This window comes from Aeromonas enteropelogenes (genome assembly GCF_000819845.1).
Lineage (GTDB): Bacteria > Pseudomonadota > Gammaproteobacteria > Enterobacterales > Aeromonadaceae > Aeromonas > Aeromonas enteropelogenes.
The window spans coordinates 111,701-167,827 of the sequence record NZ_CDCG01000004.1; the positions used below are offsets into that span (position 1 = coordinate 111,701).

At 61.4% G+C, this 56,127-nt stretch carries 60 protein-coding genes, 1 other RNA gene and 1 riboswitch (2 of these 62 only partly in view); of the genes, 57 read left to right on the top strand and 4 right to left on the bottom strand.

The annotated features are described in order from the left end of the window. From rnpB to lfiJ, 15 genes are all read left to right on the top strand, one after another. Window positions 1-317: RNase P RNA component class A (rnpB, locus tag BN1123_RS20430), an RNA gene on the top strand; it begins 69 nt to the left of the window's first position. A 226-nt stretch (window positions 318-543) separates the two neighbouring features. Beyond that, window positions 544-1,422: a lateral flagellar motor switch protein LfiM gene (gene lfiM, locus BN1123_RS01785; RefSeq protein ID WP_026456148.1), complete on the top strand. Its 879-nt coding sequence runs from the start codon at window positions 544-546 to the stop codon at window positions 1,420-1,422. Window positions 1,423-1,430: 8 nt separating this feature from the next. Then, window positions 1,431-1,808: a lateral flagellar motor switch protein LfiN gene (lfiN, locus tag BN1123_RS01790; RefSeq protein ID WP_026456147.1), complete on the top strand. Its 378-nt coding sequence runs from the start codon at window positions 1,431-1,433 to the stop codon at window positions 1,806-1,808. Further along, window positions 1,808-2,542: a flagellar type III secretion system pore protein FliP gene (gene fliP, locus BN1123_RS01795; RefSeq protein WP_042025052.1), complete on the top strand. Its 735-nt coding sequence runs from the start codon at window positions 1,808-1,810 to the stop codon at window positions 2,540-2,542. The genes lfiN and fliP overlap by 1 nt, the downstream gene beginning before the upstream one ends. Before the next feature lies 1 nt (window position 2,543). Further along, window positions 2,544-2,813 carry a flagellar biosynthesis protein FliQ gene (gene fliQ, locus BN1123_RS01800; protein ID WP_042025053.1) on the top strand — a complete coding sequence of 90 codons (270 nt, stop codon included), beginning with the start codon at window positions 2,544-2,546 and terminating at the stop codon, window positions 2,811-2,813. Further along, on the top strand, window positions 2,810-3,592 hold the full coding sequence (gene lfiR / locus BN1123_RS01805; protein ID WP_026456146.1) for a lateral flagellar biosynthetic protein LfiR: 783 nt from the start codon (window positions 2,810-2,812) through the stop codon (window positions 3,590-3,592). Before fliQ ends, lfiR begins: the two co-directional genes overlap by 4 nt. Continuing rightward, window positions 3,589-4,725: a flagellar biosynthesis protein FlhB gene (gene flhB, locus BN1123_RS01810; protein WP_042025054.1), complete on the top strand. Its 1,137-nt coding sequence runs from the start codon at window positions 3,589-3,591 to the stop codon at window positions 4,723-4,725. The genes lfiR and flhB overlap by 4 nt, the downstream gene beginning before the upstream one ends. A 3-nt stretch (window positions 4,726-4,728) precedes the next feature. Beyond that, window positions 4,729-6,804, top strand: coding sequence for a lateral flagellar biosynthesis protein LfhA (lfhA, locus tag BN1123_RS01815; RefSeq protein WP_042025055.1), 2,076 nt, complete (start codon window positions 4,729-4,731; stop codon window positions 6,802-6,804). Window positions 6,805-6,990: 186 nt separating this feature from the next. After that, window positions 6,991-7,078, top strand: a riboswitch (cyclic di-GMP riboswitch). A gap of 142 nt (window positions 7,079-7,220) precedes the next feature. Further along, window positions 7,221-8,588 (top strand): sigma-54-dependent transcriptional regulator, encoded by a 1,368-nt coding sequence (locus BN1123_RS01820; RefSeq protein WP_042025056.1) that lies wholly within the window; start codon window positions 7,221-7,223, stop codon window positions 8,586-8,588. Between the two features lie 3 nt (window positions 8,589-8,591). Continuing rightward, window positions 8,592-8,918, top strand: coding sequence for a lateral flagellar hook-basal body complex protein LfiE (lfiE, locus tag BN1123_RS01825; RefSeq protein ID WP_026457266.1), 327 nt, complete (start codon window positions 8,592-8,594; stop codon window positions 8,916-8,918). Between the two features lie 77 nt (window positions 8,919-8,995). Beyond that, entirely contained in the window at window positions 8,996-10,666 is a 1,671-nt protein-coding gene (gene fliFL, locus BN1123_RS01830) for a lateral flagellar M-ring protein FliFL (RefSeq protein WP_042025058.1), read from the top strand. Further along, window positions 10,653-11,681, top strand: a complete 1,029-nt coding sequence (gene fliGL, locus BN1123_RS01835) for a lateral flagellar motor switch protein FliGL (protein ID WP_042025059.1) — start codon at window positions 10,653-10,655, stop codon at window positions 11,679-11,681. Before fliFL ends, fliGL begins: the two co-directional genes overlap by 14 nt. Window positions 11,682-11,693: 12 nt before the next feature. Beyond that, on the top strand, window positions 11,694-12,386 hold the full coding sequence (gene lfiH, locus BN1123_RS01840) for a lateral flagellar assembly protein FliH (protein ID WP_042025060.1): 693 nt from the start codon (window positions 11,694-11,696) through the stop codon (window positions 12,384-12,386). Continuing rightward, entirely contained in the window at window positions 12,379-13,710 is a 1,332-nt protein-coding gene (lfiI, locus tag BN1123_RS01845; RefSeq protein ID WP_042025061.1) for a lateral flagellar FliI-like assembly ATPase LfiI, read from the top strand. The genes lfiH and lfiI overlap by 8 nt, the downstream gene beginning before the upstream one ends. A gap of 6 nt (window positions 13,711-13,716) precedes the next feature. Further along, complete coding sequence (gene lfiJ / locus BN1123_RS01850) at window positions 13,717-14,130, top strand: lateral flagellar protein LfiJ (RefSeq protein ID WP_026458465.1); 414 nt, start codon at window positions 13,717-13,719, stop codon at window positions 14,128-14,130. 23 nt (window positions 14,131-14,153) lie between these two features. Here lfiJ and lfgN read toward each other — a convergent pair whose 3' ends face one another. The 3 genes from lfgN to flgA all read right to left on the bottom strand — a co-directional run bounded on the left by lfgN (window position 14,154) and on the right by flgA (window position 15,745). Next, on the bottom strand, window positions 14,154-14,597 hold the full coding sequence (lfgN, locus tag BN1123_RS01855) for a lateral flagellar protein LfgN (protein WP_026458466.1): 444 nt from the start codon (window positions 14,595-14,597) through the stop codon (window positions 14,154-14,156). Continuing rightward, window positions 14,594-14,869 (bottom strand): flagellar biosynthesis anti-sigma factor FlgM, encoded by a 276-nt coding sequence (gene flgM / locus BN1123_RS01860; protein WP_026458467.1) that lies wholly within the window; start codon window positions 14,867-14,869, stop codon window positions 14,594-14,596. The genes lfgN and flgM overlap by 4 nt, the downstream gene beginning before the upstream one ends. A gap of 78 nt (window positions 14,870-14,947) precedes the next feature. Further along, window positions 14,948-15,745 carry a flagellar basal body P-ring formation chaperone FlgA gene (flgA, locus tag BN1123_RS01865; RefSeq protein WP_052449232.1) on the bottom strand — a complete coding sequence of 266 codons (798 nt, stop codon included), beginning with the start codon at window positions 15,743-15,745 and terminating at the stop codon, window positions 14,948-14,950. 49 nt (window positions 15,746-15,794) lie between these two features. Here flgA and lfgB point away from each other — a divergent pair, with 49 nt between their 5' ends. The 24 genes from lfgB (at window position 15,795) to BN1123_RS01985 (ending at window position 35,129) form a co-directional block, all read left to right on the top strand. Further along, entirely contained in the window at window positions 15,795-16,184 is a 390-nt protein-coding gene (gene lfgB, locus BN1123_RS01870) for a lateral flagellar basal body rod protein LfgB (protein ID WP_026457765.1), read from the top strand. A 2-nt stretch (window positions 16,185-16,186) separates the two neighbouring features. Continuing rightward, window positions 16,187-16,612, top strand: a complete 426-nt coding sequence (gene flgCL, locus BN1123_RS01875; protein ID WP_042025062.1) for a lateral flagellar basal body rod protein FlgCL — start codon at window positions 16,187-16,189, stop codon at window positions 16,610-16,612. Between the two features lie 3 nt (window positions 16,613-16,615). After that, window positions 16,616-17,326, top strand: a complete 711-nt coding sequence (locus BN1123_RS01880; RefSeq protein WP_026457767.1) for a flagellar hook assembly protein FlgD — start codon at window positions 16,616-16,618, stop codon at window positions 17,324-17,326. A gap of 19 nt (window positions 17,327-17,345) precedes the next feature. Then, window positions 17,346-18,539, top strand: a complete 1,194-nt coding sequence (flgEL, locus tag BN1123_RS01885) for a lateral flagellar hook protein FlgEL (protein WP_042025063.1) — start codon at window positions 17,346-17,348, stop codon at window positions 18,537-18,539. A 9-nt stretch (window positions 18,540-18,548) separates the two neighbouring features. Then, window positions 18,549-19,283, top strand: a complete 735-nt coding sequence (lfgF, locus tag BN1123_RS01890; RefSeq protein ID WP_042025064.1) for a lateral flagellar basal-body rod protein LfgF — start codon at window positions 18,549-18,551, stop codon at window positions 19,281-19,283. 63 nt (window positions 19,284-19,346) lie between these two features. Beyond that, window positions 19,347-20,132 (top strand): lateral flagellar basal-body rod protein LfgG, encoded by a 786-nt coding sequence (lfgG, locus tag BN1123_RS01895; RefSeq protein WP_026456968.1) that lies wholly within the window; start codon window positions 19,347-19,349, stop codon window positions 20,130-20,132. Next, the gene (gene flgH, locus BN1123_RS01900; protein WP_042025065.1) at window positions 20,132-20,800 is read left to right on the top strand and encodes a flagellar basal body L-ring protein FlgH; all 669 of its coding nucleotides are present in this window, start codon (window positions 20,132-20,134) and stop codon (window positions 20,798-20,800) included. Before lfgG ends, flgH begins: the two co-directional genes overlap by 1 nt. 8 nt (window positions 20,801-20,808) lie before the next feature. Further along, entirely contained in the window at window positions 20,809-21,921 is a 1,113-nt protein-coding gene (gene fgIL / locus BN1123_RS01905) for a lateral flagellar basal body P-ring FlgIL (protein ID WP_026456966.1), read from the top strand. An 8-nt stretch (window positions 21,922-21,929) separates the two neighbouring features. Next, window positions 21,930-22,328 carry a rod-binding protein gene (locus BN1123_RS01910; protein WP_026456965.1) on the top strand — a complete coding sequence of 133 codons (399 nt, stop codon included), beginning with the start codon at window positions 21,930-21,932 and terminating at the stop codon, window positions 22,326-22,328. Next, window positions 22,328-23,644: a flagellar hook-associated protein FlgK gene (flgK, locus tag BN1123_RS01915; RefSeq protein WP_042025066.1), complete on the top strand. Its 1,317-nt coding sequence runs from the start codon at window positions 22,328-22,330 to the stop codon at window positions 23,642-23,644. Before BN1123_RS01910 ends, flgK begins: the two co-directional genes overlap by 1 nt. Window positions 23,645-23,655: 11 nt before the next feature. Continuing rightward, window positions 23,656-24,555 carry a lateral flagellar hook-associated protein LfgL gene (gene lfgL, locus BN1123_RS01920; RefSeq protein ID WP_026456963.1) on the top strand — a complete coding sequence of 300 codons (900 nt, stop codon included), beginning with the start codon at window positions 23,656-23,658 and terminating at the stop codon, window positions 24,553-24,555. 13 nt (window positions 24,556-24,568) lie between these two features. Further along, window positions 24,569-25,576: a hypothetical protein gene (locus BN1123_RS21780; RefSeq protein ID WP_224212338.1), complete on the top strand. Its 1,008-nt coding sequence runs from the start codon at window positions 24,569-24,571 to the stop codon at window positions 25,574-25,576. A gap of 43 nt (window positions 25,577-25,619) precedes the next feature. Continuing rightward, window positions 25,620-26,903 carry a motility associated factor glycosyltransferase family protein gene (locus BN1123_RS21785; RefSeq protein WP_042025067.1) on the top strand — a complete coding sequence of 428 codons (1,284 nt, stop codon included), beginning with the start codon at window positions 25,620-25,622 and terminating at the stop codon, window positions 26,901-26,903. Next, on the top strand, window positions 26,903-27,178 hold the full coding sequence (locus tag BN1123_RS01935) for a hypothetical protein (RefSeq protein WP_042025068.1): 276 nt from the start codon (window positions 26,903-26,905) through the stop codon (window positions 27,176-27,178). Before BN1123_RS21785 ends, BN1123_RS01935 begins: the two co-directional genes overlap by 1 nt. A 182-nt stretch (window positions 27,179-27,360) precedes the next feature. Continuing rightward, entirely contained in the window at window positions 27,361-28,200 is an 840-nt protein-coding gene (gene lafA / locus BN1123_RS01940; protein ID WP_042025069.1) for a lateral flagellin LafA, read from the top strand. Window positions 28,201-28,312: 112 nt separating this feature from the next. Next, entirely contained in the window at window positions 28,313-29,596 is a 1,284-nt protein-coding gene (lafB, locus tag BN1123_RS01945) for a lateral flagellar capping protein LafB (RefSeq protein WP_042025070.1), read from the top strand. A 42-nt stretch (window positions 29,597-29,638) separates the two neighbouring features. After that, window positions 29,639-30,031 (top strand): lateral flagellar export chaperone LafC, encoded by a 393-nt coding sequence (lafC, locus tag BN1123_RS01950; protein ID WP_042025072.1) that lies wholly within the window; start codon window positions 29,639-29,641, stop codon window positions 30,029-30,031. A gap of 180 nt (window positions 30,032-30,211) precedes the next feature. Next, entirely contained in the window at window positions 30,212-30,508 is a 297-nt protein-coding gene (locus tag BN1123_RS01955; RefSeq protein ID WP_124238846.1) for a LafX, read from the top strand. Then, a complete protein-coding gene (locus BN1123_RS01960; RefSeq protein ID WP_082037445.1) occupies window positions 30,499-31,611 on the top strand; it encodes a flagellar hook-length control protein FliK in 1,113 nt (370 codons plus the stop codon). Before BN1123_RS01955 ends, BN1123_RS01960 begins: the two co-directional genes overlap by 10 nt. 49 nt (window positions 31,612-31,660) lie before the next feature. After that, window positions 31,661-32,107, top strand: coding sequence for a lateral flagellar basal body-associated protein LafF (gene lafF, locus BN1123_RS01965; RefSeq protein ID WP_269469380.1), 447 nt, complete (start codon window positions 31,661-31,663; stop codon window positions 32,105-32,107). 27 nt (window positions 32,108-32,134) lie between these two features. Next, window positions 32,135-32,824, top strand: coding sequence for a lateral flagellar system RNA polymerase sigma factor LafS (gene lafS / locus BN1123_RS01970; protein ID WP_371144517.1), 690 nt, complete (start codon window positions 32,135-32,137; stop codon window positions 32,822-32,824). 52 nt (window positions 32,825-32,876) lie between these two features. Then, window positions 32,877-33,734 (top strand): lateral flagellar motor stator protein LafT, encoded by an 858-nt coding sequence (gene lafT / locus BN1123_RS01975; RefSeq protein WP_026456514.1) that lies wholly within the window; start codon window positions 32,877-32,879, stop codon window positions 33,732-33,734. Then, entirely contained in the window at window positions 33,734-34,687 is a 954-nt protein-coding gene (gene lafU, locus BN1123_RS01980; RefSeq protein ID WP_026456515.1) for a lateral flagellar motor protein LafU, read from the top strand. The genes lafT and lafU overlap by 1 nt, the downstream gene beginning before the upstream one ends. Then, window positions 34,668-35,129: a PilZ domain-containing protein gene (locus BN1123_RS01985; protein ID WP_026456516.1), complete on the top strand. Its 462-nt coding sequence runs from the start codon at window positions 34,668-34,670 to the stop codon at window positions 35,127-35,129. The genes lafU and BN1123_RS01985 overlap by 20 nt, the downstream gene beginning before the upstream one ends. Here the strand turns inward: BN1123_RS01985 and BN1123_RS01990 are convergent. Next, a complete protein-coding gene (locus tag BN1123_RS01990; protein ID WP_197064429.1) occupies window positions 35,071-36,069 on the bottom strand; it encodes a lytic transglycosylase domain-containing protein in 999 nt (332 codons plus the stop codon). The genes BN1123_RS01985 and BN1123_RS01990 overlap by 59 nt on opposite strands. 105 nt (window positions 36,070-36,174) lie before the next feature. On the opposite strand from BN1123_RS01990, the gene BN1123_RS01995 reads away from it, so the two are divergent. The 18 genes from BN1123_RS01995 to secA all read left to right on the top strand — a co-directional run. Continuing rightward, window positions 36,175-36,471 (top strand): hypothetical protein, encoded by a 297-nt coding sequence (locus BN1123_RS01995; protein ID WP_026458065.1) that lies wholly within the window; start codon window positions 36,175-36,177, stop codon window positions 36,469-36,471. A gap of 237 nt (window positions 36,472-36,708) precedes the next feature. After that, window positions 36,709-37,167 (top strand): division/cell wall cluster transcriptional repressor MraZ, encoded by a 459-nt coding sequence (gene mraZ, locus BN1123_RS02000; protein WP_042025074.1) that lies wholly within the window; start codon window positions 36,709-36,711, stop codon window positions 37,165-37,167. Continuing rightward, window positions 37,168-38,106, top strand: coding sequence for a 16S rRNA (cytosine(1402)-N(4))-methyltransferase RsmH (gene rsmH, locus BN1123_RS02005; RefSeq protein ID WP_026458063.1), 939 nt, complete (start codon window positions 37,168-37,170; stop codon window positions 38,104-38,106). A gap of 3 nt (window positions 38,107-38,109) precedes the next feature. Next, window positions 38,110-38,424: a cell division protein FtsL gene (ftsL, locus tag BN1123_RS02010; protein WP_026458062.1), complete on the top strand. Its 315-nt coding sequence runs from the start codon at window positions 38,110-38,112 to the stop codon at window positions 38,422-38,424. Then, window positions 38,421-40,178, top strand: coding sequence for a penicillin-binding transpeptidase domain-containing protein (locus BN1123_RS02015; RefSeq protein ID WP_042025075.1), 1,758 nt, complete (start codon window positions 38,421-38,423; stop codon window positions 40,176-40,178). The genes ftsL and BN1123_RS02015 overlap by 4 nt, the downstream gene beginning before the upstream one ends. Further along, the gene (gene murE / locus BN1123_RS02020; RefSeq protein ID WP_042025076.1) at window positions 40,159-41,643 is read left to right on the top strand and encodes a UDP-N-acetylmuramoyl-L-alanyl-D-glutamate--2,6-diaminopimelate ligase; all 1,485 of its coding nucleotides are present in this window, start codon (window positions 40,159-40,161) and stop codon (window positions 41,641-41,643) included. Before BN1123_RS02015 ends, murE begins: the two co-directional genes overlap by 20 nt. Further along, on the top strand, window positions 41,640-42,995 hold the full coding sequence (locus BN1123_RS02025; protein WP_042025078.1) for a UDP-N-acetylmuramoyl-tripeptide--D-alanyl-D-alanine ligase: 1,356 nt from the start codon (window positions 41,640-41,642) through the stop codon (window positions 42,993-42,995). Before murE ends, BN1123_RS02025 begins: the two co-directional genes overlap by 4 nt. Continuing rightward, window positions 42,989-44,071 carry a phospho-N-acetylmuramoyl-pentapeptide-transferase gene (gene mraY / locus BN1123_RS02030; protein WP_026456764.1) on the top strand — a complete coding sequence of 361 codons (1,083 nt, stop codon included), beginning with the start codon at window positions 42,989-42,991 and terminating at the stop codon, window positions 44,069-44,071. Before BN1123_RS02025 ends, mraY begins: the two co-directional genes overlap by 7 nt. 4 nt (window positions 44,072-44,075) lie before the next feature. Continuing rightward, a complete protein-coding gene (murD, locus tag BN1123_RS02035; RefSeq protein WP_042025079.1) occupies window positions 44,076-45,359 on the top strand; it encodes a UDP-N-acetylmuramoyl-L-alanine--D-glutamate ligase in 1,284 nt (427 codons plus the stop codon). Then, window positions 45,356-46,537 (top strand): cell division protein FtsW, encoded by a 1,182-nt coding sequence (gene ftsW / locus BN1123_RS02040; protein WP_042025080.1) that lies wholly within the window; start codon window positions 45,356-45,358, stop codon window positions 46,535-46,537. Before murD ends, ftsW begins: the two co-directional genes overlap by 4 nt. Beyond that, complete coding sequence (gene murG / locus BN1123_RS02045; RefSeq protein WP_042025081.1) at window positions 46,537-47,619, top strand: undecaprenyldiphospho-muramoylpentapeptide beta-N-acetylglucosaminyltransferase; 1,083 nt, start codon at window positions 46,537-46,539, stop codon at window positions 47,617-47,619. Before ftsW ends, murG begins: the two co-directional genes overlap by 1 nt. A gap of 111 nt (window positions 47,620-47,730) precedes the next feature. Then, entirely contained in the window at window positions 47,731-49,185 is a 1,455-nt protein-coding gene (gene murC / locus BN1123_RS02050) for a UDP-N-acetylmuramate--L-alanine ligase (protein ID WP_042025084.1), read from the top strand. 98 nt (window positions 49,186-49,283) lie between these two features. Then, window positions 49,284-50,036, top strand: a complete 753-nt coding sequence (locus BN1123_RS02055) for a cell division protein FtsQ/DivIB (RefSeq protein WP_042025085.1) — start codon at window positions 49,284-49,286, stop codon at window positions 50,034-50,036. Beyond that, window positions 50,017-51,276 (top strand): cell division protein FtsA, encoded by a 1,260-nt coding sequence (ftsA, locus tag BN1123_RS02060; protein WP_026456699.1) that lies wholly within the window; start codon window positions 50,017-50,019, stop codon window positions 51,274-51,276. Before BN1123_RS02055 ends, ftsA begins: the two co-directional genes overlap by 20 nt. 39 nt (window positions 51,277-51,315) lie before the next feature. Continuing rightward, complete coding sequence (gene ftsZ / locus BN1123_RS02065; RefSeq protein ID WP_026456700.1) at window positions 51,316-52,467, top strand: cell division protein FtsZ; 1,152 nt, start codon at window positions 51,316-51,318, stop codon at window positions 52,465-52,467. A 99-nt stretch (window positions 52,468-52,566) separates the two neighbouring features. After that, window positions 52,567-53,490, top strand: a complete 924-nt coding sequence (lpxC, locus tag BN1123_RS02070; RefSeq protein WP_026456701.1) for a UDP-3-O-acyl-N-acetylglucosamine deacetylase — start codon at window positions 52,567-52,569, stop codon at window positions 53,488-53,490. Window positions 53,491-53,630: 140 nt separating this feature from the next. Next, window positions 53,631-54,536: a M23 family metallopeptidase gene (locus BN1123_RS02075; protein WP_042025086.1), complete on the top strand. Its 906-nt coding sequence runs from the start codon at window positions 53,631-53,633 to the stop codon at window positions 54,534-54,536. A 59-nt stretch (window positions 54,537-54,595) separates the two neighbouring features. Continuing rightward, window positions 54,596-56,127, top strand: the 5' portion of a protein-coding gene (gene secA, locus BN1123_RS02080; RefSeq protein ID WP_042025088.1) for a preprotein translocase subunit SecA. It continues 1,189 nt past the right edge of the window; only the first 1,532 of its 2,721 coding nucleotides appear in the window; its start codon is at window positions 54,596-54,598; its stop codon lies off the right edge, out of view.

A 56,127-nucleotide genomic window follows, 5' to 3' on the forward strand; every position in this document is an offset into this window, starting at 1 on the left:
CCGGGCTTCACAGGGCAGGGTGCCAGGTAACGCCTGGGGGGCGCGAGCCTACGACCAGTGCAACAGAGAGCAGACCGCCGATGGCCCGCAAGGGATCAGGTAAGGGTGAAAGGGTGCGGTAAGAGCGCACCGCGCGACTGGCAACAGTTCGTGGCACGGTAAACTCCACCCGAAGCAAGACCAAATAGGCCCCCATTGGCGCGGCCCGCGTTGGGGGCGGGTAGGTTGCTTGAGCCAGCGAGCGATTGCTGGCCTAGAGGAATGATTGCCACCGGGGCAACCCGGTACAGAACCCGGCTTACAGGCCGACTCCGACCCAATTCCCGTGATGCGTCACGACAATCCCGATGCCTGCGGCATCGGGATTTTTTATTGCTTAAAAATTTGTCTCCTGTCATAGCGGAATTTTTGAACTTTCGATTAAAGTTCCAACTTTTTTTAGTCGTAATGATCCGCGTGAACGAACAAGTATCTATCGTGGGCTGGTTTGATGAACGAGCCGGGATCTGTGAAGCGAGATGAAATGGTTAAGGTGGATTTTCAATGACATCAAGCGGCGTAGCGCACACACCTTCCCGCCTGCTCAGTGCGGAGCAGGGGAGAGCCCTTCCTCGTTATGATTTGCTGGGCATAGAGCGGGTCAATCAGGCTCGGCTGAAACAGGTCAATGCCCCCTTGAGCACTTTCTCGCTCCAGGCGGCGAGCTGCATGGCCCAGCTGTTCAACAGTGCCGACTGCGAGCTGGCGTACAGCGAGTTTGCGGCCGAGGCGCCGGCCCGCGGCGCAGCGCCATTGATCTGGGTCGAGGCGAAGACGCCGCTGGATTCGAAACGCATCGTCTATTTCTCCATTTCCCATCAGGTGCTCTACCGCCTGGCGGTGCTGTTTTTTGGCGGTACCCTGCAACCGCAAAAAGAAGAGACTCCCCTGTCAGCCACGCGAGGGGTGACAGATACCGAACAACGCCTGCTGCTGCGCCTGTGCCAATACCAGACCGATATCTGGTCCGCGTGCCTGGGGTTGGGAGATCTGAAGTGGCAGTTGAACGTAGTACAGCCGGACGCGCTGCCTTCCCATCCGTTGCTGGTGACCAGAGCCTCCATGCAGGCCGGCAACATGGCGCACGAATGGCAGATGTGGCTGTTGCCCGCCGAAGAATCGGTGCAGCCGGCGACTTCCAGCTTGCCGGAGGGGCAGCTGTCCCGCGTCCTGCCTCATGTTCCCGTGCAACTGCGGGTGGTGATGGGGCAGCTCTCTATGACTTTGGCCGATCTGGAGTGTCTCCAGGTGGGAGATGTCTTGTCACTGGAATTGCCCGAGGTCGTTCCGGCCCTGATTGGTGCTCGTCCCTGTTTCAGCGGGCGGATTGCAGAACATAAAGGCAGCCTGGTCTACCAGGTTGCATCGGTGGTAGAGGAGTAAACCGAATCATGAGCGAGCAAACAATGAATGACCCGTTGGACCTGGATGGACTGGATCAGCTGTTTGGCGATGATATCAGCATGCCGAGCGCGGCGGATTACATGGCGCCGACCAGCAACAGCAAGCAGCGGGATCTCTCCTTCTTCCGGCAGATCCCGGTCAAGGTCACCCTGGAAGTGGCCAGCACCGAAGTGCCGCTGGGGGATCTGATGAAAGTCGAGGAAGGGGCCGTGATTGAGCTGGACAAGCTGGCGGGCGAACCGCTGGATGTGCGGGTCAATGGCCGCCTGCTGGCCAAGGGCGAAGTCGTGGTGGTCAACGGCAAGTATGGCCTGCGCCTGGTCGACGTAATCGACACCAACCTGCTGGGTGGCGTCGACGACTGATGCGCTATCTGCCGCTGACCCTGCTGCTGTTTGCACTGCCCGGATGGGGTGCCGACATGACGCTGTTCTCGGTCTCGCCGAGCGCCAGCGGGGGGGAGGATTACAACATCAAGTTGCAGATCCTCTTCTTCATGACCCTGCTCGGGTTGTTGCCGACGCTGTTGCTGATGATGACCAGCTTTACCCGGATCATCATAGTGCTGGCCATTTTGCGTCAGGCGCTGGGTCTGCAGCAGAGTCCACCGAACCGGGTGCTGATCGGCATCAGCCTGATCCTGACCCTGCTCATCATGCGGCCGGTCTGGACCGAGATTTACCAGGATGCCTTCGTTCCCTTCGATCAGAACGAGATCACCCTGTCTGAGGGGGTCGCCCGCGCCGAGAAGCCACTGCGTCGCTTCATGCTGGCCCAGACCCGCGAGCCGGACCTGGAGCAGATGATGCGGATCGCCGGTGAGCCGACCAAGATGGCCAAATCCGAGGTGCCCTTCAGCATACTGCTACCCGCCTTCGTGCTCAGCGAACTCAATACGGCGTTCCAGATCGGGTTCATGCTGTTTATTCCGTTTCTGGTGATCGATTTGGTGGTGGCCAGCGTGCTGATGGCGATGGGGATGATGATGCTCTCTCCTCTCATCATCTCGTTGCCATTCAAGCTGATGGTATTCGTTCTGGTGGATGGTTGGTCCATGACGGTGGGCACCCTGGCCGCCAGTTTCGGGGGAGGGGGTTGAGATGACGGCGGAGCAGAGCGTTGCCCTGGTAGGCGGGGCCGTCAATCTGGTGGTGACCATGGTGTCTGTGCTGATCGTGCCCGGCCTTATCGTCGGCCTGGTGGTCAGCATCTTTCAGGCCGCTACCCAGATCCAGGAGCAGACCCTCAGCTTCCTGCCCCGCTTCATCGTGACCCTGATGACCCTGATGTTTACCGGCAACTGGCTGTTGTCGCAGATCACCACTCTGTTTCATGAACTCTTCCTCAAGATCCCCGGGCTGATAGGATGAACTCGCTGCTGTCCCTCAGTGCGGCCGAGCTGACGGCTTGGTTGGGGCAGTGGTGGTGGCCCTTCATCCGCATCGCGACCGCCTTCTGGGTGATGCCCTTCTTCGGAGATGGCCGCGTCCCGCCCCAGGTGCGTCTGTTGCTCGCCTTTATTCTCAGCCTGCTGGTGGCCCCCATGATGCACGACCTGCCGGTGATAGATCCCTTCAGTGCTGGGGCAATCGTGCTGACCATCGAGCAGCTGATGTTTGGCCTGCTGTTCGGACTCTGTGTCCAGATGCTGTTCATGATCCTGACCATGGCGGGGCAGATCCTCTCCATGCAGATGGGGTTGGCGATGGCGGTGATGAATGACCCCAGCAACGGGGATACGGCGCCCATCGTCAGCCAGCTGATGCTGATCTTCTGTACCCTGCTGTTCCTCGGGCTCAATGGTCATCTGGTGACACTGGATATTCTGGTGCAGGGGTTGCGCAGCTGGCCGCCCGGCTCTTCCCTGGATTTGCTCGACATCAAGGGGGTCGTCGGCCTGCTTGGCTGGTCGATCGGGGCGGCGCTCATTCTCACGCTACCCGCCGTGGTCGCCATGTTGATGGTCAACCTCACCTTCGGGGTGATGAACCGTACCGCCCCTTCTCTCAATATATTTTCGCTCGGCTTTCCCATGACCCTGTTGCTGGGGCTGCTGACCATGGCGCTCTCCATTGGCGGCGTCCCCGCCCGTTACCTTGATCTGGTGACCTATGTACTGGAACAACTGAAGGCGTTGACTCCCTCATGAGCCAGAGCAGTGCCCAGGACAAAACCGAAGAGGCCTCCGGCCAGAAACGGCAGAAAGCACGGGAAGAGGGGCAGATCGCCCGCTCCAAGGAGCTGAGCTCGGCAGGCTTGCTGCTGCTTGGCGGTCTGGTCATGCAGTGGATGGTGCCTGCCTTTGGCCAGTTTTTCGCACAGCTGATGCGTCAGCCCATTCGCTTCGACTGGCAGGGGGAGCGTAGCCCGGCGATGATGACCGAGTGGCTGGCACAGGCTTTGCTGAACATGCTCTGGGTGCTGCTGCCGCTGTTCGGGTTTCTTGCCCTGATGCTGATCCTGCTCAGCATAGTGCCTGGCGGCCTGGTGCTGACCTGGAAAAAACTGCTGCCAAGTGGCGAAAAGCTAAACCCGATCAAAGGATTGGGCAGGATGTTCTCTCATCACAGCCTGATGGAGCTGGTCAAATCCCTGCTCAAGATGCTGCTCATCGGCGGCACCCTGGCCATGATGCTGGAACACCAGTGGCCCCATTTGTTGATGATGAACCGGATGCCGCCCCAGCTGGCGATGGAGCAGGCACTGCGGATCCTCTCCCAGGCCTTTATCCTGCTCGGCAGTGTGCAACTGCTGATCGCGGTGCTGGATGTCCCCTACCAGAGCTGGTCCCTCAACAAGCAGTTGCGGATGACCAAGCAGGAGGTGAAGGACGAACACCGCAACAGCGAGGGGCGGCCCGAGATCAAGGCCAAGATCCGTCAGGTGCAGGGGATGCTGGCGCGCGCGCGCATCGAGCAGCGGGTGCCCCAGGCCGACGTGGTGATCGTCAACCCGACCCACTATGCGGTCGCCATCAAATATGATCCCGCCAGGGCCAATGCCCCCTTCGTGATTGCCAAGGGGGTCGACAGCATGGCGGCGCGGATCCGGGAAGTGGCCAAACAACACGACAAGACGGTGATGAGCCTGCCGGACCTGACTCGGGCCATCTATTACTCCACCCGGGTGGATCAGGAGGTTCCGGCCGGCCTGTTCACCGCCGTGGCCTATGTATTGAACCATGTATTGCAGCTGCGGGCCTATCAGGCAGGCAAGGGCAAGAAGCCAAGGCCTCTTGCTCCCCTGCATGTGCCGCCCGAATTACGTCAACCTGAGAGGTAAGTTTTGAACTGGCGTATCTTGACCCAATCCTACACAGCCATCCCGCTGATGCTGTTGGCCATCCTGGCCATGATGATCCTGCCTCTGCCGGGCTGGCTGCTGGACGCCCTGTTCACGTTCAACATAGTGTTGGCTGTGCTGGTGCTGCTGGTCTCGGTATCGGCCCGCCGTCCGCTGGACTTCTCGGTCTTCCCGACCGTGCTGCTGGTGGCGACCCTGATGCGCCTGTCCCTCAACGTGGCCTCTACCCGTGTCGTGCTGCTCCATGGCCACGAGGGGGGAGATGCCGCCGGTAAGGTCATCCAGGCCTTCGGTGAAGTGGTGATCGGCGGCAACTATGTGGTCGGTCTGGTGGTGTTCGTTATCCTGATGATCATCAACTTCGTGGTGATCACCAAGGGGGGCGAGCGGATCTCGGAGGTGTCGGCCCGTTTCACCCTGGATGCCATGCCCGGCAAGCAGATGGCCATCGATGCGGATCTCAATGCCGGCATTCTGGATCAGCATCAGGCCAGGATCCGCCGCGAGGAGATCGCCCGCGAGGCGGACTTCTACGGTGCGATGGACGGTGCTTCCAAGTTTGTGCGCGGCGATGCCATCGCCGGCCTGCTGGTACTCATCATCAACCTGGTGGGCGGTCTGGCCATCGGTATCTTCCAGCATGCGCTGCCGGTGGGAGAGGCGTTCCAGCGCTTCGCCCTGCTGACCATTGGTGATGGTCTGGTGGCGCAGATCCCGTCCCTGCTGATGTCGACGGCTGCCGCCATCATAGTGACCCGGGTGAGCGATGAGGGTGAGATGTCGGAGCAGGTGGGACAGCAGGTGCTGGCGTCCCCCCGGGTCATCTATACCGCCGCCGCCATCATGCTGATCCTGGGTCTGGTGCCGGGCATGCCGATGCTGGCCTTCCTCAGCTTTGCCGCCGTGCTGGCCTGGACAGGCTGGAGTGTCAGCAAGCGCCGTGTGCAGCAACCGGATCTGGACGCCGTCCAGGAACTGAGCCGCCAGCTGACCCAGCCTGAACAGCAGGTACTGGACTGGAGCGATCTGCCGACCGTGGATGCAGTGGCCATCGAGTTGGGCTATCGCCTGGTGCCGCTGGCCGAGCAGGACAAGGGGGCCGAGCTGCTGGCCCGGGTGAGGGGCGTTCGCAAGACCCTCTCCGAGCAGTATGGCTTCCTGCTGCCGGAGATCCGGGTGCGGGACAACCTGCAGCTCCAGCCGGATCAATACCGCATCAAGCTCTCCGGCGTGTCGCTGGCCGGGGGCAATGTGGATTGCCACCGACTGATGGCCATCAGCAGCGGTGAGACCTATGGCTCTCTGGATGGTGAGCTGACCCAGGATCCTGCCTATGGCATGAGTGCGGTCTGGATCTCGCCGGAACAGAAGGCCAAGGCCCTCAACCTGGGTTATTCGGTGGTGGACTCGGCCACCGTGATCGCGACCCACGCCAGCAAGCTGCTGCGCGAGCAACTCGATACCCTGTTTGGTCATGACGAGGTGGGCAAGCTGGGCCAGTTCCTGGCCAACCAGTCTCCCCGTCTCGCCGAGGAGCTGAATCAGGCGCTGACCCAGATGCAGCAGCTGCGGGTTTTCCGCCAGTTGCTCAAGGATCAGGTCAGCCTGTGCGATATCCGGACCATAGCGACCACCCTGCTCGACGCCAGCGAGCTGACCAAGGATCCGGTTCTGCTTGCCTCCGATGTGCGCTGCGCCCTGAAACGCCAGATCGTCCGCCAGTCGATCGGCGCGCGGGACGTGCTGGCAACCTTCACCCTTGACGATCGGCTGGAGCAGACCCTGCTGGCCGCCATGAACCAGGCCCAGCAGCAGGGCAAGATCCAGCTGGACAGCTTCCCGGTCGATCCCCAGCTGCTTGGCCAGTTGCAACAAAACATGCCGTTGGTGAAGGAGCAGTTGCAGCAGCTGGGTCATGCCCCCGTATTGGTAGTCATGCCGCAATTGAGGCCATTAATGGCCAGATATGCTCGTTCTTTCGCCAAAGGCCTCAAAGTACTCTCATATAATGAGGTTCCCGAAGATTTAAGAGTCGAAGTAATAGGCACTCTTGGATAATTTATGTTCAGGAAGGGATTCCTGTGGGAAGTTTTTTTTCCGCATGCTTACTTGCTATGCAATTTAAAGAAGTTATTATGTGACAGCTTTTGACAATTTTCGTCGTGTTGAACACTAATATATCATTAGTGTCCGACACTGAATGGATTCGCCTCTTCCAGGCGCCTCATCCCTGAAAGGGTTGTCACAGGACAAGGGCAAACTGAACTGAAAAGTCAGGACGCAAAGCTACCGGTCTAACAGCAGTAATGCTTATGACAGCGGGGTTGCCAGACAGCCAATCATCTTGGTTATCATGGTTTTACTTTAATAACACGGTCCTTTTTTGGACTGTGGGTGCGCGTTTTGACGACTCATGCTTGGTTTATTGCTAAATCCATCAGCAAGGGTGTCTGACATTAATGAATGATAATAATATGCCCGTATTTGATGAAATACGGGAACATCATGTCTCGAACCTGCCTATTTTGTTAGTGCAGCCGGAATTTGCTGCAACTTGTCACACTGCAGACATATTGTCAGGGCATGGATATCCGGTAGTCAGGGTTAATTCAGTAAATAAGGTTGGCGATTTTGTTAATAAAAATCGCACGGGTCTCATCTTATTTGACATGGATGCCATGACGGAAGCTGGCCCCGGAATATTGAAATCGTTTGCCGGTGTTGATTCTATTATTCTGGTCAACGAAAACCAGGCCAATCTGGCCGCCGAAGCCATGTGTGCCGGCGCGATCGACTACATTGTCAAACCCTTCAGTGCCCAACAATTGCTGGAAACCATCCAGTGTGGCCTGCGCCTGCGCCAGAAGATCCCGAACCTGGTCGCCTTCTCGAACAAGAGCCTGCAGGTACTCCAGCTGGCACGGCGAGCGGCCAAGACCTGTGCCACCATCCTGATCGGCGGCGAGTCGGGCACAGGCAAGGAGTGCCTCGCCCGCTATATCCACGACATGTCCTGCCGGGCGGGCAAGCCCTTCGTCGCCATCAACTGTGCGGCGATCCCCGAAGCCATGCTGGAATCCATCCTGTTTGGTCACAACAAGGGGGCCTTCACCGGCGCCACCAGTGCCCAGCCCGGCAAGTTCGAGCTGGCCCAGGGGGGGACCCTGCTGCTGGACGAGATCTCCGAACTCTCCCTGCCCCTGCAAACCAAGCTGCTGCGCGTCCTGCAGGAGAAAGAGGTGGAGCGTCTCGGCAGCCACCAGACCATTTCCCTCGACGTGCGGATCATCGCCGCCAGCAACAAGGAACTGCGCACCCTGGTGGCGGAAGGACAGTTCCGCGAAGACCTCTTCTATCGGCTGGATGTGCTGCCCATCAGCTGGCCCGCCCTGCGTGAGCGGCCGGAAGATATCCTGCCGCTGGCCTGCTTTTTCATCGAGCAACATGCCCCCGGTCAGGGCTACCGTCTGAGCGAGGCCGCCGCCCGGCAACTGGTTACTTATCAATGGCCTGGCAATGTGCGCGAGCTCGACAATGTCATTCAGCGTTCGTTGATCATGGCTCGGGGTTTGCATATACAGGCGATCGATTTGATGTTGCCCATCGATCAGCAGGATGACGAGAGTGCGCCTGTTGACCTGGTGGGGTCATGCGACGGGTTGAGCGAGACCCGCCGCAATGCGGAATTTCAATTCGTACTGGAAACCTTGCGTCGCTTTCGTGGCCATCGTACCCGTACCGCGGATGCGCTCGGGATGACGACCAGGGCATTGCGATACAAGCTGGCGGCAATGCGTGAGCAAGGCATTGATATCGAACGGCAGATTCAAGCAGAGGGATAAAGAGTGAAGATTGAAATGATGTCATCACAAGTAACACTACTGCAGCAGATGCAGGAGATGCAGCGTGTCGCCAGCCAGGCGCCTTCCATCGAGTCAAACGGCACGCCGGAAGTCTCCTTCAGCAATGCCATGCAGGATGTCATCGGTCGTGTCAACGAGCAGCAGAATGTCTCGTCCCGCTTGATGGCTGCCGTCGATACCGGCCAGAGCGATGATCTGGTGGGTGCCATGGTGGCGAGTCAAAAGGCCGGCCTCAGCTTTTCCGCCCTGATGCAGGTGCGCAACAAGTTGATGACCGGGTTTGACGACATCATGCGCATGCCGCTCTGAGGTAACAGATGACTGAACTCGTGACATCCAGGCCGGGGGAACAGGACGGCTCGCTGAAAGACAGGTTGCAAGAAGGATTGCGGCATTGGCGCAATCTATCCCGCGACAACAAATCCATTTTGACCATCGCGCTGCTGGCTGCCATCGTCGCCGGCACCATAGTGGTGATCCTCTGGACCTCCAGCAAGAATTACGTCCCGCTCTACGGCAAGCAGGAACTGTACGACACCGCCAACATCATGGAGATGCTGGAAAAGGAGCAGATACCGTTCCGGCTGGAGAAGAGCTCAGGGCAGATCCTGGTGCCTGAACACCAGCTGGCTCCTGTGCGCATGGCGCTGGCCGCGCGCGGGGTGCGTGCCGCCATGCCCGCCGGGCTGGAAGGGCTCAATGCGGTGACGGGTCTCGGCACCAGTGAATTCATGGAAGGGGCACGCTATCGCCATGCCCTGGAAGGGGAGCTGGCCAGAACCATCATCTCTCTCGATGCGATCCGCAGTGCCCGGGTACATCTGGCGATCCCCAAGCGGACCCTGTTCGTCGGTCGGGATGAAGAGAAGCCCAGCGCCTCCGTGATGCTGGATCTGCAGCCGGGCCAGTCCCTCGAGCCCGGTCAGGTCGAGGCCATCGCCAACCTGGTGGCGGGCAGCATCTCCGGCATGAAGCCCGGCGCCGTGACCGTGGTCGACCAGGCCGGCCAGCTGCTCAGTGCCGAGGTGGGCGACAAGGCCACGTTCGGCAAGCAGAGCGTGCAGCAGATGGAGTACACCCGCAAGCTGGAGCAATACATCCGTCAGCGGGCCAACGACATGCTGATCCCCATGCTGGGCAACGGCAACTTCCGGGTGCAGATCGCCGCGGATGTGAATTTCAATGCGGTGGAAGAGACCCAGCAGCAGCTCGATCCGTCCGGCGTGCTGACCCGTGAGTCCAGCAAGTCCGACAAGACCATCGATTCTCTGGCACTTGGCATTCCGGGGGCCCTTTCCAATCGTCCGCCGGAGACGACTGCCAATGCGGCCGAGGATGGCAAGGAGAAGGAGGCGCCCTCCAAGGGGGATGCGCGTACCGAACGTCAGGAAGTCACCAAGCAGTACGAGAACAGCCGCACCATAGTACATACCCGCTATCAGCAGGGCCGGCTGGAGAAGATCAACGTCTCCGTGCTGCTCAACCAGCAGATTGCCCCCAAGGAGGGCTGGAATGCGGATCAGCTCGAGCAGATCCGCCAGATGGTGGAACGCGCCGTCGGTTTCGATCAGACGCGCGGTGACCAGATCAGCCTGCAGGTGTTCAGCTTCACCGGCGCCCCGGCGGTCACCATCCCCGAATCCAGCTGGTGGGAAACCCCCTATTGGCAGGATTCCCTGCGCTATCTGGTTGGCGGTCTGCTGGGCCTGACACTGGTCTTCTTCGGCATCCGTCCTCTGGTCAAGCATCTGGTGCGTACCCAGCAGCCGGTCGATGAGACGGTGGAACAGGAAGAGGAGCAGGAACCGACCGTCGGTCTCGCCATGCGCCGCAGCGGCGATGAAGAGGATGAGGCGGCGACGGCCATGTCCAACAGCCTGATCCGCTCGGAAGGTGCCGGCCAGCCGCACTTCGCCGCCGTCGACATGGATTCGCTGCCCGAGCCTGGCTCGGAGCTGGAGGTCCAGCTCAAGCACCTCCAGCTGCTGGTTGAGAAGGACACCGCCAGAGTGGCGGAAGTGATCAGAACATGGGTGAGTGGCAATGAACAACGTTAACCTGAACCAGAATGCGGTCGATGTTGACATCGACGACCTCGAGAAGGCCGCCATCCTGCTGCTGAGCATGGGCACGGAGGCGGCCGCCAAGGTGATGCAGAAGCTCTCCCGGGACGAGGTGCAGCGCCTCATCTCCAAGATGGCGGGGCTGCCCGGCGTCAGTTCGATGGAAGCGCGCTGGACCCTGCAGCAGTTTTTCAACCAGTACCGCGAGCAGAGCGGCATCGGCAGTGCATCGCGGGAGTATCTGGAACAGACCCTGGATCTGGCCCTTGGCCAGTCTCTCTCCCGCAGCCTGCTCGACAGCCTGTATGGCGACGTGATGAGCCAGGATATCCAGCGTCTGCAGTGGGTGCCGGCCGACGTGCTGGCCCGCTTCTTTCGCAACGAGCACCCCCAGATGCAGGCGGTACTGCTGGCCTTCCTGCCACCCCAGACTGCCTCGGCCGTACTCGATGCCCTGCCGGGCTCGGTTCACGACGACCTGCTGGTCAGGGTCGCCGGCCTCAGCACGGTGAGCGAGCATGTGCTGGGCGAGCTGCGTCTGACTCTGGAGCGCTGTCTGGCCTATGTGGCCGATCAGGCCGGTGCCAAGGTCAACGGGGTTCGCCAGGTCGCCGATATTCTCAACCGTTATCAGGGGAACAAGGAGCAAATGCTCTCCCTGCTGCGCGAACACGATGGCGAGATGGCCATCGAGATCGAGAAGAACATGTTCGACTTCATGGCGTTGCGTCGCCAGAGCGACGAAACCCTGCAGCGTCTGGTACAGGAGCTGCCAAGCGAGCTGCTGGCCCTGGCGCTCAAGAATACCGAGGCCAGCTTCCGCAAGGTGGTGCTGGGTGCCATGCCCAAGCGGATGGCACAGTCGCTCGACGACCAGATCCAGAATCAGGGCAGCGTCTCCCTGCGCAAGGTCGAACAGGCCCGCACCGAAGTCATGCAACTGGTGCGCGAACTGGTCGAGCAGGGCGAGATCGAGTTCATGTTGTTCGAAGAGCCCACGGTCAGCTAACAGGAGGCAACCATGAGTCACCATGTGCGCAAGTTGCAGCCTGGGGCGACCCGTCTGTACCGCTTTCCTGCCCTGGGCCAGAGTGGCGAAGAGGCCCAGAACCAGCAGGAACAGTTCGAATACGGCTATCAGCAGGGGCTGGAGCAGGGTCATGATGAAGGTTATCAGACCGGCTATCAGCAGGGCCTGACCAGCGGCCTGCAGGAGGGGGAGAGTCGGGGACTGCAACAGGGACAGACCCGGGGCTTTGCCCAGGGGCTGGCAGAGGGGCGTGCCGAGTTCGAGAAGGCGATGGCCCCCTTTGCCAAACTGCAGGAGCAGTGGAGCGCCCTGACCCAGGAGAAGATGCAGCAGCAGAAGGCGTTGATCGCCCAGCTGGTGGAGCAGGTGGCGAGGCGGGTCATCATGGCCGAGTTCACCCTCAACCCGCAGCAGGTGTTGCATCAGGTGGAACAGGCGCTGGCGACCCTGCCAGCCGATCCCGAAGAGCTGGTGATCTACCTCAACGAAGGGGATCGCGAACGTCTGCTGGAGCAGGGCGTGACCCGCTGCGAAGGGTGGCCCCTGCAGGTGGATCCGGCCCTGGCGGTAGGCGACGCCCGCATCGAGACCCGGGCTGCCGTGGTGGAAGTCAGCACCAGCACCCGTCTGACAGCCTGCATCGAGCAGGTCAACAGCTCGCTGAGCGTCACCCAGGATGCATGACGCTCTGCAGCGGGCGCTGACCTCGGCGCTCGACAACCTCGATGAGCTGCCCTCCTTTCGTCGTTATGGTCGCCTGGTGCGAGTCACCGGGCTGACCCTTGAAGTGGTGGGCTGCCAGCTGGTGATGGGGCAGCGTTGCCGGGTCAGCACGGCCGGCGGGGCTCCCTTGCTGGCCGAAGTAGTCGGCTTCAACCGCGACGTCTCTTTCCTGATGCCTCTTCAGCCGATTAGCGGTCTTTACTCCGGCGCCCGGGTCGAACCGGTCGAGGGGGAGGAGACGGTGCGCATCGGTTCCCATCTGCTGGGGCGGGTGCTCGATGGCCTGCTCCAGCCACTCGACGGCCGTCCCCTGCCCGAGGCGGGGGAGCCGGTGCCCCTGTTTGCCATGCCTCCGAACCCGCTGTTGCGGGTGCCGGTGCGCGAGCCCCTCGATGTGGGGATCCGTGCCATCAATGGCCTGCTGACGGTGGGCAAGGGCCAGCGCCTCGGCCTGTTTGCCGGCTCCGGGGTGGGCAAGAGCATGCTGCTCGGCATGATGACCCGCAACACGGCGGCGCAGATCGTGGTGGTGGGGTTGATTGGGGAGCGGGGCCGGGAGGTGCGCGAGTTCATCGAGCACAGCCTGGGGGCCGAAGGGCTGGCCAGGGCCGTGGTGATCGCCGCGCCGGCCGATCAGTCTCCCCTGATGCGACTGCGGGCTGCCCAGCTCTGTCACCGGATCGCCGAATACTTCCGGGAGCAGGGGCAGGACGTGCTGCTGCTGATGGACTCCCTGACCCGTTACGCCCAGGCCCAGCGCGAGATCGCACTGGCGGTCGGGGAACCCCCCGCGACCCGCGGCTATCCCCCCTCAGTTTTCGGCATGCTGACCCAGCTGGTGGAGCGGGCCGGCAACGGCACCCATCCGGATGGCAGCCTCAGCGCCTTCTATACGGTGCTGGCGGAAGGGGACGATCAGCAGGATCCCGTGGTGGATGCCGCCCGGGCCATCCTGGATGGCCACATAGTGCTGACCCGCCGTCTGGCGGAGGAGGGGCACTATCCGGCCATCGATATCGGCGCCTCGGTCAGCCGGGTGATGCCCCAGGTGGTGCCGGGCGAGTGGCAGCAACTGGCGGTAACGCTGCGCCAGCTGTGGGGGCGCTATCAGCAGGTGCGCGAACTGCTGCCTCTGGGCGGCTACCAGCCCGGCGCCGATCCGCAGATGGATGAGGCTGTGCAGCGCTATCCGGCCATCGCCGCCTTCCTGCAGCAGGGGCTTCATGAGGAAGTGCCCTTCCAGCAGGTGATGGCGGGCCTCAAGCAGGTGTTGGGACAGGGGTAAGTCGTCATGCTCAAGTCGTATCTTGGATTGCAACAGGATGAGCTGGAGAAGCTGGGTCAGGAGCGGCGGCGGCTGCGCGAGATCGCCCTGCAGGAAGAGCAACGGGCACACAAGCTGCAGGAGGTGATCGCCGCCCTGCGTCCCGGTGCCGAGCCGTTTCATCCCCTGCTGTGGCAGAACCGTCAGCAGATGGATGGCCAGCTGCGCAAGATGCTCTCCCATCAGGTGCAGCAGTCGACTCTGGCCAGGATGGACCTGGATCATCATGAAGGGGTGATGCGACAGCAGGTGGGCCGGGTCAAGGGCCTTGAGCTGCTGCTGGCGCGCCGGGCGGCGCAGGGGCAGCAACAACAGGAGAAGCGGGATCAGCATCAGCTCGACGAGCTGGCCAGCCTGCGTTATCTCGCCAGGGGAGGCTGAGCACTCACATCAGGAAGGGTTGCTCAGTCGCGAAAATCGTCCGGTTGACCGTAGCCGGGCTCCTGGCCGAGCAGGGTCTGGATCGTCTCTATCTGTCCGGCCAGCAGGCGGCCGTTGAGTTCATTCTGGTGCAGGCAGCGTTTCAGGGAGTGCTCCAGCTGCTGCCACTGCGCGCCGACCTGGCGCTGCAGGTTGTCGGGCAGCTTGGCTATAAGTTTGGCCATCCCCTTTTCATCCGGTTTGAGCCCCAGCGCCAGCAGATGCTGGCAGCGCTGCTGGGCCTGCAACTGCACCTGGGCCATCAGCCGGTTCTGCTGCTGGTTGTGGGTGGCAAGGCTGTCCACGTCATGGGCGGCCAACAGGGCGTGCTGGCGCTGCAACACCTGCTCCAGCTCCTGATAGCGTCCGGTATCCTGCTGGATGCCGACGATCAGCTCCCGCACCCGCTCCTTGGCTGTCAGGCTCATCGGCGGTGCATGTCCACAATGGCCTGGCTCAGGGCGTCCATGTCCAGTTCCAGGCGGCCTTCGCTGATGGCCTGGCGGATCTGGTTCACCTTGTCCATGTCCACATCCGAGGTGGTACTCAGGAGCGCGCTGGCCTGGGTCACGGATTGCGCGGTGGCGCTGATTTTGGCATCGCTCCGGGGCTGGCTGGCCGGTGCCTGGGTCGCCGGTGCTTCCTGCTTGCGGGCCGCTTGGGGCTGGCTATAGAGCGGATCGGTGCGAGTAATCTTCATAATCTGGCTTCCTGATGGTCTTACCCTGAAATAGGCGACCCAAGTCACGCTGAACTTGAATCGAATCGTGGCGGAAGGTCAAAAACGGGTTTCCACTTCCCCCCGGCCGACGACCCAGGCCTGGATCACCTTGCCCGAGCGGCTGTTTCTGACCTTGATGGCATCCCCGATGGCGCCGTTTTCCAGCGCCTCGCCCCGGGTTGTGGCGGAGAAGGAGCCATCGCTGGCCCGGATCAGTACCCCTTGATCCTTCTCGATGGCCCAGGGTTTCTGCAAATCCAGCTCCCCCAGCAGATGGCCAGCCCTGAGATGGCGGCTGCTCTTGTAACCCTGCAGCGACTGGTTGGCGGGGATGAATCCCCGCTGCAGGCGGCTGACGTCCAGCTCCTGCACCAGCACGTCCGCTGCGGTGATCGGGACGTCGCGCTGGATGTCCTGCGCGGCCACCCAGACCGGCAGGGTCAGATTGACCTCCACCCGGCCCCGCAACTGCCAGCTCGGGCTCAGGCAGGTGATGAGATAGGGGCGGCGTCCCCAGGGCTGGCGATACTGGCCGCCCGCCTGCAACTGCACCTGCTGCTCGCAGGGGGGGAGGTGGGCCACCGCCGACGAGAGCCAGACCTGATAGTCAGCGGTCGGGGTGGGCCAGCCTTGCTGCGTGACGTACTCCTCCAGCGTGGTACGGGCGTCCCGGATCAGGGCATCCTCCAGCTCATCAGCCAGAGTCTGGGCCGCGTGTGCATGAACGCTGCCGAGCAGCAGGAAGAGAGCGAGCCCGGATTTCCATGCAGGAAGTCTGGCTTCCACCTCTTGGTTGCCGGTTTGCCCCCGGACCGGCGCGAGGCCGCCCTTGGCGTGGATTGTCAGGATTGGCATGACTCTTGATAACACCCGCATCGGTCCGATTGATGGAAAAGGATAAAACATGAGCCTCTCGTTTGACCGCGCCCTTGGCGTGCACCCCTATGCGCTTGAAGTCAGAGCGGATCGCGCCCGCATTCTGGCTGGCAACCTGGCCAACGTGGATACCCCTGGGTATCTGGCGCGGGATGTGGATTATAAGACGATTTTGAACGGGGTCGCACGGCAAGTTGCGCGCGGTGACGAAAGTGCCGCCATCACTCAGGGCAGCATGGCCGACGAGATGCGTCACCCGCTATACCGCATTCCCTATCAGCCATCCATGGATGGCAACACGGCCGAACTGAGCGTTGAGCAGAGCAAGTTTGCCAACAACGCCACCGATTTCCAGACCAGCCTGACCTTTCTCAATATGAAAATCACCGGGATCGCCAAGGCGATCGAGGGACGTTAATCATGTCATTCAACAAGATCTATGACATCGCGGGCAGCGCCATGCGGGCTCAGACGGTACGACTCGACACCGTCGCCTCCAACCTGGCCAACGTCGACAGCGCCGCGAGCAGCGAAGAGAGCGCCTTTCGTGCGATCAAACCTGTCTTTTCCACCCTCTACCAGCGCGTTCAGGACGCTGAAGGACTGGGTGCGGCCCAGGTACAGGTCGCCGGCATAGTGCAGTCCGACCGCATGGTCGAGAAGCGTATGGAGCCCACCAACCCGCTCGCCGATGAAGATGGCTATGTCTACTACTCCAACGTCAACGTGGTGGAAGAGATGGCCGACATGATGAGCGCCTCCCGTGGCTTCGAGACCTCGGTCGAGGTGATCAACCGGGTCAACAGCATGCAGCAGGGGCTGCTGCGTCTTGGTCAGGGGGTCTAACCGATGAGCCTGCCACAAGTCAGCAATCTGGACAGTGCACGGGGCAGCCAGCGCGCTGGCGCCACCCCGGAGATAGCCTCAAACAATGCGGGACAAACCGAGGGAAATCAGGGTTCCCAAGGCAGCCAGGGCGTTCAGCTGCGCAATGAATTTCTCCAGATGATGGTGGCCCAGATCAAGAACCAGGATCCGACCAATCCTCTCGACGGCGCCCAGTACGTCACCCAGCTGGCCCAGTTCAGCATGGTGGAGGGGGTCGAAGGGTTGAAGATCCTGCAGCAGCAGTCCATCGCCATGATGGACACCCAGCAGGTACTGCAGAGCACCGACCTTATCGACAAGGAAGTGATGGTACCCAGCGGTACGCTGGAGCTCTCCGAAGAGCAGGCGATCCGCGGCCAGATCGAGCTGCCCAGCACTGCCAACCAGATCGAACTCAAGGTGTTCGACGAGCATGGCCAGCAGGTGGCCAGCCAGAGCTGGGGCGAGAGCAAACCGGGGGCGATCGACTATGAGTTGCCCGCGCTGCCGCCCGGAAAGTACAGCTTCGAGGTCAAGGCATCCATGGATGGGGCCGCGGTCACTACCAAGAATTATGTTGCCAGCACAGTGGAACGCGTGTCGCTACCGGGAACGGGCGAGATCATGTTGCAGGTCGCCGGGGTGGGTGAAGTGCCCCTCTTCAGCGCAGTTCAGTTTGGCAAGTCGGCGTAACTAACAGAGGATTGAACCCGTGTCTTTCAATATCGGATTGAGCGGCCTGCGCGCCGTAAACCAGGAGCTGAGCGTCATCAGCAACAACGTGGCCAACGCCAGCACCGCCGGCTTCAAATCCAGCCGTGCCGAATTCGCCGCCATTTATGGCGGTGGCCAGGCAGGCGGGGTGGAGATGAACAACGTCTCCCAGAACTTCGAGCGCAACGGCGACCTGATGCGCACCGGACGCGGACTGGATCTGGCCATCTCCGGCAGCGGTTTTTTCGTATTGAAAGAGGCCAACGGCCAGAGCTCCTACACCCGCGCCGGCATGTTCCAGCGTGATGCCAGCAACCATCTGGTGGCTGCCAACGGCGCCCGTCTGCAGGGTTACTCCACCAACGCGGCGGGCGAGCTGCAGGCCGGGGTGATCGGGGATATCCAGGTTCAGGCCGGCAGCCTGCCCGCCAAGGCCTCCGATACCCTGGAGTTCGTCGCCAACCTGAAGGCCGATGCCAGCGTCATCGACCCGACTGCCAACCCGTTCGATCCGGCCAAGAGCGAGAGCTACAGCTACTCCCAGACCAGCAAGGTCTACGACTCCCTCGGCAGCGAACACAGCGTGACCCAGTATTTCGTCAAGACCGGCGACAACAGCTGGACCGTGCATTACACCTTCGACGGCACCGATCTGAAGGCGCCGGTCGCGCTGACCTTCAACAAGGATGGTACCCTGGCCACGCCTACCGCCATGCCCAAGCTGGCCCTGACCCCGCCGGGTGCCAACCCCCTTGAGCTCACCGTCGACATCAGCAAGGTGAGCCAGTACGCATCCGACTTCAACTCGACCCGCAACCAGTCCAACGGCTACACCGCCGGGGATCTGACCGGTGTGCGGGTGGATGCCGATGGTGGCGTGTATGCCACCTTCACCAACGGGCAGAGCCTGCTGCAGGGACAGGTGGTGATGGCCAACTTCGCCAACCCCAACGGCCTGCTGCAGACCAACAACACTACCTGGCAGCAGTCTTTCAGCTCCGGCCAGCCGGTGCTGGGCGTTCCCGGCTCGGGCACCCTGGGCAACCTGACCGCCGGTGCCTATGAGGGTTCCAACGTGGATCTCACCGGTGAACTGGTAAGCCTGATGACGTCCCAGCGCAACTATCAGGCCAACGCCAAGACCATCAGCTCCGCTGACAAGATGACCCAGGTCCTGTTCAACTCCTTCTAAGGCTGAACCGTGGAAAAGCTTATCTATACCGCCATGTCGGGGGCGCAACACACCCTGATGGCACAGCAGATCAGGGCCAACAACCTGGCCAACGTCAACACGGCCGGTTTTCGGGCCGACTTCGAGCGCGTCTCGGCCCTTGCCCTGACCGGCGACGGCTACCAGAGTCGCGTGATGGCGCGGGAAGAGCTGGCCGGCACCGACTTCAAGGCCGGTGTCCTGATGCAGACCGGTCGCCCGCTGGACGTGGCGATCCGTGGCGATGGCTTCTTCACCGTACAGTCCGCCGATGGCAAGGAGTCCTACACCCGGGCCGGCAATCTGACCCAGGATGCCGACGGCCTGCTCACCCTCAACGGTCGCCCCGTGCTGGGTGATGGCGGTGAGCTGGTGTTGCCCGCCTACCGCGACATCCACTTCGGCAAGGACGGTACCCTCAGCGTCACCCCGCCGGGGGGCGGTGCCCGCCTCGAAGTCGGCCGGCTCAAGCTGGTCAATCCGGACACCCGTGAACTGGTGAAGGGGCCGGACGGCCTGTTCCGCCAGCGTCAGGGCGAGGATGCCGAGATGAGTGACGAGGTGGTGATGGCCTCCGGATTTCTGGAAGGGGCCAACGTCAATGCCGTGGACGAACTGGTCAGCAGCATGGCGCTGACCCGCAACTTCGAGTTGCAGGTCAAGTTGATGAAGAGCGCCGATGATCAGGCCCGCCAGGGGGCACGCCTCATCTCGGGTCAAGGCTGATAGCCGGATTATTCCGGTCGCCGGGCAAGGGTCTGGCGGCCAGCAAACGAATGGAGAGACAAGATGCACGCAGCACTGTGGGTCGGCAAGACGGGTCTGGCCGCGCAAGATACCAAGATGGCCAGCATTTCCAACAACCTGGCCAACGTCAACACGGTCGGCTTCAAGCGCGATCGCGTGGCGTTTGAAGATCTGTTCTATCAGGTTCAGCGCCAACCGGGTGCCCAGCAGGATCAGCAGAACGAGGCCCCGATCGGCATCCAGATGGGCAATGGTGTGCGGGTGGTCGGCACCCAGAAGGTCTTCACCTCCGGCCAGTTCCAGAACACCAACCAGGAGCTGGACATGGCAGTCGTGGGGGCCGGCTTCTTCGGCGTTGAGCGCCCGGACGGCGAGACGGCCTATACCCGTAACGGCCAGTGGCACCGCAATGCCGACGGCCTGCTGGTCAACGCCGACGGCCTGCCGATGGTGCCGCAGATCGAGATCCCGGACAACGCCACCAAGGTGTCGATCGGTACTGATGGTACCGTCAGCGCCACCCTGCCGGGCCAGCAGGAGAACGTCGAACTGGGTCGCATCACCCTGACCAACTTCGCCAACCCGGCGGGTCTGGAAGCCCTCGGGGGCAACCTGTACCGTGCCACCGGTGCTTCCGGCGAGGCCATCGAAGGGGTGCCGGGCGAGGAGGCAATGGGAGCCATCAAGCAGTTCACCCTGGAGAGCTCCAACGTCAACGTGGTGGAGGAGATGGTCGACATGATCACTACCCAGCGTGCCTACGAGATGAACGCCAAGGTGGTCTCCGCGGCCGATCAGATGCTCAAGTTCGTGACCCAGGCGCTCTGATGATGGCGTTGCTGCGTTATATCTGGCTGGTACTGCTGCTGGGGGGCTGTGCCACCTATGAACTGAAGGCGCCCGAGCCCGGTGACGAGAAGTGGGCTCCTTCCCGATCCAAGATGATCGCCAACGTCCAGGGTGAAGACGGCGGGCTCTACCGGGGCGACTACATGATGACCCTGTTCCAGGATCGCCGCGCCTACCGGGTGGGCGACATCCTGACCGTGATGCTGGAGGAGCGGACCCAGTCCAGCAAGAAGGCCAACACCAGCATGAGCAAGAACAGCAGCATGAATGTGCCTGCCCCTTCCATCGGTGGTACCTTGCGGCCGGATTGGGGGGCCAGCGTCAGTGCCGATCGGGATTTCGACGGCGGCGCTACCTCCAGCCAGCAGAATACCCTGGCGGGGGCCATCACGGTGACGGTGGCGGATGTCTACCCCAACGGGGTGCTCGAGATCCGCGGCGAGAAGTGGATCCGCCTCAACCAGGGGGATGAATATATCCGCCTCGGGGGCATGGTGCGGGTGGAAGACATCGACCAGAGCAACCGCATCTCTTCCCAGCGCATCGCCGACGCCAGGATCACCTATGCCGGACGCGGTGCCCTGGCCGACAGCAACCAGATGGGCTGGCTGGCGAGGTTCTTCAGCTCGGCCTTTGCGCCATTTTGAGGTTTGACATGAAAAAGTGGTTTATTCCCCTGATTTGTCTCTGCCTGCCCTGGCTGGCCCAGGCGGCTGCACCGGCGCCGGCCAAGCGGCCGTTGCTGGACATCGCCGATGTGCAGGGGATGCGCACCAACCAGCTGGTGGGTTACGGCCTGGTGGTCGGCCTGTCCGGTACCGGTGACAAGGGACAGGTCAAGTTTACCGGCCAGTCGATGACCAACATGCTCAAGCAGTTCGGCGTCCAGCTGCCAGAAGACATAGATCCCAAGCTCAAGAACGTGGCGGCGGTCTCGGTACAGGCCACCCTGCCGGCGCTGGCGGGCAAGGGGCAGCTGGTGGACGTGACCGTCACGTCCATCGGGGATGCCAAGAGCCTGCGCGGGGGCTCCCTGCTGCTGACGCCGCTGCGGGGCATTGACGGCGAAGTCTATGCCGTCGCCCAGGGCAACCTGGTGGTGGCGGGGGTCAAGGCGGAAGGCCAGTCCGGCTCGTCAGTGACCATCAATGTGCCGACCGCCGGTATCATCCCCAACGGGGCCACCATAGAGCGGGAGGTAAAGAGCAGCTTCACCGAGAAGCCGGAGGTGACCCTCAACCTGCATCAGCCGAACTTCAAGACGGCCCGTAACGTCGAGCGTGCCATCAACCAGCAGCTGGGGCAGGTCGCCCGGGCGGTGAGTGCGGGGCGTATCCAGGTGATGGCCCCCAAGGACGAGAGCCAGCGGGTCTCCTTCATGGCCCTGCTGCAGGATATCCAGGTCGATACGGGCAAAGAGCGTCCCCGGGTGGTGTTCAACAGCCGTACCGGTACCGTGGTGATGGGGCAGGGGGTCAAGGTGCGCAAGGCGGCGGTCAGCCATGGCAGCCTGACGGTGACCATAGGCGAGAGCAAGACGGTCAGCCAGCCCAATGCCTTCTCCAACGGCCAGACCACTACCACGCCCAACTCCCGGGTGCAGGTCGATCGGGAACGCAAGAACATGTTTGTCTGGCCGGAAGGCACCTCCCTCGAGGTGATCGTGAAGGCAGTCAACTCCCTTGGCGCCACGCCGGATGACATCATGGCAATCCTGCAGGCGCTGGACGAAGCGGGTGCTCTCGAAGGGGAGTTGGTGGTTATTTAAGGATTCATATGACCAGAATTACGAGCGAGCCTGGCTTCTATCAGGATCTCAATGAACTTCAGCAGATCAAAAGCAATCCGGACCAGCGGGCCGCCCTCGAGGCGGCCGCAGGCCAATTCGAGGTGAGCTTTCTGCAAACCGTGCTCAAGCACATGCGCTCGGCCAGTGATGCCCTGCAGGATGAAGAGGACAAGCTGATCAAGGGGGAGAGCCTCTACCGCGACATGTACGACAGCCAGCTGGCCATGAGCATGGTCAAGCGCGGCGGTCTGGGGCTCAAGGAACATATGGTCAGCCAGTTGGGGGGCGCGCTAAAGAATGTCGAGCCCGTGGTCGCTTCAGACTCCCAGACCCTGGCTGCATTCAGCCAGCCTCTGAATTCGGCAAAAATGAAGAAGGTTGACTGATGTCACTGATCAATATCGGTTTTAGCGGTTTGAGCGCGGCCCAAATAGCCCTCAACGTTTCCGCCCAGAATATTGCCAACGTCGATACCGCCGGCTACAGCCGCCAGGAGGCCACCATGGGCACCCTGGCCGGTTTCGGCCGCATGGACAACGGCATGGGAGTGGCGGTCAACGGTGTTCGCCGGATAACCGATGCCTATATGGTGACCCAGCACTGGCGTGGCATGTCTGCCGTCGGTTCCTCCCTCTCTCATTACCAGTACATCAACACCGCCGAGCAGTTGCTGGGCAGCGAGTCGATGAATATCTCCAAGGGGCTGGACAGCTTCTTCTCGGCCCTGAGTGCCGCGGTGGACAGCCCGGAAACCCCGGCGCAGCGCAGCCAGATTGTCAGCTCGGCGGGTGCCCTGATCAACCGCTTCGGCCAGCTCAACGAGAGTCTGTTGACCCAGGAGAAGCAGATCGACGACCAGCTGGGCAGCTCGGTCAAGCAGGTCAACAGCTACCTGAACCAGGTTGCCGAACTCAACCAGCAGATCGCCGATCAGCAGAGCAAGGGGGTCAACACTTCGGCCCTCGAAGACAGCCGGGATCAGGTGGTGCGCGAACTCTCCGGTCTGGTGGAAGTGCGGGTCAACCGCCAGGGCGATGGCTCCTATGCCCTCAGCCTGCCGCAAGGTCAGCCGCTGGTGGTGGGAGGCAGCGCCAGCCGCCTCGCACTGACCGGCGACAAGCTCAAGCTGGATTTTGCCGGACAAACCTTCGAGATCCCCTCCCTGCAAGGGGGAAGCCTGGCGGGCATCCTCGATTATCGTGCCAACACCCTGCGCCCGATGCGGGACGAGATCGGCCAGATCGCCAAGCAGCTGGCGGAGGATTTCAACAAGGTGCAGATCGCCGGGGTGGATTTGAACGGCAATAAGGGCAAGGAGATGTTCGTCTATGACCCGCTGGATCCTGCCGGGACCCTGCGTCTGGCCGATGGCTTCACCGGTTCGGATCTGGCCTTCGCCAAGACTGGCGGGGCGGGGGACAACAGCAACCTGCAGGATATGCTGACCATCAAGGACGCCCAGTACGACGCCTACAGCTCCCTGCTGGGGGACCTGGCGGTCAAGAGCGGTCAGGCCAAGGCCACCATGGAGGCGGACGCCAACATGGAGAAGCAGCTGGCCCGCAACCTCAGCAGCGTCAGTGGCGTCAACCTGGATGAAGAGGGGATGAAGATCATGTCCTACACCCAGCTCTATCAGGCCAATGCCAAGGTGATCAGCACCGCCGATCAGCTGTTCGGCTCCATCCTCAACCTGTTCTAAGGGGCATCGTCATGCGCGTGAGTACCAACCAGATCCAGCTTGGCATGCTCGACAACCTGCAACGGGGACTGGGGGACTATGCCCGCCTCGATCGCCAGATCGCCAGCAACAAGCGGATTCTGCAGCCGTCCGACGATCCGGTCGGTAGCGTGCGCCTGCTGGGGTTGCACAAGGAACAGAGTGCGATGGAGCAGTACCAGAAGAACATCGCCAACGCCAAGAGCCAGCTCTCCCAGGGGGAGATCCAGCTCGACAGCATGACCAATATGCTGATGCGCCTGCGGGATCTGACCCAGATGGCGGCCACCGGCTCCATGTCCGATGAGGACCGCCGGGCCGCCGCCAGCGAAATGGCCATCATCAAGGATGGTCTGTTGGATCTGGCCAACGCGCGCAACGAGAGTGGCTCCAGCCTGTTTGCCGGCAGTCAGGTGAACAACACCACCATAGTGAAAGAGGCCGATGGCAGCTACAGCTACAAGGGTGATGGCCTGGTGCGCGAGGTGACTATCGCCAAGGGGGTCACCATAGGGTTGAACCAGACCGCCGACAAGCTGTTCATCGATGATGGCGACTTCTTCAAGCAGCTCGATGAGACGGTGGCGGCGCTGGAGAGCGGCGCCCCGGATGCGGGAGAGAAGGCGGGTGCCATGCTGGATCGCAGTGCCACCCTGCAGGATGACATCAGCGACATGGTGAGTAATATAGGCGCCCGCATGAACTTGCTCGATCAGGTCGATGAGGGTCATGAAGAGAAGGGCATCTACAGCAAGGAACTCAGCAACCAGATTGAGTCCCTTGACTATGCCAGTGCGGTGACCAAGCAGGCTCATGTCCTGATGGCATTGCAAGTACAGCAGCAGGCGTTTGTCAAAGTGAACGGGCTCAGCCTGTTCAACTACATGCCGTAACAAGTGAGAAACCATGATGAAGATCCAGGCCACCCGAGCCGGCGGGATAGCAGAGACCCCCGCGCACCCCAGATTGCAGGGGCGGACGGAGGCTGAGCAACCCCTTCATTCTGGCAAGAAATCTTCTTTTCGGGCCCCCGATGTCACCAAGCTGGATCGCTGGGCCCTGATGAGCGTGGCCCAGCAAAGGATCGCCCATGCCCAGGGGGGCGAACAGGCCCTCAGCCGTATCTGGGGCGAACTCAAGCGGGTCGAGCAGCAACTGTCACAACGCAGCGTGGCCGGCAGCGATATCGCCAGCCGTCTCAAACAGATGGAAGCCCAGCTCATCCAGCCCCAGGGGCCGCTGACCGCAGAACTCAAGCCGCGCCTGCTGGCATCGGCGAGCGAAAGCCGGATCAATTACAGTGCTGATCAGCTGGATCTGCTATCCCCCCGCAATGGCAGCGAACGACTGGTCTTCTCCTTTCCCCAGAGCGGCAGTGCGGTGGAAGTGCAACTGCCTGCCGGCGCCAGCCAGAAGGAGGCCGTCGGCCGCCTCGATCAGGCGCTGCGCAAGGAACATATCCAGGCCCGGCTCAACGAACTGGGCAAGCTGGAGCTTTCCATCGCCGACAACCAGCGGCGCAAGCTTGATGAACCCGTGCTGATCAGTGGCGAAGGGATCCGGATCCCGGCGGGCAACCCTGTGCCAATCCAGTTCAAGGCCGCAGCGGGTCAGCTGACCCGGCTGGGAGAGGGGATCAGTCAGGGTGAGCTGCGCCAGGAGCGGCAACGGCTGCAACGGATGCTGGCGGAGATCGAACACTCGGTGCGCGATCTCAAGCAGTTTCGCCAGAAGATGGTCAAGCAGCTGGCTCAGGTCAAGGCGCGCACCCAGTCGGCCACCCCGGCGGAGCTGGAACAGATCCAGTCGCTGCTGGCCAGCCAGCTCAGGGAAGGGGGCTTTGCCGGCACCATGTCGGGCCTGCTGGCCCAGGCCAATGTTTCCCGCCAGAATGTAGTGGCACTCCTGAGCTGAAGAGACGCTCTTCCGATACCTCATATCAAGTGGCAGCAAAACCATGATTGACTACTTCCCGCAGCACGCCGAGGTGCTGGCCAGGCGCTGGCCGCGCCTGCTGGCCCATCTGCAAGGCTGCGACATCAATGCCGTACCGGCCGAACTCATTGAAGGGTTGAGCTCCACCCTCGTCATCAATGGCATCCAGCTGACCAGCCGTCATGACAGGGTACGCGAGGCCGAAAAAATTGCCGCAGGTGCCCCCGAGGATCTCGGCGAGCTGACCCTGTACGGGACCGGACTCGGAGATCTGCCCAGGGTGTTGCTGCGCCGCAAACGGCTGCGCCGGCTCAACATCAAGGTGATGAACTCCGCCGTCTTTGCGCTGGTGCTGCACCTGACGGATCAGGGGGACTGGCTGGCCGACCCCAGGGTGCGGCTGATGCTGCCGGAAGAGAACGAGCTGGTGATGTCCCCCTTCCTGTTCCTGGCCTCCGAGCTGGAGCTGGCCGACGAACAGAGCGCCAAGATCCGGGATCGGGTGTTGATCCAGAGTCGCCGCGAGCTGTTCAACGCCGAATATGCCAGCGACAGGATCGTCAACCGCCTGCACGACAACCTCGAGTTGCTGCGCCAGGATCGGGATGTGGCCAGCCTGTTCAACACCCTGAAGGGACGGGAAGTCTATGTTCTGGCGACCGGCCCCACCCTGGCGGATCATCTGCCCAGGCTCAGGCAAATTAGGGAGCAGGCGAACCGCCCCCTGTTCATCAGCGTGGATACTGCCCTGCGTCCCTTGCTGGAGCACGGGATCCGGCCCGACATAGTGGTCAGCGTGGATATCAACATTCACCAGGGGATCCTGCACCCCGAATGGTCTGACGATATTGCCCTGGTCTACATCCCCATGGTGAGCAAGGCCGTACTCTCCGGCTGGAGGGGGCCGCGTTACGGCGCCTACGAACAGCTGGATAGCTATGCCAAGCTCAACAAGGTCGCTCCACGGGCCACTCTGTTTACCGGGGGGAGCGTGATCCATCCCGCCACCGATCTGGCGGTGAAGATGGGAGCCCGGCAGATCACCCTGTTCGGGGCCGACTTTGCCTATCCGAGAGACAAGAGCCACACCGGCTGGGATGAGGGGCAGCTGGGGGCCCAGTCCCATTACGGTCGTCGTACCGTACCAAACGGTCATGGTGCACCGGTAAAAACCCTGCTGAGCTTCTGTATCTATCTGAACTATATGGAGCTCTACATCAAGATGCAGCCCGGGGTGCGCTTTATGAACAGCAGCCGGGAAGGGGCCCGCATTCTGGGTACCACCTATAACGAGGAGTTCGCCTGATGCTGGATATCGAGAGCTTCAAGTCAGGGGCGGATGCGCTGGCGGGCATGCTGCGGGCCGGTCAGGATGAGGCCGCCTGCTATGAGTGCGGTCGCATGCTGCAACTGCTGATCCCCTTCATGCCCCAGATGTCTGCCGATGTGCAGGGGGAGATGCTGGCCCTCTCCAAGCTGCTGCTGCAGTGTCAGGAGCGCCATGACTGGTTCGGCCAGTGCGACTATCTGGAGTTTGAACTGCCGGTGCTGCTGGACCGGCTGGCCGCCGAGCTGTCATAGGGACGGATTGGCAAAGAAGAGAAAATGTCGGCCCGGTGCCGGCATTTTTATTTGGGAAGCCGTGTGCGGCCGCAGGGTGAAAAAAAACTGGTCCGGATTCTCAATTTTTGGCGGGTGATGGTCGTCCTTACTCTTTGTCAACCAAACAAGCTGCTGCGCAGCCCCACATAGAGGAAATCACCATGGGCTTGTCCATTCATACCAACTTCGCATCCATGACCACCCAGAGCCAGCTGAACACCACCAACAAGATGCTGGGTACCGCCATGCAGCGTCTGGGTACCGGTCTGCGTATCAACTCCGCTGCCGATGATGCAGCCGGTCTGCAAATCGCCACCCGTCTGCAAGCCCAGTCCAACGGCCAGAAGGTTGGTATGCGCAACGCCCAGGATGCCATCTCCATGATGCAGACCGCCGAAGGCGCCATGGACGAGATGACCAACATCACCCAGCGCATGAAAGATCTGGCTACCCAGGCAGCCAACGGCACTAACAGCACCAAAGACATTGCCGCCATGGACGCCGAGTTTGGCGAGCTGAGTGCTGAGCTGCAAAACATTAGTAAAAACACCACCTTCGGTGGTACCAAACTGCTGGACGCAGGTGGCAAGTTCGAGACCGGTGCCGTCTCCTTCCAGATCGGCGCCAGCAAGGATGAAGTACTGAAAATGGATGCCAACACTCAGGTTAAAGCCGTGAATACCGCGATCAGTACTGCTGCTGGCGTTACTTTGGACGCGTCTACTGCTTCAGGTCAGATCACCGCGATGGACACCATGCTTGAGAAGATTGGTGAAGCCCGTTCCACCTTCGGTGCCAACATCAACCGTCTGGACCACACCATCAACAACCTCTCCAACATGAAAGAGAACACCGACATGGCCAACGGTCGCATCATGGATGCCGACTTCGCCCAGGAAACCACCAGCATGACCAAGAACCAGATGCTGATGCAGGCTGGCATGTCCGTGCTGTCCAACTCCAACCAGATGACCGGCATGGTAACTTCCCTGCTGCGTTAATGGTGTGGCGGGCCGCCTGCGGGTGGCCCGTTTTCTTGCCGTGTCTGGGGCAAAGGGGAAACCGGCCTTTTGCCACAGACATGCCATCAAGCTTTCAAGAAGGGTATGAAGAATGCAGATCGATCCCGCCGGCACGGCGATGCAACTGGTCGCCCTTGAGCGGCAGAACATGGACAAGCTGCTGAAAAAGCAGATGGACAGCATCACGGGTCAGCGCAAGGCGCTCACAGCCCTGCACACCAAGCTCTCCAGCTTCCAGACCATGCTCAAGGATCTCAACAAGGCCTCCAACCTGCAGGCCCAGAAGGGGACGGTCTCGCAAGAAGGGTTCATGAAGGTGACCAGCGATGGCACCGCCAGCTCAGGCCAGTACAACCTCTTTGTCGAACAGCTTGCCCAGGCTCATCAGGTCGGCCTCTCCCTGGATAGCGAGAGCGCCCAGCTGCCCGCCACCGGCACCCTCTCGCTGGAGGTGAAGGGCAAGAAGCTGGAGATCGATCTGGCCAGCCTGCCCGCCGGTTCCACCGTCAAGGACCTGGTGTCCGAAATCAATGACGCCAAGGACAATCCCGGGGTCAAGGCCACCCTGGTGCGCTCCGATGGCAAGGTCAACCTGGTATTGACCAGCACCGAAACCGGTACCGAAAACGCCATCGCCATCAACTATTCCGGCGATGCGGGCGACATGCTGGGCACGGCTCTGGCCGGCAAGCGCGACATCACCAAGGCGCAGGATGCCAAGCTGCAGATGGGGGGGGACAACCCGCTGACCATAGTCTCCGCCAGCAACAAGGTGGAGAACGTCATCGACGGCCTGACCCTGGAGCTGACCAAGGCGCAAAAGCCGGGGGAGGCGCCGCTGCAGGTGGTAGTCGCCCAGGACAAGGAGGCGGTCACCGGTTCACTCAAGAAGTTTGTCGACAGTTACAACGAGCTGGTGGACGAGCTGGCCAAGATGACCTCGAGCGACCCCAAATCACCGGGAGCGCTGGCCTCGGACAGCGGCATCCGCAGCCTCAAGAGCATGCTGGGAAACAGCGTGCGGGATCTGCCCAACGGCATGACCCTGGGCTCGCTCGGGATCAAGACCGACCGGTACGGCAAGCTCTCCTTCAACGAGACCGACTTCAACAAGGCGCTGGAGAAGGATCCCGAGCTGCTGGGCAAGGCACTGCTGGGGGATGATGGTCTGCTCAAGCGGATGAGCACGGATCTCGATCCTTACGTCAAGCGCGATGGCGTGCTCAAGTCGCGCAACGCCGGTCTGGATGCCAATGAAAAACGGGTCAATGACCGGATGGCTGCGCTGGATCGCAAGATGGAAGCCGCGTATAAACGCTACCTCAACCAGTTCACCACTATGAACCAGATGCTGCAGAGCATGGGGGCGTTCTGACGTCACCACTCTGTCGCAGAACCTTAATCGAGCGAGTCCGAGATGTTTGAACCTCAAGATGGTTATGATGCCTACCAGTTTGCTGCCACCCAGGCCAAGGCGGCCAGCGCCGATCCGCACCAGCTGGTGCTGATGCTGATGGATGGCCTGCTGGACGAGATTGCCAGGGCTGAGGGACATATTCTGGCCAAGCAGTTTGAGCGCAAGGGACAGGCGATCAGCAAGTGCCTGCAGATCCTGGGAGGGCTCGACAGCGCCCTGGACATGGAGAAGGGGGGTGAGCTGGCCGCCAATCTGCATCGTCTCTATGACTATTGCGGACAGAAGCTGTTCGAGATCAGCGTGTCCAACAATGTGGCCGGTTTTGCCGAAGTGCGCAGCATTCTGGGCGAGCTGAAGGACGGATGGGAAGTCATGGCCCGTCAACCCCGTTAAGGCGGAAGTGCAGTTTCCCGCCTGTTCCCCGGATCTCGCGCTCCGCCGCGATGCGGGGCGCAGTATCATTCTGGCGTGCTCTTTGCTTAGCTCTGGGCATGTCAGCAAAAGAATCCCATTTGGTACCCATTTATGTCCCTTGATACAGCACGACCCCTGTCCCCTCAGGAACAGGAGCGGTTGTCATTGCAAGTGCTCGGACTGGCGCGTCTGCTGTTGCAGCAGGCGCAGGCAGGGGAATGGGAAGTCCTGAAAGAGACGGATGCCAGGCTGGCCCGTTTTGCCAGCCAGATGGCGGACAAGCACCCGCAAAGCTGGGCGGCGATGGCCACCACGAGAGCAGAGGTCAGAGCCCTCTATCAGAGTGCCATCACCCTTTGCCAGCACGAGACCGATCGCCTCAAGGGGGCGTGGCAGGCGCTCAATGGTCAGCGCGAGGGGTTGGCAGCCTATGACGAGGTACAACAATGGCAATGATCCCGCTGGCGGGTGGTGAACTTGCACCGACCCGAGAGTCATTTGCGAAACACAGACTGAACCAGTCGTCGCAGGAGGGGGATGACTCCTACCTGCAGGCGGATGCCCTGGCGCAGGAAGAGTTGCAGGCGGAGCCGGTGACTGGCTTCGTACAGGCCCCCGTGACCGATGAAGTGCAAGGGGAACAGCTGGAGGGGGCGAGCGAACAGTTGCAAGCATTCAGCCGCATGTTGCCCTCCTTCGTATTGCTGGAAGAGCGTATCCAGCAGTCGGCAAGCGGAGCCGCGTCTCCGATCCCGTCTCAGGGAGCCGTGCCGCCGGCACAGATGGTGGAAGAGGTTGCCCTGACCCAGCCACCGCTCTCGTTTCGTGGCCTGCAGCAGCGGACCCTGCTGGCTGAACAGGGGAGCGTCGCGTTCAGCAATGCTGCTCCCCAGCTCAAGGAGAGTGCCTTGCCCGGTCAGGATGCCTCTGCAGCCCCCGTGGCCGAGCAGGCGCGCGCCGCAGGGGATGGCAAGGGGGCTGTACGGGAAGGGGTGCAGGCCAGGCTGATCAGCACCCTGCAACCCATGCTCAATGCCCAGCCCCAGACCGGCGAGCGGGAGCCGGTGGCGCTTGATCCGAAACTCATGGTGCTGCCGGCCAGCCAGCTGGCGCCGAGCAAGCCTGCCGAATACCAGTGGGCCCCGGTCAAGCTGCCGGACAATCAGGCCCAGTGGGGGCAGCAACTGATGAGCCTGCTTCATGACAAGGTCGAGCTGCAGGTGAACCAGCAGGTCAAGCAAGCGCATATCCGGCTCGATCCTCCCGAGCTGGGTCGGCTGGAGTTGACCGTGCGGGTCGAGGGCGATCGCCTCAACGTGCAGCTCAATGCGACCAACCCCGCCGTGCGCGATGCCCTGATCCAGTCGATGGAGCGGCTGCGCATGAGCCTGGCTCCCCACCACTCTGGCGGCGTCGACGTCAATGTCGGCCAAGGGGGGGAGCAGAACCCCAAACAGCGCTGGCAGGGAGACGAGATCCTGGCCGGACGCCAGCAGTGGCGCGATGAGCTGGAGCAGAGCGGCAAGAGCCGTCCCGATTGGTTGAATACCCTGGTGTAACCGTTGCCTTCAGGTAAAGAGAGAGTGGATTGATATGATTCGGCGAGTGATGAAGTGGTTGATGATAGTCGTGCTGGCGATCGTCTTGCTGGCCGCCCTGGCTTATGGTGCTTATCTCAAGCGCGATCTGATCGCCGTCTGGCTGGGGCTGGAAGAGCCCAAACCCGAGTTGAGCGAAAAGCCGCTGTTCAAGCCGCTGGATCGGTTCGTAATAAGCCTGGAGGGGGATTCCCAGTCCCACTACCTGGTGCTGGAGCTGGCGCTGGTGACCCATAATCCCGCCCAGCTGGAGGAGCTGCGTATGCTCAACCCGCTTATCCGCAACGCCATGGTGCAGTACTTCAGTCATCGCTCCAATGACGATGTCCAGAAGGAGCTCAAGGATATCACTGCCTTGCAGACCTCCCTGCTGGGCAAACTGGTCACAACCCTGCAGAGCTATGGCTACAAGCCCTATCTCGACGAGGTGCTGATCACCAAGGTACTGGTGCAGTAACCCCTCATGATCGACTCCGCCTGGGATATGCAGCACGAGTTCGGCACCAGTGCGCCGGCCACGAGCGAACAGACCATCCTCACCCGTTATCTGCCGCTGGTTAAGCGTGCCGCCAGCCACCTGCGCAGTCAGGTGACGGCCGCCTTCGACCAGGAAGACATGGAGCAGGTCGGCATGATGGGGCTGCTGGAGGCCTGGCGTCGCTACGGCAGTGAGCCGGATGCCCAGTTTGAGAGCTATGCGTTCAAGCGGATCCGTGGCGCTATGCTGGACGAGTTGCGCAGGCTCGACTGGCGCCCTCGTCAACTGCGCCAGCAGGTTCATGGCCACAACCAGATGCAGCGGGAGCTGCACAACCGCCTGGGGCGCGTGCCGACGGAACAGGAGTTGGCACAGGCCCTCGACTGCTCCGTCGACGAGGTGCGCCAGCTGGCCTATGCCAGTCAGGCGGAGGCTCTGCAGAGCCTCGAGGACTGGCTCGAAAACGGTGGCCGGGCTCCGGCCGCCGAGTCGGATGACACGGATCTCGCCATGACCATCAGCAAGGTGCTCAAGTCGCTGGACAAGCGCGAGCAGTTGCTGCTCTCCCTCTACTACCAGCACGAACTGAACATGAAAGAGATTGCGCTGGTGCTCGGGCTCACGGAATCCAGAGTTTGTCAGCTGCACAAGCAATGCGTGCTTCAGCTAAAGCAGAGACTGGTCGACTCCATATAAGTAGTCTCTTTCCCCTGGCGGGTGGGGTTCGTTCAATTGTGCGGGAGCATTCATGCAAAAACAGATCGGCATCGGTGTCACTTTAATATGTGTGCTGGGAGGCTTCATGATGGCCGGGGGCAACCCGATCGCGCTGTGGCAGCCTTCGGAACTCATCATCATTATTGGCGCGGCGGCTGGCTCCATGTTTCTGGGCAACTCCAAGGAGGTGATGCATGAGATGTGGCGGCAGATCAAACAGTGCTTCAAGCCGAACAAGGAAGAGAAAGAGGTCTACCGCGAGCTGCTGACCCTGATGCACCAACTGCTGGAAGAGACCCGCAGCAAGGGGATGAAGGCCCTCGATGAACACATTGAGAATCCCCAGCAGAGCTCGGTGTTTTTGATGTATCCCCAGGTTTCTGAAGATCCCCAGCTGCTCGGCTTCATCGTCGAGAACCTGCGCCTGCTGGGGATGGGCAAGATCACTCCTCACGAGCTCGATACCCTGTTGGAGCAGGAGATCATGGCCATCGAGGAAGACATGCTCAAGCCGGCGCATGCCCTGCACAAGACCGGCGAGGCATGCCCGGGCTTTGGCATTCTGGCGGCGGTCATGGGGATCATCATCACCATGCAGCAGCTGGACGGTCCGCTCAGCAACATAGGCGTGCATGTGGCTGCCGCGCTGGTCGGCACCTTCCTCGGCATCTTCTTCTGTTACTGCCTGCTCGAACCCCTCAGCAACGCCATGGAAGAGATGGTCAAGCGTCGCATCGGCCTGCTGATGTGCATCAAGTCCATTCTGCTGGCCCAGTTGCGCGGCAAGACTCCCCTGCTGGCGGTGGATTCCGGTCGCAAGATCCTGGAGCCTGAGGTCAAGCCCAGCTTCCTTGAGCTGGAAGACTGGGTGACCAACAGGGCGATGTAATGCGCAATCACGAACAGATCATCGTCAAGCGCCAGCAGCGTCGCAACACCGGTCCCAAGAGCGGGGGCGCCTGGAAGGTTGCCTTCGCCGATTTCACCCTGGCCATGATGGCCTTCTTCATGGTGCTCTGGATCCTGGCCGTCTCCAACCAGGAGGAGCGGGAAGTGGTGGCCAGTCGTCTGCGTGACTACAGCATCATGGACAGCGAGGCGAACCCTTTCGATATCAGAAACAGCCCCTACCCGGTCGATCTCGGGGGCAATCCCTCCGTGCTTGACGAAGTCATGCCCAAATACCAGACCGAAGGCCAGCCGATGCCGAGACATATCTCGGGCAACAGGAGCATTTTCTCGGATGAAGGCAAGAACGGCTACGAGAGCCTGCTGGTCGGCAAGATCGAAGGGGAAGCACAGATGAAACAGCTGGCCGGTTTCATCGGCTCGCTGGCGGATGAGGTGCAGGCCAAGAACAACCTTGAACTGCAGCTGGTGCCACAGGGATTGCGGATCCTGATCCGGGACGACGAGCAGCGAGAGATGTACAGCCGCGGCAGCGCGCGTATCACCCCCTTCTTCCGCCACATGCTGCTGGCACTGGCACCCGTGTTCCAGCGCATCGAGAACAAGATCATGATTTCGGGCCACACCGACAGCACCCCCTTTGCGGGCGACAACTACAGCAACTGGGAGTTGTCGTCGGATCGCGCCATGATGGCGAGACGGGTACTGCAGGCAGGCGGTATGCCACCCGATCGGGTTGGCCAGGTAAGCGCCATGTCGGATACCATGCTGGAAGATCGGGCGAATCCCCACAGCAGCCAGAATCGCCGTATCGAATTGCTGATCATGACGACCCAGGCGGAAAACAGCCTGAAACAACTGTTCAGTTCCCAAACCCAGGCTGCTGCCCAGCAGGCCAAGGATGCCCTTAACCATGGAAATTCAAGAAACTGATCTGTTGTTTCAAAACAGCAGTGATGATCCCAGACGCAAGCTGCCGCGCTGGTACCTGCACGACGGCACCACGCCGCTGGAGTCACAGAGCTGCGGTATCGCGGCCCGTCTGCTGGTATCGGGCCTGTTGTTTGACCGCAGCATAGGTCGGGCGGTGATCAAGGATCTGGGGCCGGGAGGCGTCGGATTTCTTGCGCCGGCCCGCTTCGAGTTGCCCGAACAGGTGACCCTGAAGCTGGCTCCCGCCATGACCCTGACCTGCCATATCACTCATCGCCGGGGTATCGGCCGTTACCTGCGTTTCTATGGCGCCCGCTGGAGCGAGCCCGAACAGGTGGATCTGGCTCCCTTGCTCAGCCACTGGCGCCATTGCTTCAGGGCGCTCAGAACAGAGGCCGCGTCTGACCCATCCCCAACGGATCCGGAGAAGGGAGCAGCCTGATCTCGCTGCGGGTCATGTCCAATCCCCGGGCCGCCCGCAGCAACAAGGGATCGTGCAGACTCTCGAGGGAGACCGCTTTTCTCTCCTGCGGCCGGACTGGTTGTCCGGCGACCATGACTTTCTCTTCCTTGCGATATACCACAGGACAGTTGCCGATGCCGCTGGCCTCTGGCAGTTGCCAGGCCGGGTTCCAGCGCAGTGCCTGGTTCATCGAGATGCCTTTTGCCGAAGCCCACGCCATGAGGGAGCAATTGGCGACTCTCTGGAATACCTGCACATCGGATCCTGCTTGCCAGGGCGGCAGTTGCAACTGGAAACGTTCGGCCCGGTCGAGCAGATTGGCGAGCGCGACGAACCGCGCCACATATAGCCGGGTTTCGGTCGGCAGGTCCAGTTCCCAGACGTTGCGGCTCTCCGCCCTCATGACCGCTTTCAAGACACGCCCCTCGCCGGCGTTATAGGCCGCCAGCGCCAGCAGCCAGTTTTCACCGAAGAAACGATAGAGCCAGCCCAGATAAGTGAGGGCTGCCTCGGTAGCCAGCGGGAGCGAGTAGCGACCATCGAACTCGCGGGTGATGGGCACGGAAAAACGGGTCGCCGTGTCCGGCATCAACTGCCATGGGCCCGCTGCGCCGGCGGCGGAGACGACATCGAGGCGATAGCTGCTCTCAATCAGGGGAACAAACGCCAGCAAGGGGGGAAGATGGCGGTTTTTGACCTGCTCGGATATCCAGCGGATCACGGGTTGGTTGTCCGCCAGTCGGCGCTGCAAATAGGATTTCTGCTTCAGCAGATATTCGTGCTGCTGGGCAACCAGAGTCGCTCCTTCCCCCTGGATCGGGGCAGGAAAGCCGCTTTGCCAGTGATATTTATCGTAAGCGAGACAAACTGAAGAGAATAAAAATAGTCCCAGGGCCAGATACAATCTTGGGAATGTCATTTTCTGTTGCCGGGGAAATGCAGGCATAATGGAAAAAACATGATATATCTCAACAGTTTTTGATGGGTTTAGTCGCTAGGTCATGTGGAGTCAAGGATGTAAAACATGATAGCACGAGTCAAAAAGTCACCCAAAGCGGGGAAAATAATCCAGAAGTTCCTGCTCTACCTGATCCTCGCCAATTTTGTATTGATGGGGCTGTACATCTGGCATGCCGGTGAACTGACTCTGGGTGTGAATATCCTGCTCACCCTGCTGCTGATTGTGTACAACTTGTTGCTCTGCCAGCTGGTGTGCCTGCGAGCCCGCCGTTTCAGTGATAGTTACATCATTTATCCGGTCGTAGGCGTAAGCATTATTTTGTGTGCAGTCGTATTGTTCCGCTTCATTATTGCGCCATGAGTGGTCGCGACTTCCTTGGCAAAAATTAATCTTCACCGGTTTCCAAATAAATAACTTGTGAAAAATCAACTCATTTAATCGGCACTACGGAAACGCCGCGTCAATATGTTCCCCCTGTCCTATCTCCTTGCTTGAAAAGCCCCCTGCACGTCCTTAAACTTCAGGGTGGGGAAAAGTGGATCAAAGTGGTTTTTAGAGGGGCATCCAGCCACTCATTTACCTTTCAGGGACTTCAATTTGTTGCGTGGCGCTCACGCCATCAGCCTGGACAGCAAAGGGCGATTGGCGATTCCGACCAAATTTCGTGACTGGCTGCGCTCCGAGTGCGACGGCCAGCTGGTCTGCACCATCGATATTGCCCACCCCTGTCTGCTCCTTTATCCCCTGACCGAATGGGAAGAGGTCGAGCGCAAGCTCAGGACCCTTTCCAGCATGCACCCCCAGGAGCGCCGCTTGCAGCGCCTGCTGCTGGGACATGCCACCGAATGCGAGCTGGACGGCAATGGCCGTCTGCTGCTCAGCCAGCCGCTGCGCAACCACGCCGGGCTGGACAAGAAGATCATGCTGGTGGGCCAGCTCAACAAGTTTGAGTTGTGGGATGAAGCCCGCTGGCAGCAACAGGTCAATGACGACATCTTGGGACTGCCCGAGGACGATTGGGCAAGCTCGCCACGACTACAGGATTTCTCTTTATAAATGACCCAAGCCGCTGAACACATCACAGTGCTGTTGCACGAAGCCGTCGAAGGTCTGGCCATCAAGCCGGACGGTGTCTACGTCGATGGTACTTTTGGCCGTGGTGGTCATTCTCGCCTGATCCTCCAGCATCTGGGCCCCAATGGCCGGCTGATCGCCATCGACCGTGATCCCCAGGCTATTGCCGAAGCGGCCAAGATCCAGGATCCCCGCTTCGAGATCGTGCATGGCCCCTTCTCCGGCATCACCGGCTATTTGACAGAGCGTGGCCTGCTGGGCAAGGTCGACGGCTTCCTGCTCGACCTGGGCGTCTCTTCTCCCCAGCTGGATGACGCCGAGCGCGGCTTCAGCTTCATGAAAGATGGCCCCCTCGACATGCGGATGGACCCCACCACGGGCCAGAGCGCCGCCGAGTGGTTGGCCAAGGCCGACGTGGATGACATCGCCTGGGTATTGAAGACCTTCGGCGAGGAGCGCTTTGCCAAGAAGATCGCCCGCGCCATCGTGCACGATCGGGTCACCGAACCCTATGTGCGCACCCGCCAGCTGGCGGAGATGATTGCCCGGGTCAATCCCAGCAAGGAGAAGGGCAAGCACGCCGCAACCCGCAGCTTCCAGGCTATTCGCATCTATATCAACAGCGAGCTGGACGAGATTGAAACCGCGCTGAATGGCGCGCTGGAGGTGCTGGCACCTCATGGCCGCCTGTCGGTGATCAGCTTTCACTCTCTGGAAGATCGGCTGGTCAAGCATTTCATCCGCAAGCACGAGAAAGGGCCGGAGGTGCCGCACGGCATCCCGCTCACCGAGGCGCAGCTGGCGGGTGGCCGCAAGTTGAAGTCGGTCGGCAAGGCGCTCAAGCCTTCCGATCATGAAGTCTCTGAAAACACCCGGTCACGCAGCTCGGTGCTGCGGGTGGCCGAGCGTCTGGCGGATTAAACCATGAGTGAGGTGCGCGTTCATCTGGCCAAGGAGATCGCAAGCGATCTCTGGCGGCACAAGTTGCAGATTTTTCTGTCGGTCGCCGTGCTGGTGACCGCCTTTGCCGTGATCCTGGTGACCAACATGACTCGCGGCCTGACCGCCAAGCAGAACGATCTGATGGCGGAAGAGGATCGCCTCAACATCGAGTGGCGTCACCTCCTGCTTGAACAGGGCACTTTGGCGGAACACTCCCGGGTGGCGAGTCTGGCCATGGACAAGTTGCAGATGGCTCGCCCGCTGGTGACCACCGAGAAGGTAATAACCCAACCATGAAACGCAAGGCGACAGCCAAATCGGCCAAAGCGAATATCAAGGCGCCCTCCATCTATCCATGGCGCTTTCGCACTCTGGTGGTCTTCATCGGCATTGCGTTTGTCGGCCTGATCCTGCGTCTGGCGTGGATCCAGGTGATCAATCCTGATCGCCTGCGCCAGGAGGGGGACATGCGTTCCCTGCGTACCACCTCCACCCAAGCGGTGCGCGGTATGATCACCGATCGTAACGGCGAACAGCTGGCTGTCTCCGTGCCGGTCGAGGCGGTCTGGGCGGATCCCAAAACGGTGCACGAATCCGGCGCCATCAACAACGAGCGGGCCTGGCTGGCGCTCTCCGCCGTGCTCAAGCTCGACATCAACACTCTCAAGCGGCGCATCGCCAACCCCAACAAGCGTTTCGTCTACCTGCAGCGGCAGGTGACGCCGGCGGTCTCCGAGTACATCAAGGGACTCAAGCTGGGGGGCGTCTATCTACGTCCCGAATCGCGCCGTTTCTACCCGACCGGCGAGATCAGTGCCCATCTGGTGGGGGTAACCAACATCGACGGCAGCGGCATCGAGGGGATCGAACGCAGCTACAACGAGTGGCTGACCGCTACCCCGGGCGAGATGCGGGTGCGCAAGGACAGGCAGGGCCGGGTCATCGAACGGCTGGGGATCGTCAAGGAGGGCAAGAACGCCAACGATCTGCAGCTGAGCATCGATCAGCGGGTGCAGGCGCTGGCCTATCGCGCCCTCAAGCGCGCCACCGACGAGAACAAGGCGACCTCCGGCTCCATGGTGATGCTGGACATCAAGACCGGCGAAGTGCTCGCCATGGTCAACACCCCCTCCTACAACCCCAACAACCGCGGTCAGTACCAGAGCTTCCGGGTGCGCAACCGGGTGGTGACCGATACCTACGAGCCGGGCTCCACCATCAAGCCATTGATCTTGCTGAGCGGTTTGCAGGCAGGCGTCACCAGCTGGAAGGATTTCATTCCGGGCGGACCGCTCTATATCGGGGCCAAGCAAATCCGTGACGTGAGTATCCACAAGGCGACCAACTTGTACGACATCCTGCGTTACTCCTCCAACATCGGCATGTCGCGCATCGCCCTGCGGATGCCGGCCCAGGAGATGATCAACACCCTCAGCATGTTCGGCTTCGGCATGGATACCGGCAGCGGCCTGATGGGGGAGAGCAGCGGCATGCTGCCCCAGCGTCGTCGCTGGTCCGATATCGAACGGGCGACCCTGTCGTTTGGCTATGGCCTGCGGGTCACTCCGCTGCAACTGGCGTCCGCCTACGCCACCCTGGCCAACAAGGGCAAGCGGGTGCCCATCTCCATCGTCAAGGTGACCAAGCCGCCCAAGGGTGAGCAGGTCATCGATCACAACAACGCCGCCGCCATGCTGCAGGCGCTGGAATACGTGGTCGACAACGCCATTCCCAAGGCCAAGATCCCGGGTTACCGGGTCGGCGGCAAGAGTGGTACTGCCAAGGTCGCCGTGGCTGGCGGCTACGGCAAGGATTACATGGCCTGGTTTGCCGGGTTTGCCCCGGCCAGCGATCCCCGCTTCGTCATGGTGGTGGTGATCAACGAACCCAAAGGCAAGGCCTACTATGGTGGCGCCGTGGCGACGCCGCCCTTTGCCGAGGCCATGGGAGGGGTGCTGCAGCTCTTCAATATTCGTCCCGATGCAGTACCGCCATCAGTTCCCACCAAACTTGCCCGTACGGAGGCTAACAATGCAGTCCCGCGCACTTGATCTGTTGCTGCGCCCATTCGGAATCGAGGCGCCGGCGCTTCCCCTGACCGACATCCAGCTGGACAGTCGGCGGGTCGGCCCGGGCTCTCTCTTCATCGCCATTCGCGGGCATCAGGTCGACGGCAGACGGTTTATCGAACAAGCGGTGGCTCAGGGAGCGACCGCTGTTGTGTATGAGGAGGACGGTGAATTCGTTGCTCCTGCGACGTCAATCCCCTGTATCGGCATGGTGGGTCTACCTGTCCGTCTCTCCGAGCTGGCGGGTTATTTTTACGACCAGCCGGCGAACAAGCTGCAACTGGTGGGGATCACCGGCACCAACGGCAAGAGCACGACCGCGCTGCTGGTCGCCAACTGGCGCACCCTGCTGGGGGGCAAGGCCGGGGTGATGGGCACCATAGGTAACGGGCTGTTTGGCGAGCTGATTGAGGCGGAAAACACCACAGGCAGCGCCGTCCAGGTGCAGGCCAATCTCGCTGACCTGCAGGCGCAGGGGGCGGATCTGGTGGCGATGGAGGTCTCCAGCCACGGCCTGGTGCAATACCGGGTCGCGGCCCTGCCATTTGCCGCCGCCGTGTTCACCAACCTGAGCCGGGATCACCTCGACTACCACGGCACCATGGAGGCCTATGGCGCTGCCAAGGAGCTGCTGTTGCAACTGGTGGATGAACGTCATGCGGTGATCAACCGGGACGATGAACTGGGTGCCCAATGGCTGGCGAAATACCCGGATGCAGTCGCCTTCAGCGTCCATGGCCCGGTTGAGAACCATCCTGGCCGTCAGTTAACGGCGCAGCAACTCGATTTTCATCAGCAAGGTTTCCGTGCACGGATTAACTCCAGCTGGGGGGATGGTGTATTATCCGCCCCCTTGCTCGGCCGCTTCAACGTCAGCAATGTGCTGGCGGCCATGGGGGTCATGCTGGTGCTGGGCTACGACTTCGACGCCCTGCTGGCCACCGCGTCGCAACTGCAGCCAGTGACTGGCCGCATGGAGTGTTTCGGCGGTGGCGATGCGCCGCTTGCCGTGGTCGATTATGCCCACACCCCGGATGCCCTGGAGAAGGCGTTGCAGGCCCTGCGGGTGCACTGCAAGGGCCAACTCTGGTGTCTGGTGGGCTGTGGTGGCGACCGGGATCGCGGTAAGCGTCCCATGATGGCCGCCGTGGCTGAACAGTTTGCGGATCGGGTGATCCTGACCGACGACAATCCCCGCACCGAGGATCCGGCCCGGATCATGGCCGACATGGTAGCGGGTCTTCGCGATCCCGCGACGGTGCCGGTGGAACACGACAGGGTCAGGGCCATCAACCTGGCACTTGGACAGGCGAGCAAGCAGGACATCATCCTGGTGGCCGGCAAAGGCCACGAGGATTATCAGATTATTGGAACCGACAAGCGGCACTACAGCGACCGGGAAACCGTCGCCGCCGCCTTGCATACATTATTGGAGTCATTCACATGATGACCCTCAGGCTTGCCGACTTGGCGCAGGCGCTCGATGCCCGTCTGATTGGTGAAGATGGTGAGATCACCGCAGTCAGTACCGATACCCGCACTCTGAGTAGCGGAGCCCTGTTTGTCGCCCTGCGTGGCGAGCGTTTCGATGCCCATGATTTTTGTGAGCAGGCCGTTGCCGCCGGGGCATCCGCCCTGCTGGTTGAGCGTGAACTGCCGCTGGCCGTGCCCCAGTTGGTGGTGGCCGACAGCCTCAAGGGGCTGGGGCTACTTGGCAAGCTGGTGCGCGAGCGCATCAATCCGAAAGTGCTGGCCATCACCGGCAGCTGTGGCAAGACCACGGTGAAGGAGATGGCGACCGCCATCCTGCGCCACGAAGGGGAGGTGCTGGCCACCGCCGGCAACTTCAACAACGAGGTGGGGGTACCGCTCACCTTGCTGCGCCTGGAACCGCAACACCAGTTCGCGGTGATGGAGCTGGGCGCCAACCACCCGGGCGAGATCGCCTGGACCACCTCCCTTGCCAGACCCGACGCTGCCCTCATCAACAACGTGGCGGCCGCCCATCTGGAGGGTTTTGGCTCCCTGGAAGGGGTGTTTCACGCCAAGAGCGAGATCTTCGAGGGGCTGGGCGAGGGCGGCTGCGCCATCGTCAATGCCGACAACGAGTTCTGGCCCAAGTGGCGCGAGCACGGCATCACCTGTGCCTTCTCCATCGACGATCAGAGCCAGCCGTTCCATGCCCGCGATCTGCTGATCAACGGGCAGGGCTGTGCCGAATTCGTGATGGTGACACCACAGGGTGAAGTGGCTCTGACCCTGGCCATCCCGGGCCGCCACAACGTGGCCAATGCCCTGGCGGCGGCGGCAGGTTGTCTGGCGCTGGGGGCGTCACTGGCCTCCGTCAAGGCGGGCCTGGAGCAAATGGCGCCGGTCAAGGGGCGCTTCTGCGCCCTGCGCTGGGGTGGCCTCACTCTGGTGGACGATACCTACAACGCCAGCGTGGAGTCCGTGCTGGCGGGCATCGATGCCCTGACCGCCATGGGTGGCTTCAAGGTGCTGGTGTTCGGTGACATGCGGGAACTGGGTGAGGAGTCTGCCGAGCAACATGCCCGGGTCGGCCGTCATGCCCGCGAGTGCGGTCTGGATGCCGTGCTGACAGTAGGGGAACATAGTCGCCATACCGCAGATGCCGCGGCTGGCCGACATTTTGACAATAAGGCGTCGTTGTTCGAAGTGCTTGCGCAAATGATTGATAAAAATCAGGAAATTTCAATTCTGGTCAAGGGGGCCCGCGGCTCCCGTATGGAAGATATCGTCGAGATGGTCAAAGACCGTCAGGAGTCAGCCTCATGCTAGTCTGGCTGGCGGAACTGCTCACCCCGCACTTCACCTTCTTCAACGTCTTCTCCTACCTGACGTTTCGCGCCATCCTGTCGATCATCACGGGTCTGGGGGTCGCGCTCTGGCTGGGACCGCGCCTCATCCGCCGCCTGCAGATCCTGAAATTTGGTCAGGTGATCCGCAACGACGGTCCCGAGTCCCACCTCAGCAAGCGTGGCACCCCCACCATGGGCGGTCTGATGATCCTGGCCGCCATCTTCACCTCCGTGCTGCTCTGGTGCCGCCTCGACAACCCCTATGTCTGGCTGGTGCTGTTCGTGCTGGGGGCCTATGGTGCCATCGGCTTTGCCGATGACTACCTCAAGGTGGTGCGCAAGAATACCGACGGTCTGATCGCCCGCTGGAAGTACTTCTGGCAGTCGGCGGTCGCGCTGATCGTGGCGGTCGTCCTCTATACCACGGCGACCCACGATGGCCAGACCCAGCTGGTAGTGCCCTTCCTCAAGGATGTGATGCCCCAGCTCGGCCTGATGTTTATCCTGCTGACCTACTTCGTCATCGTCGGCACCTCCAACGCTGTCAACCTGACCGATGGTCTCGATGGTCTGGCCATCATGCCAACCGTGATGGTGGCGGGGGGCTTTGCCCTGATCGCCTGGGCGACCGGCAACGTCAACTTCGCCAGCTACCTGCATATTCCCTATGTGCCCTATACCTCCGAGCTGGTGATCGTCTGTACCGCCATCGTCGGGGCAGGTCTGGGCTTTCTCTGGTTCAACACCTATCCGGCCCAGGTGTTCATGGGAGACGTGGGCTCCCTGGCACTGGGCGGCGCGCTCGGTACCATCGCCGTGCTGGTGCGCCAGGAGTTCCTGCTGGTGATCATGGGCGGGGTCTTCGTGATGGAGACAGTCTCTGTGATCCTGCAGGTCGGTTCCTACAAGCTGCGCGGTGTGCGGATCTTCCGCATGGCGCCGATCCATCACCACTACGAGAAGAAGGGCTGGCCGGAGCCACGCGTCATCGTGCGCTTCTGGATCATCACCCTCGTGCTGGTGCTGCTGGGTCTTGCCACCCTGAAGGTGAGATAAGGCCATGGTCATCATCATCGGATTGGGTAAAACCGGACTCTCCTGCGTCGATTACTTCCTCGGTCGTGGTGTCACGCCACTGGTGATGGACACCCGCGCCAACCCGCCGGGCAAGGATCAGCTGCCGCCCGGGGTGGAGCTGGTCCAGGGGCTTGACGCCGAGCTGCTCAAGCAGGCGCATATGATAGTGGCGAGTCCGGGCATCGCCCTGGCGACTCCCGAGCTGAAAGCCGCTGCCGAGTGCGGCGTGCAGATCATCGGCGACATCGAGCTGTTCGTGCGCGACACCGAAGTGCCGGTCATCGCCATCACCGGCTCCAACGGCAAGAGTACGGTGACCACTCTGGTGGGCGAGATGATCGCCGAGGCCGGGCTCAAGGTCGGTGTGGGCGGTAATATCGGCACACCGGCACTGGAGCTGCTCAAGCAGCCGATGGATCTCTGCGTACTGGAGCTCTCCAGCTTCCAGCTGGAGACCACCTACAGCCTGCGCGCCGCCGCCTCCGTGGTGCTCAACCTCTCCGAAGATCATATGGATCGCTATCAGGGCATGGCCGACTATCGCGCCGCCAAGATGGAGATCCATCAGCACTCCCAACACATTCTGGTCAACCGTGACGATGCCCAGACCCTGCCCGATGTAGGTCAGGTTTGGCAGAGTTTCGGCCTCGACTGCAACGGCTACGGCCGCTGCCTGCTGGATGGTCGCCAGTGGCTCACCCTCCATGGCGAGCCACTGCTGGCGGTCGACGAGATGAAGATCGTCGGAGCCCACAACCAGGCCAACGCGCTGGCCGCCATGGCCCTGTGCGATGCGGTCGGCATCCCCCGCGATGCCCAGCTCACCGTGCTGCGCCGCTTCGAAGGTTTGCCGCACCGTGCCCGCTTTGTGCGCGAGGTGAACGGGGTACGCTGGATCAACGACTCCAAGGCCACCAACGTGGGGGCGACCCTGGCCGCCGTGGCTGGCGTGCGCGAATCCGTAAAAGGGCGTCTGCTGCTGCTGGCCGGTGGCCAGGGCAAGGGGCAGGATTTCGGCCCCATCCAGGCGCTGCTCGGCAACCAGATCGATCACATGTACTGCTTCGGCCAGGATGCCGAGGTGCTGCTGGCCCTGGGTGAGCAGACCGAGCGGGTGGCGGACCTTGAAGCCGCCGTCGCCAAGGCGGCCGCCGATGCCAGGCCTGGTGACTGGGTTCTGCTGGCGCCCGCCTGCGCCAGCCTGGATCAGTTCAAATCCTTCGAAGTGCGTGGCGACCGCTTCACCGAAATGGTGATGGCCCTATGAACGCCCTTCGCGCAGTCGCAGGCCTGTTCCAGCGCTGGTTGTTGCCGGCGCGACCCGCCGGTCTCTACGATCGGCAGCTGGTACTGCTGGCGCTGTCGCTGATGGCGGTCGGGGTGGTGATCGTGGCCTCCGCCTCGATCCCGGAGGGGATTGCCCTGGGCGATGATCCCTTCATGTTCGTCAAGCGTCACGGCATGTTCCTGGTGATGGCGCTCGGTATCTCTTGGTTTGTGTTGCAGGTGCCCATGGCGCGCTGGCAACAGCACAACGGCCCCATGCTGCTGCTGGCCATCCTGTTGCTGGTGCTGGTGCTGCTGGTGGGGCGCAACGTCAACGGTGCGGTGCGCTGGCTGCCGCTCGGGCCGTTCAACCTGCAGCCTGCCGAATTCGGCAAGCTGGCGCTGTTCGTCTATCTGGCGGGCTACCTGGTGCGTCGCCAGAACGAGGTGCGCGAGGCTTGGCTCGGCTTCTTGAAACCGCTGGCGGTGTTCGGGGTGCTGGCCATCCTGTTGCTGTTGCAGCCGGATCTGGGCTCCACCGTGGTGATGTTCGTCACCTCGTTCGGCATGCTGTTTCTGGCCGGCGCCAAGCTGTGGCAGTTCATGATCCTGATTGGTGGCGGTTTGGGGGGCGTGATCCTGCTGATCATCGTCGAGCCCTACCGGATGCGCCGGGTGACCTCCTTCATGGATCCCTGGGCCGATCCGTTCGGCAGCGGCTACCAGCTGACCCAGTCCCTGATGGCGTTTGGCCGTGGCAGCTGGTTCGGCGAGGGGCTCGGCAACTCCATCCAGAAGATGGAGTACCTGCCGGAGGCCCACACCGACTTCGTGTTTGCGATTCTGGGTGAAGAGCTGGGCTATATCGGCGTGCTGGGCGCCCTGTTCCTCATCTTCGCCCTGGCGGTCAAGGCGCTCAAGCTGGGCCATCGCGCCCTGCAGGCCGACCGCCTCTATGACGGCTATCTGGCCATCGGCATCGGCATCTGGTTCAGCTTCCAGACCTTCGTCAACGTCGGCGCCGCCAGCGGCATGATGCCGACCAAGGGGTTGACCCTGCCGCTGGTCAGTTACGGCGGCTCCAGTCTCATCATCATGACGGTGGCGGTGAGCATGCTGATCCGAATCGATTTTGAATTGCGCCAGGCGACTGCCCAGGCGCGCGTGCGGGAGGTTTAGTGAGCAAGACGCTGTTGGTGATGGCAGGTGGTACCGGGGGCCATGTGTTCCCCGGTCTGGCCGTGGCCGATCGATTGAAAGAGCAGGGCTGGACCATCCATTGGCTCGGTACCGCCGACCGGATGGAGGCCGAGCTGGTGCCCGCCCATGGCTACCCCATCTCCTTCATCGATATTCAGGGGGTGCGTGGCAACGGCATCAAGCGGCTGCTGGTGGCGCCCTATCGCATCATCAAATCCATCCTGCAGGCGCGCCGGGTGCTCAAGACGGTGCGCCCTGACGTAGTGCTCGGCATGGGCGGTTTTGCCTCCGGCCCGGGTGGCGTTGCCGCCTGGCTCGCCGGCATCCCGCTGCTGCTGCACGAACAGAATGCCGCTGCCGGCATGACCAACAAGCTGCTGGCCCGCATTGCCAAGCGGGTGTTGATGGCCTTCCCCGGGGCTTTTGCGCCGAACCGGCGCACCGCTGTAGTCGGCAATCCTGTGCGTCCCGAAGTGGTGGCGCTGCCGGATCCCGAACTGCGCAGTGACAGCGAACCGCTGCACCTGTTGGTGGTCGGTGGCAGCCTGGGGGCCCGGGTGCTGAACGAGCAAGTGCCCGCTGCGGTGGCGGCTGCTGGGATCCCCATTGCGGTGCGCCATCAGTGTGGCAAGGGCAATGGCGAGGCAGTGAGCGCGGCCTACGCCAACGAGGGCCTGACCGCCGACGTGAGTGAATTTATCAAGGACATGGCGGGTGCCTATGCCTGGGCCGACCTGGTGGTCTGCCGGGCGGGGGCCCTGACCGTCTCCGAAGTGGCCGCTGCCGGTGTAGCCGCCATTTTCGTGCCGCTGCCCCATGCGGTGGACGATCACCAGACCCGCAACGCCCTGACCCTGGTCGACGGCGGTGCGGCGGAATTCCTGCCCCAGTCCGAGCTGACCACGGCCTCGCTGGCTGCGCGCCTCTCCTGGCTGGCCGGGCGCAGGGAAACCCTGTTTAACATGGCCCAGGCCGCCCGTCGCGTCGCCATTACCGATGCGACAGAGCGGGTTGCGGATGAATGCAAACGGCTCGCCACCAAACAGGGCGAGCACGCGTGATGAACAAGATTGCACGGACCGAGTCGTGCCGTGCGATCCCCGAATATAGCGATGCCGCCGGGCGGGTTGCCGGTGAATGCAAGTGGCTTGCGGCAGAATAAAGAGACGATTATGACCAAGGTTGAACTGGCAAAACTGCGTACCGTTATCCCCGAAATGCGCCGCGTGCGTCGCATCCACTTCATCGGCATCGGTGGTGCCGGCATGGGGGGGATTGCCGAGGTGCTGGCCAATGAGGGCTATCAGGTCACGGGTTCCGACTTGGCACGCAATGCAGTGACCGAGCGGCTGGCGTCGCTGGGTGCCCACATCTTCGTCGGCCACAGCGCCGAGCACGTCGCCGGAGCGAGCGTGGTGGTGGTCTCCACCGCCATCAAGCAGGACAACCCCGAGCTGCTGGCGGCCCGCGAGCTGCGCATCCCCGTCGTGCGCCGTGCCGAGATGCTGGCCGAGCTGATGCGTTTCCGCCATGGCATCGCCATCGCAGGTACCCACGGCAAGACCACCACCACCAGCCTGGTGGCGAGCATTTATGCCGAGGCGGACCGGGATCCGACCTTCGTCATCGGCGGCCTGCTCAACAGCGCCGGCACCAATGCACGCCTGGGCAGCAGCCGTTACCTGATCGCCGAAGCGGACGAGAGCGACGCCTCCTTCCTGCATCTGCAACCCATGGTGTCCATCGTGACCAACATCGAAGCGGATCACATGGACACCTACGGCGGCGACTTCGCCAAGCTGAAGGCCACCTTCATCGAGTTTCTCCACAACCTGCCTTTCTACGGACTGGCGGTGGTTTGCATCGATGATCCGGTGATCCGCGGCCTGCTGCCGGAGATTGCCCGTCCCACCCTGACTTACGGTCTGTCGGACGATGCCGACGTCCAGGTGCTGGATTTTGTCCAGACAACCAATCACAGCTGCTTCCGGGTACGCCGCAAAGAGGCGGGCGAGCTGCAAGTCACCCTCAATCTGCCGGGGATCCACAACGCCCTGAACGCGGCGGCGGCGATAGCTGTCGCGACCGAGGACGGGGTGAGCGACGAGGCCATCATCCGGGCGCTGGCCAAGTTCGAGGGGGTGGGCCGCCGCTTCCAGCAATATGGCGTGTTCGAGACCGGTCGTGGCAAGGCCATGCTGGTGGACGATTACGGTCACCATCCGAGCGAAGTGAAGGTGACCATCAACGCGGCTCGTGCCGGCTGGCCCGAGAAGCGACTGGTGATGGTGTTCCAGCCACACCGCTATACCCGCACCCGCGATCTCTACGAAGACTTTGCCGATGTGCTCTCCAAGGTCGATGTGCTGGTGATGCTGGAGGTTTATGCTGCCGGCGAGGAGCCGATCCCCGGCGCCGATGGCCGAGCCCTGTGTCGCTCCATCCGCTCTCGTGGCAACCTGGAACCCATCTTTGTGGCCACGCCGGATGACGTGCCGGCGGTGCTGGCCGACCTGGTTGGCGAGGGGGATCTGGTGCTGACCCAGGGAGCCGGCAACGTCGGTGCCCTGGCACGTCGTCTCGGTGAGATGAAATTGAGCATAGAGAGCATGAAATCTGGTGCTTGAGGGCCCAATGAGTATTTTGACCGCCAAGCCGGGGCCTATATAATGGCGAACCGGTCTGCCAAAAGGCCGGTTTAGCGCGTTACACGGGGATCGATCGGGTGGAGTCAAGGGCACAGGGGCGCACCAAGGGTGGCTTCATCGCAGGAGTGGCGTTTTTCCTGCTGGTGATATGGGGCTGCTACCGGACGGCGCTGGATGTTAAAGGTTGGCTGACTGACGCCAATCGGTTGCCCATGAGCGAGTTGTTGCTGCAGGGGCAACATCAGTATTTGCAGACAGAGGAGTTGCGGCAGGCCGTGCTGGATGGTGCCGAGTCGCGCAACTTCTTCGAGCTGGATGTGAACGAATTGCAGGGGCGTCTGAATGCCCTGCCGTGGGTGGCCTCGGTGTCGGTCCGCAAGAAGTGGCCGAACAAGATCAAGGTCTATCTCACCGAACAGGATGTGGCGGCGCGCTGGAATGGCAACCGCTTCGTCAATACCCAGGGCAAGGTGTTCAGTGCTCCGGATCGGGTCAAGGTGCCGCTGATACAGCTGTCAGGGCCGGATGACCAGGCGGCCCGGGTATTGAAAGAGAGCCGGCAGTACGAGTCGCAACTGGCTGCCAAAGGATACAAGTTGCTGGGAGTGAATCTGACTCCTCGCCATGCCTGGGAACTGACCCTGGATGGCAATATCAAGCTGTTCCTCGGACGCAACGACATCGCGCTCCGGTTGCAGCGGTTTATCGATGCCTTCCCGGTGATCGAACCCCGTTCGCAGGTTGCGTACGTGGATCTTCGATACGACACCGGAATGGCGGTTGGCTGGAAGAAAAGCGAAGAGAAAGTGCATGACCAACACCGCAGATAGGAATTTGATTGTCGGACTGGATATCGGCACTACCAAGGTGGCGGTTCTGGTCGGGGAAGTATTGCCGGACGGCGAACTGAACGTCATCGGCATGGGCAGTCACGCATCCCGCGGCATGGAGAAGGGCGGGGTCAACGATCTCGACTCCGTGGTCAAGTCTCTGCGTCGTGCCGTGGAAGAGGCCGAGATGATGGCCGACTGCCAGATCAGCTCGGTTTACCTCGGTCTGTCCGGCAAGCATATCGATTGTCGCAACGAGACCGGCATGGTGCCCATCTCCGACGAGGAGGTGACCCAGGAGGATGTGGACAACGTGATCCACACCGCCAAATCGGTACGTCTGTCTGACGAGCTGCGGGTGCTGCACGTGCTGCCCCAGGAGTTCGCCATCGATTACCAGGAGGGGATCAAGAACCCGGTCGGTCTCTCCGGCGTGCGGATGGCGGCCAAGGTCCATCTGGTGACCTGCCACAACGACATGGCGCGCAACATCGAAAAATGCGTAGAGAAGGTAGGTCTGCGGGTAGATCAGCTGATCTTCTCCGCCCTGGCCTCCAGCTATGCGGTGCTGACCGAAGACGAGAAGGAGCTGGGTGTCTGCGTGGTGGACATTGGCGGTGGCACCATGGACATGTCGCTGTTTACCGGCGGTGCCCTGCGTCACACCAAGGTGATCCCGTATGCCGGCAGCACTGTCACCAGCGACATCGCTTACGCCTTCGGCACACCGCCGCTGGACGCCGAGGCGATCAAGGTGCGTTACGGCTGCGCCCTCGGCCGCCTGGTCAGCAAGGAAGACAATATTGAAGTACCCAGTGTCGGCGGCCGTCCGGCGCGCAGCCTGCAGCGGCAGACACTGGCTGAAGTGATCGAACCCCGTTACACCGAGTTGCTCTCCATGGTGAATGACGAGCTGGTGCGGGTACAAAGCGAATTGAAAGCGCAAGGGGTCAAGCATCAGCTGGCTGCCGGTGTGGTTCTGACCGGTGGTGCGGCCCAGATCGAAGGCGTGGTGGAGTGCGCAGAGCAGATCTTCCAGTGCCAGGTCCGGGTGGGTGAGCCCATGAATATACGTGGTTTGAGCGATTACGTGCAGGCGCCTGTCTACTCGACTGCGGTCGGGTTGTTGCAGTACGGCCGTACTCATCAGGCGACAGGTAGCAACAAAGAATATGCCGCCAAGGCAAGTGTCGGTGGTCTGGTCAAACGGGTCAGCAACTGGCTGCGTGGCGAGTTCTAAGAATTTTGCTGAAGTCAGCAAATAAAGCGGAGAGACGATATGTTTGAATTCATGGATAGCCATACTGACGAAGCCGTCATCAAGGTGATCGGTGTCGGTGGCGGCGGTGGCAACGCCGTCGAGCACATGGTGCGTCAGAACATCGAGGGCGTAGAGTTCATCACGGTGAACACCGACGCCCAGGCACTGCGCAACTCCAGTGCCAACACCACCCTGCAGATCGGCGGTGGCATCACCAAGGGTCTTGGCGCTGGCGCCAACCCGGAAGTGGGCCGTGACGCCGCCATGGAAGATAGGGAAGCGCTGCGTGAGCTGCTGACCGGTTCCGACATGGTCTTCATCGCAGCCGGCATGGGCGGCGGTACCGGTACCGGTGCTGCGCCGATCGTGGCCGAAGTGGCCCGCGAGATGGGCATCCTGACCGTGGCCGTGGTGACCAAGCCGTTCTCCTTCGAAGGGAAGAAGCGGATGGGCTTTGCCCAGCATGGTATCGAAGAGCTGTCCAAGAATGTCGACTCCCTGATCACCATCCCCAACGACAAGTTGCTGAAAGTGCTGGGCCGCGGTATCTCCCTGCTGGACGCCTTCAAGGCTGCCAACGACGTGCTGCTGGGCGCGGTACAGGGCATCGCCGAGCTGATCACCCGTCCGGGTCTGATCAACGTCGACTTCGCGGACGTGCGTACCGTTATGCGCGAAATGGGTACTGCCATGATGGGTACCGGTTCAGCCTCCGGTGACGATCGTGCCGAAGAAGCGGCAGAGAAAGCCATCTCCAGCCCGCTGCTGGAAGACGTGGATCTGGCCGGTGCCCGTGGCATCCTGGTCAACATCACCGCCGGCATGGACATGACCATCGAAGAGTTCGAAACCGTGGGTAATGCGGTCAAGGCCTTCGCCTCCGAGAACGCCACCGTGGTGGTGGGTACCGTAATCGATCCGGAAATGCACGACGAGCTGCGTGTGACCGTGGTTGCGACCGGTATCGGTGCCGAGCGCAAGCCGGACATCACTTTGGTCAAGAGCAGCCAGGTGCAAGAGCGCCCGGTGCGCCAGCCGCTGGTTAGCGACATGATGCAGGGCCGCGTGATGGAAGAGGCTCCGGCCAAGGTGGTCAACGCCGAGCCGCAGGCTCGTCGCGAACCGGATTATCTGGATATTCCGGCGTTCCTGCGCAAGCAGGCTGACTAAGCCTCTGATGGGGCTGGTTTGTTTGTTGCTTAAGGAATGTGCTAAGATGGCCTGCCAACGACCATCTGGTCCGGATTTTAAGCTGTTTAGGGTACACCCATGATTAGACAAAGAACCTTGAAAACGAGTGTACAGGCGACTGGCGTCGGCCTGCATTCGGGCCGGAAAGTCACCATGACATTCCGTCCGGCTCCTGTGAACACAGGGATCGTTTACTTGCGTACCGACCTGAATCCTGTGGTGGAGCTGCCAGCCAATGCCGATCAGGTGCGCGATACCGTGCTCTGTACCGCACTGGTCAACGAAGCCGGTGTCCGTGTCTCTACCATTGAGCACCTCTCCGCAGCCCTTGCGGGGATGGGGATCGACAACCTCTACGTCGAGGTTGATGCACCCGAGATCCCGGTGATGGACGGCAGTGCACACCCCTTTATCTACCTGTTGCAGGAAGTCGGGGTCCGTGAACAGAATGCGGCCAAGCAGTTTGTGCGGATCAAGAAGAGCATCCGGGTTGAAGACGGCGACAAGTGGGCGGAATTCCACCCCTATCGCAACGGCTTCAAGATGGATCTCGAGATCGATTTCCAGCACCCGGTGTTTGAAGGGCGCAACCAGCGTTGCGTACTGGACTTCTCCGGTGCCTCCTTCGTGAAAGAGATCAGCCGTGCCCGTACCTTCGGGTTCATGCGTGATATCGAGTACCTGCGTTCCCAGAATCTGGCGCTGGGCGGAAGCCTGGAAAACGCCGTGGTACTGGATGACTACCGGGTGCTGAACGAAGATGGTCTGCGCTACGAGGACGAGTTCGTGAAGCACAAGATGCTGGATGCGATCGGTGACCTCTACATGTGCAACCGCAGCATCATCGGCGAATTCCGTGCCTACAAGACCGGCCATGCCCTGAACAACAAGCTGCTGCGTGCCTTGCTGGCCGAGCAGGAAGCCTGGGAACTGGTGACCTTTGAGGGCGAGGGCGACAAAGCGCCTATCGCTTACTACGACAACGGTCTGGTTCTGGCCTGATAGCTGTGCAACGGAACGTCGGTCCTCTCTCCGCACCGACGTTCCGTCATTTGTTTACTCCATCCTTCAATACCGATTATCTCCCGGTTTTATTTCCCGTGCAGTCTCTGGACCGTACCTGACCGAGCAGACAGATTTCTATGAGCATTACCCTGATCCTCCACGGCAAGCAGCGACGCAAGTTGCACGTACCCAAACAGCGTCTGGCCTGGGTCGGCGGTATCATTTTCTCCCTGTTGGCCCTGGGGGGCGGCTGGCTCTGGCAGAGCTGGCAGCAGAAAATGGACGCGCTGGAACTGGCGCTGGCCATGGCCGAGCAGCAATCCGCCAAACAGAGTGGCGACGAAGCCCGTGAACAACTTGCCATGCTGGCGGCTCAGGTGGGCACCATGCAGGGGCAACTGGGGCGTCTCAATGCCCTCGGTGAACGTCTGACCGAGCAGGCAGACCTCGATCCCGAGGAGTTCAATTTCAAGGAGCTGCCCCCCATGGGCGGTCCTTCCTACGATGAAGATCTGGAAGTCAGCCTCAACGAGTTGCAGGACTCCATGAAACACCTCAGCCAGCAGCTCAGCAGTCGTGAAGAGCAGCTGTCGGTACTTGAATCTTTCATCATGAATCACCATATCACCGATGCCGGTTTCATCTCCGGCACGCCGGTCCAGCAGGAGCGGGTCTGGGTGTCGTCCGGCTTTGGGGGGCGGGTCGACCCGTTCAACGGTCGGGCCAAGATGCACAAAGGGGTCGATTATCGTGGCAAGGTGGGCACCCCCATCCTGGCCACGGGCCCGGGTGTGGTGAGATGGGCCGGTCGTCATCCGGAGTTTGGCAACATGGTGGAGATCAACCACGGCAATGGCCTGGTGACCCGCTATGCCCACAACTCCAAGCTGCTGGTCGAAGTTGGTACCCTGGTCGATCAGGGTCAGAAGATTGCCTTGATGGGGCGTACCGGTCGCGCGACCGGCGTCCATCTGCATTACGAAGTGTTGAAAGACGGTCGTCAGGTCAACCCCGCACGCTTTCTGAGTGCCAGCCGGGGTTAGGTTTTTTTCTTCAGGTTCCAGTGACGGAACGCTTTTATAACCAGAAATAGTTGGTACCCATGATTAGCACACTGCTTACCAAGATTATCGGCAGCCGGAACGACAGAACGCTCAAGGCTTTGCGCAAAATTGTAAAACAGATCAATGCGATGGAGCCGCAGTTCGAGGCGCTGTCCGACGCCGAACTGCAGGCAAAGACCGCCGAGTACCGTCAGCGTCTGGAGCAGGGCGAGACCCTGGAGCAGCTGTTGCCGGAAGCGTTCGCCACCGTGCGCGAAGCCTCCAAGCGGGTATTTGGCATGCGCCACTTCGACGTACAGCTGATCGGCGGCATGGTGCTCAACTCCAACCGCATCGCCGAAATGAAGACGGGTGAAGGTAAAACCCTGACCGCCACCCTGCCGGCTTATCTGAACGCACTCTCCGGTCGTGGCGTACACGTGGTGACGGTGAACGACTATCTGGCCAAGCGTGACGCCGAGGCGAACCGCCCGCTGTTCACCTTCCTCGGCATGACGGTGGATTGCAACGTGCCGGGCATGGATGCATCCCAAAAGCGCGACGCCTACGCCGCCGACATTACCTACGGTACCAACAACGAATTCGGTTTCGACTACCTGCGCGACAACATGGCCTTCTCGCCGGAACAGCGCGTGCAGCGTCCGCTGAACTACGCCCTGGTGGACGAAGTGGACTCCGTGCTTATCGATGAAGCCCGCACCCCGCTGATCATCTCAGGTCCGGCCGAAGACAGTTCCGAACTCTACATCCGCGTCAACAAGCTGATCCCGTTGCTGGTCAAACAGGACAAGGAAGACACCGAAGAGTACACAGGCGACGGCCACTATACGGTGGACGAGAAGAACCGCCAGGCGCTGCTGACCGAGAACGGCCAGATCTTCGTGGAAGAGCTGCTCAAGAAAGAGGGGCTGCTCGACGAAAACGACTCCCTGTTCTCCGCCTCCAACATCAGCCTGCTGCACCACGTCAATGCCGGTCTGCGTGCCCATACCCTGTTTGAGCGCAATGTGGATTACATCGTCCAGAAGGACGAGATCGTCATCGTCGACGAACACACCGGCCGTACCATGCCGGGTCGTCGCTGGTCCGATGGCCTGCACCAGGCCGTCGAGGCGAAGGAGGGGGTCAAGATCCAGAACGAGAACCAGACCCTGGCCTCCATCACTTTCCAGAACTACTTCCGCCTCTACAACAAGCTGGCGGGCATGACGGGTACCGCCGATACCGAAGCCTTTGAATTCCAGCAGATTTATGGCCTGGATACCGTGGTTATCCCGACCAACAAGCCGATGGTGCGCAAAGACATGGGCGATCTGGTCTACCTGACCGCCAATGAGAAATACGCAGCCATCATCGATGACATTCGTGGTTGCGTCGAACGGGGCCAGCCGGTGCTGGTTGGTACCGTCTCCATCGAGAACTCCGAGCTGCTCTCCGGCATCCTGACCAAGGAGAAGATCCCGCACAAGGTGCTGAACGCCAAGTTCCACGCCATGGAAGCGGAGATCGTTGCCCAGGCTGGCCAGTCCGGCGCCGTGACCATCGCCACCAACATGGCCGGTCGTGGTAC

Coding starts and splice junctions, on each gene's coding strand:
- lafU (WP_026456515.1), top strand. CDS start 33,734: ATGCGCAATCACGAACAGATCATCGTCAAGCGCCAGCAGCGTCGCAAC.
- flgCL (WP_042025062.1), top strand. CDS start 16,187: ATGTCATTCAACAAGATCTATGACATCGCGGGCAGCGCCATGCGGGCT.
- lfgL (WP_026456963.1), top strand. CDS start 23,656: ATGCGCGTGAGTACCAACCAGATCCAGCTTGGCATGCTCGACAACCTG.
- BN1123_RS02025 (WP_042025078.1), top strand. CDS start 41,640: ATGATGACCCTCAGGCTTGCCGACTTGGCGCAGGCGCTCGATGCCCGT.
- lafC (WP_042025072.1), top strand. CDS start 29,639: ATGTTTGAACCTCAAGATGGTTATGATGCCTACCAGTTTGCTGCCACC.
- mraY (WP_026456764.1), top strand. CDS start 42,989: ATGCTAGTCTGGCTGGCGGAACTGCTCACCCCGCACTTCACCTTCTTC.
- BN1123_RS01910 (WP_026456965.1), top strand. CDS start 21,930: ATGACCAGAATTACGAGCGAGCCTGGCTTCTATCAGGATCTCAATGAA.
- BN1123_RS01995 (WP_026458065.1), top strand. CDS start 36,175: ATGATAGCACGAGTCAAAAAGTCACCCAAAGCGGGGAAAATAATCCAG.
- lfiI (WP_042025061.1), top strand. CDS start 12,379: ATGCATGACGCTCTGCAGCGGGCGCTGACCTCGGCGCTCGACAACCTC.
- rsmH (WP_026458063.1), top strand. CDS start 37,168: ATGACCCAAGCCGCTGAACACATCACAGTGCTGTTGCACGAAGCCGTC.
- lfiN (WP_026456147.1), top strand. CDS start 1,431: ATGAGCGAGCAAACAATGAATGACCCGTTGGACCTGGATGGACTGGAT.
- lfiM (WP_026456148.1), top strand. CDS start 544: ATGACATCAAGCGGCGTAGCGCACACACCTTCCCGCCTGCTCAGTGCG.
- lpxC (WP_026456701.1), top strand. CDS start 52,567: ATGATTAGACAAAGAACCTTGAAAACGAGTGTACAGGCGACTGGCGTC.
- lfiR (WP_026456146.1), top strand. CDS start 2,810: ATGAACTCGCTGCTGTCCCTCAGTGCGGCCGAGCTGACGGCTTGGTTG.
- fliQ (WP_042025053.1), top strand. CDS start 2,544: ATGACGGCGGAGCAGAGCGTTGCCCTGGTAGGCGGGGCCGTCAATCTG.
- fliGL (WP_042025059.1), top strand. CDS start 10,653: ATGAACAACGTTAACCTGAACCAGAATGCGGTCGATGTTGACATCGAC.
- lafT (WP_026456514.1), top strand. CDS start 32,877: ATGCAAAAACAGATCGGCATCGGTGTCACTTTAATATGTGTGCTGGGA.
- lafB (WP_042025070.1), top strand. CDS start 28,313: ATGCAGATCGATCCCGCCGGCACGGCGATGCAACTGGTCGCCCTTGAG.
- fgIL (WP_026456966.1), top strand. CDS start 20,809: ATGAAAAAGTGGTTTATTCCCCTGATTTGTCTCTGCCTGCCCTGGCTG.
- lfgG (WP_026456968.1), top strand. CDS start 19,347: ATGCACGCAGCACTGTGGGTCGGCAAGACGGGTCTGGCCGCGCAAGAT.
- BN1123_RS01985 (WP_026456516.1), top strand. CDS start 34,668: ATGGAAATTCAAGAAACTGATCTGTTGTTTCAAAACAGCAGTGATGAT.
- flgA (WP_052449232.1), bottom strand. CDS start 15,745: ATGCCAATCCTGACAATCCACGCCAAGGGCGGCCTCGCGCCGGTCCGG.
- ftsW (WP_042025080.1), top strand. CDS start 45,356: ATGAACGCCCTTCGCGCAGTCGCAGGCCTGTTCCAGCGCTGGTTGTTG.
- ftsL (WP_026458062.1), top strand. CDS start 38,110: ATGAGTGAGGTGCGCGTTCATCTGGCCAAGGAGATCGCAAGCGATCTC.
- BN1123_RS01820 (WP_042025056.1), top strand. CDS start 7,221: ATGCCCGTATTTGATGAAATACGGGAACATCATGTCTCGAACCTGCCT.
- lfgB (WP_026457765.1), top strand. CDS start 15,795: ATGAGCCTCTCGTTTGACCGCGCCCTTGGCGTGCACCCCTATGCGCTT.
- murE (WP_042025076.1), top strand. CDS start 40,159: ATGCAGTCCCGCGCACTTGATCTGTTGCTGCGCCCATTCGGAATCGAG.
- BN1123_RS01990 (WP_197064429.1), bottom strand. CDS start 36,069: ATGACATTCCCAAGATTGTATCTGGCCCTGGGACTATTTTTATTCTCT.
- ftsZ (WP_026456700.1), top strand. CDS start 51,316: ATGTTTGAATTCATGGATAGCCATACTGACGAAGCCGTCATCAAGGTG.
- lafA (WP_042025069.1), top strand. CDS start 27,361: ATGGGCTTGTCCATTCATACCAACTTCGCATCCATGACCACCCAGAGC.
- murC (WP_042025084.1), top strand. CDS start 47,731: ATGACCAAGGTTGAACTGGCAAAACTGCGTACCGTTATCCCCGAAATG.
- ftsA (WP_026456699.1), top strand. CDS start 50,017: ATGACCAACACCGCAGATAGGAATTTGATTGTCGGACTGGATATCGGC.
- flgM (WP_026458467.1), bottom strand. CDS start 14,869: ATGAAGATTACTCGCACCGATCCGCTCTATAGCCAGCCCCAAGCGGCC.
- BN1123_RS21780 (WP_224212338.1), top strand. CDS start 24,569: ATGATGAAGATCCAGGCCACCCGAGCCGGCGGGATAGCAGAGACCCCC.
- lfiJ (WP_026458465.1), top strand. CDS start 13,717: ATGCTCAAGTCGTATCTTGGATTGCAACAGGATGAGCTGGAGAAGCTG.
- lfgN (WP_026458466.1), bottom strand. CDS start 14,597: ATGAGCCTGACAGCCAAGGAGCGGGTGCGGGAGCTGATCGTCGGCATC.
- lafS (WP_371144517.1), top strand. CDS start 32,135: ATGCAGCACGAGTTCGGCACCAGTGCGCCGGCCACGAGCGAACAGACC.
- BN1123_RS01880 (WP_026457767.1), top strand. CDS start 16,616: ATGAGCCTGCCACAAGTCAGCAATCTGGACAGTGCACGGGGCAGCCAG.
- BN1123_RS21785 (WP_042025067.1), top strand. CDS start 25,620: ATGATTGACTACTTCCCGCAGCACGCCGAGGTGCTGGCCAGGCGCTGG.
- BN1123_RS02075 (WP_042025086.1), top strand. CDS start 53,631: ATGAGCATTACCCTGATCCTCCACGGCAAGCAGCGACGCAAGTTGCAC.
- flgH (WP_042025065.1), top strand. CDS start 20,132: ATGATGGCGTTGCTGCGTTATATCTGGCTGGTACTGCTGCTGGGGGGC.
- flhB (WP_042025054.1), top strand. CDS start 3,589: ATGAGCCAGAGCAGTGCCCAGGACAAAACCGAAGAGGCCTCCGGCCAG.
- lafF (WP_269469380.1), top strand. CDS start 31,661: ATGAAGTGGTTGATGATAGTCGTGCTGGCGATCGTCTTGCTGGCCGCC.
- BN1123_RS01960 (WP_082037445.1), top strand. CDS start 30,499: ATGGCAATGATCCCGCTGGCGGGTGGTGAACTTGCACCGACCCGAGAG.
- flgK (WP_042025066.1), top strand. CDS start 22,328: ATGTCACTGATCAATATCGGTTTTAGCGGTTTGAGCGCGGCCCAAATA.
- lfiH (WP_042025060.1), top strand. CDS start 11,694: ATGAGTCACCATGTGCGCAAGTTGCAGCCTGGGGCGACCCGTCTGTAC.
- fliP (WP_042025052.1), top strand. CDS start 1,808: ATGCGCTATCTGCCGCTGACCCTGCTGCTGTTTGCACTGCCCGGATGG.
- BN1123_RS02015 (WP_042025075.1), top strand. CDS start 38,421: ATGAAACGCAAGGCGACAGCCAAATCGGCCAAAGCGAATATCAAGGCG.
- BN1123_RS01935 (WP_042025068.1), top strand. CDS start 26,903: ATGCTGGATATCGAGAGCTTCAAGTCAGGGGCGGATGCGCTGGCGGGC.
- murD (WP_042025079.1), top strand. CDS start 44,076: ATGGTCATCATCATCGGATTGGGTAAAACCGGACTCTCCTGCGTCGAT.